Origin of the sequence: Microbacterium ginsengisoli, from assembly GCF_000956535.1 — a bacterium.
GTDB classification, from domain to species: Bacteria; Actinomycetota; Actinomycetes; order Actinomycetales; family Microbacteriaceae; genus Microbacterium; species Microbacterium ginsengisoli.
This window is the reverse complement of the sequence record NZ_JYIY01000079.1, coordinates 55048-110160: the sequence shown is the minus strand read 5'-3', so window position 1 is coordinate 110160 and position 55113 is coordinate 55048. Positions and strand designations below refer to the sequence as shown.

Below are 55113 nucleotides of genomic sequence, written 5' to 3'. Positions count from 1 at the left end.
ACCTGGTAGCCGTCGACGCCGTGCCCGGCGAGTGCGGCGATGAGGAGGCGTTCGATGCGGCGCACGTGGGCGACGACGTCGACGGGCTCGCCCAGGCGCACGATCGGGTAGCCGACGAGCTGGCCGGGTCCGTGCCAGGTGATCTTGCCGCCGCGGTCGACGTCGATGACGGGCGTGCCGTCCTGCGGGCGCTCCTGCGGCTCGGTGCGCTTGCCGGCCGTGTAGACGGCCTCGTGCTCGAGCAGCAGCAGGGTGTCGTTCCGGGTACCGGCGACGACGTCGGCGTGGATGCGGCGCTGCAGTGCCCAGCCGTCGAGGTAGGGCACGTAATCGGGCGCGAGGCCCACGGTCTGGATGTCGAGCACGATGCTCCGATCATTGATTGCTGGACTGCGTCCAACAATACGCCCGCGTCGGGCGAGAGGGACCGTACGCTGAGGGCATGGCATCCGGACGACCGCGCGCGACCTCGCGCGAGACGATCTCGGATGCCGCGTGCGAGCTGTTCCTCGAACAGGGGTACGACGCGACCTCGGTCGCCGACATCACCGTGCGGGCCGGCGTCAGCCGCTCGAGCTTCTTCAACTACTTCGACTCGAAGGCGGAGGTGCTCTGGAGCGGCCTCGACGAGCGGCTGACGACGGCGGCGCAGCGCCTCGACGCGGGCGAGGGCGACGGGGATGCCGCGGTTCGGGCCGCGCTCGTCGCGATCGCCGACGGGTTCGCTCCCGACGCGCTCGCGCTCGCGCTCGTGCACGCCGAGGCGATGGGGGTCGCCGGCGAGCTCGACCGCGATGCCGCCACGCGTCAGGCCCGCCTCGGTCGGGCGATCGCGCGACGACTCGCCGCCGGCGGCCAGTCGCGGCTCGTCGCCGAGGTGCGCGCCGCGGCCTACGCCGGCGCCCTGTTCGCGGCCCTCCGGGCGTGGGCGCACGCCGGGCCCGGGACATCCGCCCTGTCTGCGCCGCTCGCCGCCGCTCTCGCCGCCGTCGACGGCACCCCGCTCGCGTAAACTTGGCGCATCATGGCGACTTTCGGCACACTCTCCGACCGGCTGACCGAGACCTTCCGGGGTCTTCGCACCAAGGGCAAGCTGACCCCGGCCGACGTCGACGGCACCGTCCGCGAGATCCGTCGGGCGCTCCTCGAGGCCGACGTGGCGTTGGTGGTGGTGAAGGAGTTCACCGCGAAGGTGCGCGAGCGGGCCCTCGGCGACGAGGTCAATCGGGCGCTCAACCCGGCGCAGCAGGTCGTGCAGATCGTCAACGAGGAGCTGGTCGCGATCCTCGGCGGCGAGCAGCGCCGACTGCAGTTCGCGAAGAACCCTCCCACCGTCATCATGCTCGCCGGACTCCAGGGCTCCGGAAAGACGACCTTCGCCGGCAAGCTCGCGAAGCTCCTCGAGAAGGAGGGCCACACCCCCCTGCTCGTGGCCGCCGACCTGCAGCGCCCCAACGCCGTCACCCAGCTCACCGTCGTCGCCGAGCGCGCCGGTGCCACGATCTTCGCCCCGGAGCCCGGCAACGGCGTCGGCGACCCCATCACGGTGGCGCGCGACGGCGTCGAGTTCGCGACGCGCCATCAGCACGACGTCGTGATCGTCGACACCGCCGGCCGCCTCGGTGTCGATGCGGAGCTCATGACGCAGGCCGCCGACATCCGCGCCGCCATCAGCCCCGACGAGGTGCTGTTCGTGATCGACGCGATGATCGGTCAGGATGCCGTCACCACCGCCCGCGCCTTCCAGGAGGGCGTGGACTTCACCGGTGTCGTGCTCTCGAAGCTCGACGGCGACGCCCGCGGCGGCGCGGCGCTGTCGGTCGCGTCGATCACCGGCCGACCGATCATCTACGCGTCCAACGGCGAGGGACTCGAGGACCTCGAGGTCTTCCACCCCGACCGTATGGCGAGCCGCATCCTCGACCTCGGTGACATCCTCACCCTCATCGAGCAGGCGCAGCAGGCCTTCGACGAGGCCGAGGCGCTGAAGGTCGCCGAGAAGCTCGCGAAGGAGCAGTTCACCCTCGAGGACTTCCTCGAGCAGATGCAGCAGCTCAAGAAGATGGGCTCGATGAAGAAGATGCTCGGGATGCTCCCGGGCATGGGCCAGATGAAGCAGCAGCTCGAGAACTTCGACGAGCGCGAGATCGACCGCACCGAGGCGATCATCCGCTCGATGACGCCGGGCGAGCGCCGCAACCCGAAGCTCCTCAACGGCTCGCGTCGGCTGCGTATCGCGCGCGGATCGGGCATGACCGTCACCGACGTCAACCAGCTCGTCAACCGTTTCGAGCAGGCGGCGAAGATGATGAAGACCGTGGCGCGCGGCGGCGTGCCCGCCATCCCGGGCATGGGTCCGGTTCCGGGTGCCCACGGCGGCGGCAAGCGGGGCAAGCAGCAGAAGGCGCGCGGATCCCGGTCGGGCAACCCGGCCAAGCGCGCGGCCGAGAACGCCGGCATCGCCACGGAGCCGGTGGTGCCCACGGGCAGCGGTTTCGGATTGGGCGGCGGCAACGCCGCGCCGAGTGAGGCCGACCTCGCCGATCTGCAGAAGCTTCTCCGGCGCTCCTGACCGCCGGCGCCTCAGGCGCGGGCGGTCGGCCAGGGGCGAGCGGGTGCTCCCGCGTGGAACTCGGCGATGAGATGGCGCACCACCGCGCGCAGGTCTCCGTCGGCGGCATCCGCGACGGCGAGCTGCCGTGACGCACTCGACCCGCGGGTGAGGATGTCGTCCACACCCCGCAGCTCGTCGGCGGCGCCCAGGTCGGCGGCGATGGGTGCCAGACGCTCGAGGGTCTCGAGGAGGTCGTCGCGCACCGGAACCTGACGGCCCTCGGTGTCGGCGATCACCCGCGCACCGAGTCCGTAGCGGGCGGCGCGCCACTTGTTCTCGCGCGTGAACCACGGCTGAAGCCGGGGGAGCGTCTCACCGGCGTCGAGGCGGCGGGAGAAGTCCTCAACCAACGCCTGCGTGAGGGCGGCGACGGCGGAGAGCTCGGCGACGGTCGACATCCCGTCGCACGCGCGCACCTCGATGGTTCCCCATCGCGGCGCCGGGCGGATGTCCCATCTCACCTCGGTGGCGTCGGCCATCACGCCGGTGCGGGTCATGTCGTCGAGGTAGGCCTCGAAGTCGCCCCAGTCGTCGATGGCCCACGGCACCCCGGCGGTCGGCAGCTGCTGGAAGACGAGAGAGCGGTTCGAGGCGTAGCCCGTGCGCTCCCCGGCCCAGAACGGGCTCGACGACGACAGCGCGAGCAGGTGCGGGAGGTAGGTGGACAGGGCGCCGACGATCGGCATGACCTTGCTGACGTCGTCGACGCCCACGTGCACGTGCACTCCCCAGATCATCATGTTGCGACCCCACCACTGCGTGCGCTCGACGAGCGAGTGGTAGCGCGTCTTGTCGGTCACCGACTGCTCGTACCACTGCGCGAAGGGGTGGCTTCCGGCCGAGAGCAGCTCGATGCCGGCCCGGTCGGTCTCGGAGCGCACCGCGCTGATGGCGTCCGTGACATCGCCGACCGCCTCGGCGACCGTGTGACCGATGCCGCTCGTCACTTCGACGGTGTTGGTGAGCAGCTCGCCGGTCACGGTGAATCGCTCCGAGGCCGTCGCGTCGGCCAACGCCTCGACGATCTCGGGGCCTGCGCCTACGAGGTCACCGGAGTCCGCGTCGGCGAGCATCAGCTCCCATTCCAGACCCACGGTGGAACGCGCTGACTCGGCGAAGGGCTGCGGCACGCGCACAGTCTGGCAGAGCGAGTCATGGCGGTTCGCGGCATCCGTCATCTTCTGGCAAAATAGACCGCTGGACCATCGCCCGACCCTCTATCCGGCGACATCCACCCCTTCGAGCTTCCGCCGGGTGTGCACCCCACGCTCCAGGCGACGTTCATTCACGTACACACCATTCAGGAGAATCGTGGCTGTCAAGATCCGTCTCAAGCGCCTGGGCAAGATCCGTGCGCCCTACTACCGCATCGTCGTCGCCGACTCGCGCACCAAGCGCGACGGTCGCGTCATCGAGGAGATCGGCAAGTACCACCCGACCGAGGAGCCCTCGCTCATCCAGGTCGACTCGGAGCGTGCGCAGTACTGGCTCAGCGTCGGCGCCCAGCCGACCGAGCAGGTGCTCGTGCTCCTCAAGCTCACCGGCGACTGGGGCCAGTTCAAGGGTGACAAGAACGCCGTCTCGACCGTGAAGGTCGCCGAGGGCAAGGCCGAGTTCGTGGCCGACACCGCCAAGAAGTCGGTCGTCAAGCCCAAGGTCGAGAAGAAGGCCGAGGAGCCCGTCGCGGAGACCGCCGACGAGGCCCCCGCCGCGGACGAGGCCGAGGCCGACGCCTCGACCACCGAGGACTGAGCCCGTGCTGGCTGCCGCGCTCGAGCACGTCGTGAAGGCGATCGTCGATCGTCCCGATGACGTACGCATCGAGGCCACCTCATCGCCGCGGGGGGATGTGCTAGATGTGCACGTCCACCCCGACGACCGTGGTCGCGTGATCGGGCGCGGCGGCCGCACAGCCAAGTCCCTGCGAACGGTCGTGGCCGCCCTGGCCGCCGGCCGGCGGGTGCGCGTCGACATCTCCGACGACTGATGTCCGCGACCCCCAGCCCCGACGCGCGGGCGCGCTCCGGCGTGCGCGCACCCCGACCCGGCAAGACCCAGCTCCGTGTCGGCCGGCTCGTGAAGGCCCATGGCCTGAAGGGCGCCCTCAAACTCGAGCTCTACACCGACGACCCCGACGGTCGCTTCGTCCCCGGTGCCGCGTTCATCCTGCAGGTGCCGGACTCCTCGGAGTGGTTCGGCAAGACCGTCACCGTGCGTGAGTTCCGGTGGATGAACTCCCACCCGGTCGTGTTCTTCGACGGCGTGGAGGACCGCACCGGCGCGGACTCCCTCGTGCGCGCCATCCTCTGGATCGACCAGGATGACGCCGCCCCCGCCGAGGACGATGCCTGGTTCGACCATCAGCTCGTCGGACTCGACGTCGTACGAGAGGGACAGAGCGTGGGGCGCGTCGTCCGCGTCGACCACCTTCCCGCGCAGGATCTCCTCATCGTCAAGGCGGGGGAGCGCGAGGTGCTCGTGCCGTTCGTGTCGGCCATCGTCCCGGAGGTCGACGTGCACGGCGGTCGTGTGGTCGTGACGCCGCCGAACGGTCTGTTCGAGGATCTCGTCGACGACGATCCCGAGCCGGCTCCGACCGCTCCCGGAACCGAGGACGACGAGACCGACGACGAGACCGACGAGCGCTGACATGCGCATCGACGTCGTCTCGATCTTCCCCTCGTTCTTCGACGTCCTCGAGGTCTCCCTTCTCGGGAAGGCGCGGGGGCGCGGCATCCTCGACGTGCGCGTGCACGATCTGCGCGATCACACCCACGATCGTCATCGCACCGTCGATGACAGTCCGTACGGGGGCGGTGCCGGGATGGTCATGAAGCCCGAACCCTGGGGCGAGGCCCTCGATGCGATCGTGGCGGATGCCGCGGCATCCCCGACTCTCATCTTCCCGTCGCCCGCGGGGGAGCGGTTCACCCAGTCGCTCGCGCGGGAGCTGTCCACCCGTGAGCACCTCGTGTTCGGATGCGGACGCTACGAGGGCATCGACGAGCGCGTCTTCGAGGAGGCGGCGCGGCTCGGCGAGGTTCGGCTCGTGAGTCTCGGCGACTATGTGCTCAACGGCGGCGAGGTCGCTGCGATGGCCATGATCGAGGCGATCGGACGACTCATTCCCGGGGTGGTCGGAAATCCCGAGAGCCTCGTCGAGGAATCGCACGAGGACGGGCTCCTCGAGTACCCGTCGTACACGAAGCCGTCGAGCTGGCGCGGCAGAGACGTGCCGCCCGTCCTCCTCAGCGGCGACCACGGGCGCATCGCCGCGTGGCGGCACGACCAGCAGGTCGAGCGCACGCGGGCGCGCCGCCCCGACTTGCTGCCGGCGGAGTCAGTCGACGCCGAGGAATGACCGGTCGGTCAGCACGATGGGGCCGTCGGAGGTGACGGCGATCGTGTGCTCGGAGTGCGCTCCCCGGGAACCGTCGGCGCTGCGCAGGGTCCAGCCGTCGGGGTCGGTGACCAGTTCGTCGGTCGTCGCGAGGAACCACGGCTCGATCGCGATCACGAGACCGTCGCGCAGCGGGTAGCCGCGGTTCGCCTTCCCGTCGTTCGGGATGTGCGGGTCGCCGTGCATGATGTGTCCGACGCCGTGTCCGCCGAAATCGGTGTTGATGCTGTAGCCCTCGCCGCGCGCCACCGCGGCGATCGCGTGGGAGATGTCGCCGACTTTGTGGCCGACGGTCGCTGCGGCGATCGCCGCGTCGAGTGCGCGCTCCGTGGTCTCGATCAGACGCAGGTCTTCGTCGCGGGCGGTGCCGACGACGAAGGAGACCGCCGAGTCCGCCACCCAGCCGTCGATGGAGACCGCGAAGTCGAGAGTCACGAGGTCGCCGTCGCGCAGGGCGTAGTCGTGGGGGAGTCCGTGCAGCACGGCATCGTTGACGGACGTGCAGATCACCTTGCCGAACGGGCTCGCCCCGAACGAGGGGTGGTAGTCGATGTAGCAGGACTCCGCCCTCGCGCGGCGGATGAGGTCGTGAGCGCGGCGGTCGATCGCGAGCAGGTTCGTGCCCACCGATGTCTCGTCGCGCAGCGTCGCGAGCGTCTCGGCGACGAACCGGCCGACGGGTCGCATCTGCTCGATCTCGGTCGGTGTGCGCAGCTCGATCATGGGTGGTGCCTCCTGTATCTGATCCATTCTCTCGGATCCCGGCTGTCGCCGCTGAGAGGAGGCTCCGCATCGCCGAAGGTGCAGCCGAGCGCGGCGTCATCGGGCGTAGCATCGGGGTCATGTGGCTCAGGCGCGCGTTCTTCCGATGGCTCATCCCGGCCGCCTTCGTGCTGCCGGCGTGGCTGTTCGTCGGGTGGGGCGTGTTCAACGCCGGGGCCTGGGCGTTCCTCTGGGTGCTGTTCATCGCGATCCCCTCGGTGCTCGTCGGCCAGCTGCTGCTCGCCCTTCTGGTCCGCGCGCGCCCGACCGTGCGGGAGAGCCGCGCCGTGTCATGGCTGGATGTCGCGGGCTTCGCCGTCTGGCACCTCCTCACGATCTCGCTCGGCTTCTTCCGCGAGTCTTGGTGGGCACCGGTCATGGTGCTCACCATCTTCGTCGGGGTCGCGCTGCTGTGGCTGACGCTGTGGCAGCTGTGGCGGGAAGCCAAGCCCGGCCGCGCGATCTTCCGTGCCGCCGACGGCACGGGCTACATCCCGCCGATGCGCCCGCGCCCGGCGGCCCCGCAGGGCGAGCACGAGGTCATCGTCATCACCGAGACGAGTCGCGGGGCACAGTGACGCGAGGACGGATGCCGCGGCATCCGCTCTCTCGGTTTTGAGACGTTCGTCATCCGTGGCACAATGGCTGTTTGTGCTCTGATGGGCTCTGCCTCAGGGGAGCGTGCCGGAGATTCTTCCGGCGGACGAGCACATTCCCCGTACATCTAACGATGCAGCCGACCTGTGGCGGTTGCAGGAAGCAGAGATCATGCAGATCCTCGACGAGCTCGACGCCGCGTCGCTCCGTTCCGACATCCCCGCCTTCGCCCCCGGTGACACCGTCAAGGTCCACGTGAACATCGTCGAAGGCAGCCGCTCGCGCGTGCAGGTCTTCCAGGGTGTCGTCATCGGCCGCTCCGGCGACGGCGTCCGTGAGACGTTCACGGTGCGCAAGATCAGCTTCCAGGTCGGCGTCGAGCGCACCTTCCCGGTGCACTCGCCGGTTCTCGACAAGATCGAGATCGTCACCCGTGGTGACGTGCGCCGCGCGAAGCTCTACTACCTGCGCAACCTCCGTGGCAAGAAGGCCAAGATCAAGGAGAAGCGCGACCGCTGAGGTCCCCTTCCGAACGCCCCGCTCATCGAGCGGGGCGTTCGTCGTCTCCGGCCACGACTCTCCGTCGCGTCGGGTGTGTCGCGGTGCGCTGTGTGAGACGCTGATGGCCGGCTTTCGTTACGCCGCGTGAGGACCTGCATGACCACCGAAGAACACCCCCTCCCCGACGAGACGCCGTCGGCGCCGATCCGTACCCGTCGCCGCGGGGGACCCTGGCGATTCGCCCGGGACGTCGTGGTCGTGGTCGTCATCGCAGTGCTCGTGTCGTTCCTCGTGAAGACGTTCGTCGTGCGCTCGTTCTACATCCCTTCGGCGTCGATGGAGACGACCTTGATGGAGCAGGACCGCATCCTCGTCGACGAGATCACGCCGAATTTCGGCGGTTACCAGCGCGGCGACATCGTGGTCTTCAAGGACCCGGGCGGCTGGCTGGATCCGAGCACGACGGCCTCCGCGCCCCAGAATCCGATCTTCGCCGGAATCGACTGGGTGCTCTCCCTCGTCGGGCTCTCCACGAGCGACAGCGACGACCATCTGATCAAGCGCATCATCGGCCTGCCGGGAGACCACGTCGTCTGCTGCAACGCCGCCGGGCAGATCACCGTGAACGGGCAGCCGATCGACGAGCAGTCGTACATCACCGTGCCGTCACCCGGTGCCGCCGCGTCGGGCATCGCCTTCGACGTCACTGTGCCGCAGGGTTCGCTCTGGGTGCTCGGCGACAACCGGTACCGCTCGAAGGACTCGCGATACAACCAGGATCAGCCGGGGAAGGGGTTCGTGCCCGTCTCGGATGTCGTGGGTCGCGCGTTCCTCATCACCTGGCCGTTCTCGCGCTTCGGCGCGCTCGATTTCCACCACGACGTCTTCGCCGGCGTCCCGGGGCCCTCCGGCTCTCCCGTCCCCTCGCCGACCCCGACGACCACGGGCGCGCCGTGACGGTCATCGAGCCCACTCTCGTGTTCGAACGCGAACTGCTGGCGCGGCATCCGCTCGTCATCGCGTGCGACGAGGTCGGGCGCGGCGCTCTCGCGGGGCCGGTGGCGATCGGCGCGGCGGTACTCGGCGAAGTCGAGATCGAGGCGGGTGTTCCGAACGGGTTGCGCGATTCGAAGCTCGTCGCCGAGCGACGGCGGGCCGACGTGCGCGATCGTGCTCGGGGATGGGTGTCCGCGTCCGCGATCGGCTGGTCGAGCGCTGCCGAGATCGACGAGATCGGCATCATGCGCGCCATGGGCAACGCGGCGCTGCGTGCTCTCGCCGACCTCCGCGGCCAGGGTGTCGAGGTGGACGACGCGATCGTGCTGCTCGACGGCAACCATGACTACATCACTCCGACTGCCGACCCCGGGGCGCCCGTGATCGTGCGGGTCAAGGCGGACCGCGACTGCGCGAGCGCGTCGGCGGCGTCGATCATCGCGAAGGTCGCGCGCGACGAGGTGATGACCGAGCTGCATCCGACTCATCCGGCGTACGAGTGGCATCGCAACAAGGGCTACGCCAGCGAGGTCCACCGCGCGGCGATCCGCGCGCACGGGCTGAGCGCCCACCACCGCGCGAGCTGGGCGATCGCTGACGCGCCCACCCTGTGGTGAGCGTCGTGTGCGGACGGTCGGGAGCGGCATCCGTCGCTCTAGGATGGAGACACCATGGATGACGATGTCTTCGAGGATTACGACCGCGAACTCGAGCTGGCTCTGTACCGGGAGTACCGCGATGTCGTCCTGCAGTTCCAGTACGTGATCGAGACCGAGCGACGGTTCTACCTCGCCAACGACGTGAATGTCGTGCGCCGCGACACCGAGCACGACTTCTACTTCGAGATCACGATGACCGATGTGTGGGTCTGGGACATCTACCGGGCCGACCGGTTCGTGAAGTCGGTGCGGGTCCTGACGTTCAAGGACGTGAACGTCGAGGAGCTGTCGCGTCGCGACTTCCAGCTGCCCGAAGAACTCTCGCTCGACAGCTGAGCTCCTCCACAGGCGGTCGCGCCGCGCCGTGAGGCGCACGCTCTCCCCGGATCGGCCGGGCGGAGCGGATGACACGCGATGCCCGGCGACGCTGGGGTCATGGCAGCGAAGGACGTCCTCGGGCGGGCCGGCGAAGACCGAGCCGCCGCTCATCTGATCGCGGTGGGATTCACCGTGCTCGACCGCAATTGGCGCGCGCCCGGCGGGGAGATCGACATCGTGGCCCGCGAGGGCGACGAGGTCGTCGTGGTCGAGGTGAAGACGCGCACGAGCGTGGCCTACGGGCATCCGCTCGAGGCGGTGTCGGCGGTCAAGCTCGCACGGTTGTGGCGGCTTGCCTACGCGTGGCGTCGGGCGCATGCCGGTGAACTGCGAGGCGCTGCGTTGCGCGTCGATGCGATCGCGGTGATCGGAGCCGACCCCGCCACCGGCGCGATCGAGCACCTGCGAGATCTCCGATGACCGTCGCCCGTACCGCGGCCATCGCCCTTGTCGGCCTCGACGGCACGGTCGTCGACGTCGAGGCCGACCTCACTGACCAGCAGCCCGATCTGCGCATCATCGGACTCGGTGACAGGGCGCTCTCCGAGGCGGCGCAGCGCGTGACGAACGCGTGCATGAACAGCGGACTCCCGCTGCCCCGCCGACGCATCACCGTCAACCTCATCCCCGCGGATTTCCCGAAGCATGGCGCGGCGTTCGACCTCGCCATCGCCGTCGCAGCGCTCGCGAGCGCGGGCGTCCTGGATGCGGCATCCGTCGCGCGCAGCGTCCACATCGGCGAGCTCGGCCTCGACGGGCGAGTCCGAGCGGTGCCGGGAGTGCTTCCGGCCGTGATGGCGGCCGCGCGCCGCGGCTGTGGCCGCGTCGTCGTGCCCCGCGCGAACCTCACCGAGGCGCAACTCGTGCCCGGTATCGATGTCGTCGGTGTCGCCGATCTGAGGGCGACGGCCGTGTTGCACGGCGCCGAGCTCGAGGCGGATGACCCGGGGGACACGGTACCCACCGCGGTTTCGGACGCAGCCGACGACGACCCACCGGTCGCCGACTCGGCCGAGCTCGCCGATGTCGTCGGGCAGGATGCCGCTGTCGAGGCGCTGGTCGTCGCGGCCGCCGGTGCACACCACGTGCTCATGAGCGGGCCACCCGGTGCGGGCAAGACCATGCTCGCCCGACGTCTCCCCGCCCTTCTCCCCGCCCTCGACGACGACGCGGCGCTGACCGCGGCCGCCGTGGCATCCCTGTCGGGACGGCGGGTGTCTCGGCTTCAGCGCACACCCCCGCTGGAGGCGCCCCACCATTCCGCGAGCGTGGCGGCGCTCGTCGGAGGGGGTTCCCGCACGGTGCGACCCGGGGCGATCTCACGGGCGAGCGGCGGCGTGCTCTTCCTCGACGAGGCGGGCGAGTTCCCGTCGTCGGTGCTGGACGCTCTCCGTCAGCCGCTCGAGCGCGGTGCCATCGAGATCCATCGCATGGGGGTCGTCGCCGCGTTCCCGGCGAGATTCCAGCTCGTTCTCGCGACCAACCCTTGCCCGTGCGGGAACCACGGCGTGCGAGGTGCGCTCTGCGAATGCCCGCCGTCGGCGATCCGCCGCTACCGCGCGCGGCTGTCGGGTCCGCTGCTCGATCGGATCGACATCGAGATGAGGATGACCCGGGTCACCCGTGTGCCGCACAGTCGCGGCCGCATGTCCAGCGCTGATGCGCGGGAGCGGGTGAGGGGTGCGCGCGAGCGCGCCGCCCGGCGTCTGCGCGAGACCCCGTGGACCGTGAACGCGGAGATCGACGGGGCGTGGTTGCGGCAAGGTCCCCACGCGCCCACGTCGGACGTGCGGGCTCCGCTGGATGCGGCACTCGAACGCGGTCTGCTGACCCTGCGCGCCTATGACCGCGTGCTGCGTGTCGCCTGGAGCGTCGCCGACCTCGCCGGGCACGATCGCCTCACCGGTGACGACATCGGCCGCGCGCTGTACCTCAAGCGGGGGATGGCGGCGTGAACGGCACCTCGACAGATGCGCGTGCGGTGCGCGCGCGTGCCGATGCGCTCGGCCTTCCTGACGATGAGTTCCGCGACGACCGCGATGCGGCGATCGTGTGGAGCACTCTCGTCGAACCGGGTGACCGCGTGGCGGGCGCGGCGATCGCGCAGTGGGGCGCACGGGGAGCCCTCGACCGCGCACGGCGGGGTGATGCCGAGGGCGGACGTCTGGTCGGCGATGCTGTGTGGTCGGCCGCGCTGCGGCGGTGGGGTCCACGCTGGGATGCCGCGACCCTCCGCGACATCGTCGAGCTCGCCGCCCGCGCCGGAGCCGGGCTGCTGACCCCGAGCGATGCCGGCTGGCCGCGCTCGCTCGGCGATCTCGGCGCGCACGCGCCGGTCGCCCTCTGGGTGCGAGGTGACGCGTCTGCGCTCGCGGCGGAGCCGTCGGATTGGCATGTCGCGGAGTTGAACCTCGCGCTTTAGCCTCGATGCACCGATGCGGCGGTCGTCTGAGCATGCGTCGTGACGCAGAAATGCCCCTCTGATCGGGAAGAATAGAGCTTGCTAAAGGTTCTCGTTTGGCAAGCCTGGGTGTCTCGCACTGAGGTAGAAAAAGAACAAGCTCGCGTCTCATCTAGAGAAGCGAGCCTGCCGTGTTACTTCAACAATACGTGGTGCATCCGGCAACATCAAGTAACGGAAACTACGCGGCAGCGGTGGGTTTTGGCCAGGCCGCAACGCCGCTGCAGCTGGTCAGCCGACATCGACGATGGCCATCATGCCAGCATCTTCATGATCAAGGATGTGGCAGTGGTATACGGTGCGCCCCGGGTGACGAACGAAGTCGATGAGCACCCGCACTCGACCTTGGGCAGGAACATTGACGACGTCACGCCAAACCTGTTCGCTGACCGGTTGCCCGTCCGTCTCGATCACCTGCATCGGCCATACGTGTAAATGGAAGGGGTGATCCATGGGTGTGGGGTTCGTGATGAGCCACTCTTCCACGGCTCCCGCAGCAACGCGTTGGTCAACTCGGTCGATGTCGAAAGTACGACCGTCGAATCCGAGATCCATCATGCTCCCGCCACCGCGCATCATCGACCCCATTCCCATGGTGAAGGCAATCTCCCGCCGCCGCGCAACAGGCTGCTCGCGTAGATCCCGAAGAACCGGCGAGCGAACTGGCACCGTATCTGGCGTAGAAGTCTCTTGCCCGGAGACAGTGAGCGTGGCAATGGCCTCAGCTCCGGAGAGGTTTCGACCTCCCATCATTCCCATCCTCATTCCACCACGGTCGTAGCCCAGTGTCTGAAACTCACCACTACCGGCGCTCATGCTCACGAGAAGGTCGGCGCGATTACCGGGAGCCAGGAGCACGTCCCGCACTTCCCGGGGAGCCTGTTCGTGACCCCCGTCGATCCCCAGCAACTCCAGGCGCTGCCCGGGCAAGGCCAAACGTAGGTAACGGGAAGTGCACGCATTGATCACTCGCCAGCGTTCCCGCTCCCCAGGTCGTGCCGACATGTGTGGGCGGTGCTGGCCGTTGACCAATAGGAGATCACCTTCACGGCCCATCATCACGTCCATCCCCGAGGCGGTCGCGATCTGTCCTCCAGCGGTGAGTGAAATGTCGGAGACGACGAGCACCCGCTCTCGACTGACCGGCATTTTTTCATCCTCGACGATAAGTGCACCGTACAAGCCGCCGAATAGCTGGTCAGCGACTGAGCCATGCCGATGAGGGTGATACCAGCACACACCAGACGGGTGATCCTCTGGCAAGGTAAACCGGTAACCAAAACTCTGCCCAGGGTCTATAGAGAGGAAGGGGTTGTCACTATTCCCCGAGGGAGAAACCTGTAGCCCGTGGGTATGCAGGTTGGTTGGGGTGTCCAGTTCGTTACGCAACTGCACCTCGATGGTGTCCCCCGGTCGCACCCACCAGGTTCTCCCCGGCAATGTGCCCCCGTAGGTCAAGGCTTGTACCTGTCGCCCGGCGATGGTCACCTCGCGACGAGCGGCGACAAGATCCACCTGCAGCAAACCACCGCTGCTGCGTAACACCTCTGGCTCAACCAGCAGATCACCATCAGCCACGCGCCCACCCCAGGGAAGACCTGTCTGAGAGAGACCGATCCCTCCAATAACGACACCGAGCCCTCCCACAGCCCCGAGCTGGAGCGCCTGTCGACGGGTGATCGGTTTCATGCGTCAGGTGCTCCGTCGAGTCGTTGACGTCGCTCGTCGTACTCACTGGTGTCAATTTCTCCACGGGCATAGCGCTCATCCAGCAACTCACGAGCCCCACTGGTCCCGATGCGATGAGGTGTCTGTCGAGGCCCACGTGCGGCGAAGACTCGAACAAGAACCACGATCAGTGTGACAATTCCCACCACGAGCAGGACGAGGAAGACCCAACTCCAGCCCATACCCCACCAGCCCATGTGGCCCCCATTCGACCCCATTTCCCATCACCTCCGAGGTGCTGTATCCAAAGACGGCGCGGCAACTGTTGAGATGATCTCGGCGAAACAGTAATTGTTCCAACAGTCATCGAGTCATTGGACTCAATTCTAGTCGAGACCCGATTCACCGACCGTGTGTAACTGCTGCGGGTGAATCAAGTGCCACGAAACTGACCATGCGTCACGGCACGCCCGACGGCAAGGACGGCTTCTCGATGTGGGAGCTCGGCAGCGGCCAGGCCCTACGCGCGCTCCCTCACGAAGACCTCGAGTCGCTAGTCAAGACATTCTCGGCGTCGTGAGGCAACTAGACATCCTTGCGTGTGACTGTCACAGGCCTCGAAGCGGGTCGATGGTGCGGTCGACAACGCCGTGGGAGGGGCAGAGCCAGACCAACTGCAGCGAGTCGTCGATGTGACCAGGCTCGAGCGGCTCACCGCAAGCCGGGCAGTTCCGGCCGGGTGGCAAGCCGTCGATGTCGACGGGGTCGATCGGAATCATAGGGACGCCGGCGGATTCGCGGACAGAGAGTCGGGTTCATTGATGAACGCGAGGAATCGTCGCCCCTTCTCGGACGTGCGCGGTGCGAACACGCCCTGCGGGGTCATCATCGTGGTCAGCGGAATCGAGGCAAGCCCTGTCCGGTCTAGGTCCGAGGCGGCCTGACCGACGGGTCCGCGCCAGACATTCTGCGGGACGCCGAGAGCGGTGCCCAGCGGCCCGTCGATGCCGCCCATCATGAGGTTCGCGTGCTGGGCGTAGAGGTCTCGGGACTGCAGCCAGCCGGTGGGGTCGGCGAAGTAGTGCAGCAGCCAGACGTGCAGCTCGTCGAACTCGTCGACCAGCCGGGTGAACTGCTCACGCTCACTGGCCGAGAACGGCGCCCAGGACCCGCCGTTGGCGACCGCGGCGGCCAGACGCTGTCGCTTGTGGTGGCTGGCGGTCTCGGCCGCGGCGCGTTGCGCCCGGGTGACCGCGGCGATGAACTCGTCCGACCCGACGATGTCCTCGATCGTCGCAGCCTCATCCAGCCGCGAGATCGCGTCGGTGAGTGCCTGCGCGATCGCGACGTTGAACTCGTGCTGTCGCTCGGCCTGCCTCGTCTCCAGCGCGTGCGCGAGCGTCTCGGCGGCGAGGGGGCCGACGACGGGAACCAGCGAGAGCGCGGCCTTGCCGGCGAAGGCGAGCGTGTCCTCGGCGGGTTCGTGGGGCGGGACGAGCGCGTCCAGATCGGTCATGTCATCCATGATGGATCAGCCAGCCGACATCTCGGAGGGGTTCGTCCGCTGCTGTGCGTGCGCGGTGCAGAGGGTCCAGACCCACCCGCGGCTCGTGACCTACTGGGCGGGCTGGCCGCAGTCCTCGCAGACGGTCGCGCTTTCGTCCTCGGCATCCCGGATGATGTCCGAGAACCGGGCCGCGTCGATGTGGTCGGCGTCTTCGGGGCGCGCGTAGTAGCGGAGGGTGCCGAACTTCGTCTTGCATTGCTCGATGACGTAGCCGGGCGAGATCTCGGCGAGCTGTTGGTCCAGCCGGGCCGAGAAGGTCGAACCATCCCGGGCCGATGTCGATGGTGTCCGCCCAGCCGTCCGCGATGCGGTCGGCGATCGTCCGGATCTGCGGGGGAAGCTCATCGTTCATGCTGTCGAGTCTGCCGTGGCCGCCGATCAGCGTGTGAGCGCGCTGTAGCGGGCGTTGCTGGCTACGACGGCTTCGGCCCAGCGGGTGGCCGCGGTCACGTGAAGGCCGGTCAGTCGTGCGATCACCGGGGCGGGCAGCTCCTGGGCGAGGGAGGCCAGCGCGCCGGCGCGGGCATGGCGGGCACGGATGCCGAACCTGGCCAGCCGGTCGGTGAGCGCGTCGCGGGAGAGCGGAGCGCCGTGATGCTGGCCCGGGAACAGCCAATCGGATTCTCCGGCGTCGGTGAGCAGGCGTGGCGCGTCGCGGTGCTCACGGGCGGTGATCGCGAGCTGCCCGATCGCGTCGGGGAGCTCCAGCGGGTCCGCGCCGAGACGGATCGTGACCGTGTCGGTGGAGGTGATGTCGGTCACGCGCAGCAGATGCAGCCGGGCCACCGGGATCCCGAACAGCAGCAGCAGTGCGCCCGCGAGTCGGGTGCGAGGGTCGTCGTCGTGCGCGCTGAGCACCCTGCCCAGCAGTTCCCAGCGTTCGTCGACGCTGGCGCCGGTCGGCGTGTTGGGGGTGCTGGTCAGGGAAGGGACGCGCAGGCGGGGGCAGGTGCCGTCGCGGGCGGCCCACTCCAGGAACGCCGCGACGCGTCGGCGAAGCCTTGGGCCCTCGAGCAGCCAGAGATCCAGCCGCGCCTGGTCGAGCATCGTCAGCGATTCCGAGCGTGCGGTGAGCCAGCCCAGCAGGCCGAGGACCTGGGTCAGTTCCTGCCGTCGCCCGTCTGATTGCCGCCGCCCGGTCTGGCGGTCCTGCTCGCGCAGCTGCCGAAGATGACGCCAGCGGACGAATCGGTCGAACAGGCGGCGATGGTCCGGGTCGAGGATCTGCGCCGACCGGTCCTGGCACCAGGTCTCGAACCGGACCAACTGCTCGTCCCGCGCAGGGAGCAAGCCATACTCGGCCAGCAGCGCCCGGACGGGGGCAGTCGACCCAGGCGTGCCCAGCCGGTCCAGCAGCGCGTGGCTCAGCGGCTCCGTGCCGGAGACGGCCTCCCGCAGGATCGCGACCGTCGTGTTGCGGCGGAAGGCGTCCAGGGTGCGTCGCTCGTCCGCGGCCAGGAACCGCTCGCGCAGTGTCGCGAGCATCGGAATGGCTGCCACGACATCGTCCGGGAGCAGTTCGCGGATCTTGTCGTCGGCGTAGCAGCGATCACACCAGCGGCGGTGGTGCAGCCGTCCGTGAGTCCCGCAGCGACGGCAATCGCGGAACATCAGCGGGCTGGTCCGGGCGCAACGCTGGCAGAGCGGCCCCTGGTCAGTGCGTGCGCTGACCCGCGCTTCGCGGCCGCAGCCGATGCATGCCTCCACGATGTGCGGGGCGCAGTTCCAGCAGAGCGGCTCCCCGTCCGGGGTGTGCCGGATCGGGAGCACCACCCGGGCGCAGACCGAGCACGGTTTGCGGGGGAGCGCGCAAGGCGTGCAGATCGCCTTGGGTGTGCCCGCGAACCGGCATTCCCGCTCTCGCCCGCAGCGGTGACAGATGTCCACCCGGGCGGCGGCGTAGCAGGTCAGGCAGATCGCCTTCTCGGTGCCGGGGAACCGACACGGACCCGAGGTGCCGCACACCGTGCAGACATCGGTGCCGGGCGCGGTCCGGCAGCCGGAACACATCGGCCCGTCCGAAGTGCGCACCGCGATCAGCCGGTGGTTCCCGCAGCCGATGCACTCCGCGGAGGATTCGGGCAGCTGGTTCGTGCAGGCCTGGCAGAGCCTGTCACCGTTGGGGCGGCGTAGCTCCAAATGGGCCGTGTTGCCGCATCCGTCGCAGACCGCCCGGTGCGCGGCTTTGTAGCAGGCGCCGCAGCAGATCCGCCCCTCGAGTCGGTCCGGGAGCTTCCGGACCCGGCCGCAGTGCCCGCAGGTCAGGGCTGGCAGCTGGGCGCCGAGCTCACGCAGCCGCTCGTAGAACGTGGCAAACAGGACCGACGATGCCGGCGGGTCGGCGATCCAGTCGGCGCCGAACAGCTCGCATTCCAGCGCGAGTCGCAACGTGCGATCCGCCTTCAGTCCCTCGGTCGCGGTCAGCATCATGTAGAGAGTCCCGCCGGGAATCCGCTCGGCGACGAACCTGTCCAGGCGCTCGTCGGCGACGTCCTGCAGCGCCCGCCAGCAGGAGCGGCAGTAGGCCCGGTCGCCCACTTGCGCGTGCCGCAGCTGCCCGCTCCGCTCGCATTCGACGCAGTCGATCAGCACGTCCAGGCGCGCCCGCCCGCAGGCCGCGCAGATCCGATCCTCACCGTCCCGGCAGACCAGCAACTCCACCCGGCCGCAGCGTGCGCAGCCCGGCGGGCGAACCGTGCTGCCGCCGGCGTCGGCGAGATCGAGCAGGATGCGATCCAGCAATCGCGGGATCCGCGTCGACCCCGACACCAGCATCCCCGGATCCTTGGTCAGCTGTGCGAGCAGACGCCGCCCTGCGGGTTCCCGGACGATCGTGCGGTTCACGATCTGACGGATGACATCTCGCGTGACGGTCGTCTCGACCTCGGCGATGACCGCGACCAGGACGTCGCGGACCTCGTCACCCATCCGTCGGGATCACGCGCGCCCGCGGCGGACGCAGGCCCTTCTCCCGCAACGTCGCCGCGCCGCCCGCGGACCGGTCCTCGCCGTCGGTGCCGGTCGCCGCCGCCGAGGCGCCCAGGTCGACCTTGCGGACCAGGTCGTCCGCGCTGCACTCGAAGATGTCCATCAGCGCGACCAGCACGTGCATGTTCAGCCGTTCCGGCTTCTCCGTCGCTAACCGGTAGATCTGGCTCGCCGACAACTCGATCCCGCGCTCACGCAACAACGGCACCAGCTTCGACGTCGCGAAGATCCCCGACGCCGCCATCACCTCCCGCAACCGCCACTCGTACCCGATCACCTTCATCGGCCCGCTCCTTCCTCCTGCGGCCGCAGCCGCTCCAACGCATCCCGCATCATCTTGTTCGCGAAGTCGCCGCTGACCCCGGTGTAGATCGACGTCGTGGACTGGTGCTGATGCCCGACCTGCCGCTGCACGAACACCGGATCCACGCCCTCCTCGATCAGATGCGTCACGTAGCTGTGCCGCAGCGCGTGCGGAGACAGCACCCGGTCGAACCCGAGGTCGTCCCGGTAGGCGGCGAACCGGTCCGACAGCTCCCTCGTCCGCAGCCGGGTGCCGCGCTCCGAGAACCACAGCGCCCGCTCACCGTCCGGCCGCATCAGCGGCCAGACGTTCTCCAGATAGTCCTGCACCGCCTCCACCGCCCAGTCCCGCAGCGTCACCACTGATCGCCGCTTGGGTGGGCCGCCCCGCGACGACTTTCCGTGGCGGACGTGAAGCATCCCGAACTCGCCGAACTCCGGGGCGTGCGCGTTGCGGTAGAAGTCGGTCACATCCAGATGAACCGCCTCGTTCGCCCGCAACCCCCACGCATACGCCACTCGCAGCAGCACCGCGTCCCGATACGCTGGCAACGCGCCCTTGCGGCCACTCTCCAGGCACCGCTCGACCTCCGCGTCGGCGCGGTCGAACAGCGCCTGCAACTCGTATCGCGTCAACGGTCGCCGCCCCGGCCGGCCCTCGTAGTCCTGCAGATGCCGGGTCGTGTTCCAGTCGTGGCAGACCTGCACCGGGTGCGTTCCGAACCGCAGCTCGCACTCTGCCACCCACCCGTAGTGCTCCGAGGTGAGGTAGTCGCAGAACTGCCGCACCGCCAACTGATAGCCGCGGATCGTCGACGGCGCCAACTGCCGCACCGACACCAGATCCATCATCCAATCATCGAACAGGCCCGCCGACCACAACCACGGCCACGTGCCCGCGTGCGTATGGAACTGCCGGACCGCGCGCACCGTCCCGGTCACGTAGTCCTCGCGCAGACCGCGCCCGCCCATCTGCTGTGCCCGCCAACCCGTCACCATCGCCTCGAACACGGACTCCTCGGCACGCAACAACGACACGCCCGAGGCCAGATACAGCCCCGCAACACCATGCGCCGTCATCCCTGAAACCACCCGTTTACTCCCATCAAACGCAGACAATACGCATCTAACGCGAAACAACGGACCGAGCGCAAGTCGTCGCCAGTCAGGAGATGGCACCAACGAGGCTCCCTGTACGATCAACGACACCTGGAACCCCGAAGGAACCTGCATCAGACGCAAAAGGGCGCGCTTATCGCAATCGTCGGCGCACGGGCGGCGACCGCGTACGGCGAAGCGGCGGCCGCTGAGGTGGCGGGCGACCTCGCCGCACGAGGCGTGATCATCGTCTCCGGCGCGGCCTGGGGGATCGATGGCGTCGCCCACCGGGCTGCGTTCGGCGTCGGTGGCCGCACCGTCGCCGTGCTGGCGGGCGGTGTCGACAAGGTGTATCCGTCGGGGCATACCGAGCTGATCGAGGCGGCGATGGCCGCGGGAGGCGCCGTGGCCGCGGAGGTGCCGTGCGGCGCCGCGCCCACCAAATGGAGATTTCTCCAGCGCAACAGGCTGATCGCGGCGCTCGGAGCCGCCACTGTCGTCGTCGAAGCGGGCTGGCGCAGCGGATCCCTGAACACCGCAGGCCACGCGTCGGCCCTCGGGCGGCCGCTCGGCGCGGTTCCCGGTCCGATCACCTCCCCGGCCTCAGCGGGATGTCATCGGCTGTTGCGCGACTACGACGCCGTGTGCATCACGTGCGCCGATGACGCCCTCGCGCTCGTCGGCATCGACGCCGGGCTCGCATCCGGCGCGGGCGTCGACGCCGCGCGCACCGACGACGCGACGCGGGTGCGCGACGCCCTCTCGACGAGGGCGCCGCGCACGGTGGGCGACATCGCGCGCCGGGCAGGCATGGACCCGTCCGACGTTGCGGTCATCCTCGGATACGCCCTGCTTGCCGGTGACGCGGTCGACCGAGGTGAGGGGTGGCTTCGGGTGACCTGATGCGTCATCGTCGCCGCGTCGTGCCCAGCGTCGGAGCATCGCACCGCACACTGGAACCATGACGTCCGAGGCATCCGTCGTGCCGTCGTCCCCGCGCCCGCCCGCCGCGCTGGACGAGGTCGCCCGCGAATGGCTCGTCCACCTTCGCGACGTTCGGCGCCTGTCTCCTGCCACGGTGCGGGCGTACACACAGGACATGGTCGATCTCTCGCACCATCTCGGCGAGCACCGTTCGATCGACGACATCGACACGGATGATCTGCGGGAGTGGATGTGGGCTGCCGTGCAGCGGGGGGACGCGCCCGCGACGCTCGCCCGCCGCCGTGCCACCGTGCGCGGACTGTTCTCGTGGGCATTCGAGCGGGGACTGGTGGCGCGCGACCCTGCGGCCCGCCTCGCCGCACCAGCCCGCGGGCGCACCCTGCCGCGGGTGGCCACCACGACCGCGGTCGACCAGGTGCTGGCCGCGGCCGCAGCCCGGGCCGCCGAACGGGACCCCGTCGCCGTGCGCGACCACGCGCTCCTCGAGATGCTCTACGCGACCGGAGTACGGGTCTCGGAGCTCTGCGCTCTGCGCGTGACCGACATCGACCGCGCGCGCCGCACCGCGCGAGTGCGCGGCAAGGGCGACAAAGAGCGGGTCGTCCCCTTCGGTGCGCCCGCCGACCGTGCCCTCGGCGAGTACCTCGACAGTGCACGACCGGTGCTTCGGGCTCGGAGTGCGGACCCGGGCGACCGCGTCTTTCTCGGTGCGCGCGGGGGCGCGCTCACCCCCCGAGGGGTCTACCGGGTCGTCAGCAGTGCACTCGCGCCAGCCCTCGGTGTCGAGCACGTCGGTCCGCATACTCTCCGTCACACGGCCGCCACGCATCTGCTCGACGGCGGGGCGGACCTGCGGGCGGTGCAGGAGCTGCTCGGCCACGCGAGCCTGGGTACCACCCAGATCTACACCCACGTGTCGACGGAGCGGCTGACCGCTGCCTACCGTCAGGCGCATCCGCGCGCCTGACGGGTGCGGCCGTTGGCGTCCTCATCGAGACGCCGGCTCTGGTCGTGCTCAGCCGCAGCACGGCAGCAGCACTGCCCGCTCGACTCTTCCGAGGAGCAGCAACGGATTGACGTACGCTCCGTGCAGACGTGCGCCGAGATGGACGCCCCCGGGCGCGACGTGGCCCCCGGTCGTCACCGTTCCCACCTGATCGCCTGCCGCGATGCGGGCGCCCACGGGAAGGCCGGAAGTCACTGGCTCGAGAGTGCTGACCACACCGTCGTCATGTCGGATCGTGATCACTGCTCGATCCACCACGGTGCCCACGAACGCGATCACTCCGTCATCGACGGCGAGAACGGGTGCGCCCTCATTCGCAGCCAGGTCGATTCCGCGATGACCCGCGCCGTAGGCGCTGGCGGGTGCCGCGTATCCGGCGATGACGCGCGGCGGCGCGACCGGCCACGACCAGGTGGGCTGCGCGACCCCACGGGCACCGCCCGGCGCAGCGGTCGGTGTCGCGTCCGCCGGTGCGCCCGCCGCGAGGGCCAGTGCGGCGGTGAGGAGGGCGGCGGTGAGGGGGCGGCGCATGGGTCGATGCTGGCCTTCGCGGCGTACGCGGGAGCGAACGATGCAACTCGCGGGGGAGGCCGCATCCGCTCGGCCGCCGGGGGAGGAGACGGCGTCCTGTATGCTGAACGAGCACCTCGCTTGTCGGGGTGACTACGCGTGCCCAGAGCCCGGCGGTCTCCGCCGGGTGGCATCCACTCCGACGGTCCCGTCTCGACGGGCGGAGTGGCGCCGGGCACCAGGCTCCGCGCCGCATCCGCGCGCAGAGGACAACCGCAAGAGGCGCCCCGCGCCAGACAGGAGAACGGCCATGGCCGTCGTCACCATCCGCCAGCTGCTCGACAGCGGCGTGCACTTCGGACACCAGACCCGCCGGTGGAACCCGAAGGTGAAGCGCTTCATCCTCACCGAGCGCTCCGGCATCCACATCATCGACCTGCAGCAGTCGCTGTCGTACATCGACAAGGCGTACGAGTTCGTCAAGGAGACGGTCGCCCACGGCGGCACCGTGCTCTTCGTCGGCACGAAGAAGCAGGCCCAGGAGGTCATCGCCGAGCAGGCGACCCGCGTCGGCCAGCCCTTCGTCAACCAGCGCTGGCTGGGCGGTCTGCTCACGAACTTCTCCACCGTGTCGAAGCGCCTCGCGCGCATGAAGGAGCTCGAGGAGCTCGACTTCAACGACCCGGCCGGCACCGGCTTCACCAAGAAGGAGCTGCTGCTCAAGCAGCGCGAGCTCGACAAGCTGCACAAGTCGCTCGGCGGTATCCGCAACCTCACCAAGACGCCGTCGGCGATCTGGGTGGTCGACGCCAAGCGCGAGCACCTCGCGATCGACGAGGCCAAGAAGCTCGGTATCCCCGTGATCGGCATCCTCGACACGAACGCCGACCCCGACGAGTTCCAGTTCCCGATCCCGGGCAACGACGACGCGATCCGCTCGGTCTCGCTGCTCACCCGCATCATTGCGGACGCGGCAGCCGAGGGGCTCATCCAGCGCCACCAGCCTGCCGGCGACGCCGAAGAGGCCGAGCCTCTGGCCGAGTGGGAGCGCGAGCTGCTCGAGCAGCCGCAGGCCGAGGTCGTCGAGACCGAGGTCGTCGAGGTCGAGGCTGCCGCCGAGGCCGCTGTCGCGCCCGAGGCCGACGCCCAGTAAACCTCCGCGTCGTCCAGACGCACTACGATCGGCGCGGCGTGCGCATCGCGCCGCGCCGATCGCCCACGCGAACGCATAGACAGAAGGAGCCGCCACCCATGGCCAACTTCACCATCGCTGACATCAAGGCGCTGCGCGAGCAGCTCGGCACCGGCATGGTCGACACCAAGAAGGCACTCGAGGAGGCCGACGGCGACGTCGAGAAGGCCGTCGAGATCCTGCGCCTCAAGGGCGCGAAGGGCAACGCCAAGCGCGCTGACCGTTCGACGAGCGAGGGCCTCGTGACCGCTCGCGAGCTCGGCGGCAAGGTGACGCTCGTCGAGCTCGCCTGCGAGACCGACTTCGTCGCGAAGAACGAGCGTTTCATCGCCCTCGCCGACAAGGTCGCGGATGCCGCGGCCGCCGCCGGTGCGGACTCCGCCGAGGCCGCTCTGGCCGCCGACGCGAACGGCCAGACCGTCGAGCAGCTCATCTCGGACGAGGCCGCGATCATCGGTGAGAAGGTCGAGCTGCGCCGCGTGCGCACGCTCGCCGGTGACCACATCGAGGTGTACCTGCACAAGACCAGCAAGGACCTGCCCCCGCAGGTCGGTGTGGTGCTCGCCTACTCGGGCGACGACGCCGAGACCGCTCGCTCGCTCGCGCAGCACATCTCGTTCGCCAACCCGAGCTACCTCACCCGCGACGAGGTCCCCGAGGCCGATGTCGAGAAGGAGCGCGAGATCGTCACCGAGATCTCCCGCAACGAGGGCAAGCCGGAGGCCGCGCTGCCGAAGATCGTCGAGGGCCGCGTGAACGCGTTCTTCAAGCAGGTCGCGCTGCTCGACCAGGACTACGCCAAGGACAACAAGCTCTCCGTCGCGCAGGTCGCGAAGGACGCAGGTCTGACGCTCACGGGCTTCGCCCGCTTCAAGGTCGGCGCCTGATCGCCGCGAAGGGCCCGCATCGCTCGATGCGGGCCCTTCGTCGTGCGTGCCCGAAGTCTGGCGTGCGCACTCGCTAAGTTGGACACGACGAGAGGACCTCGCATGGATGAATCGACCGGACGCCGTCGCGTCCTCCTCAAGCTCTCCGGTGAAGCGTTCGGGGGTGGATCCCTCGGGGTCAATCCGGATGTCGTCAGCCGCATCGCGCGCGACATCGCCGCCGCCGTCGATACGGTGGAAGTGGCCGTGGTCGTGGGCGGCGGCAACTTCTTCCGCGGCGCCGAGCTGAGTCAGCGCGGGATGGACCGCGGTCGCGCCGATTACATGGGCATGCTGGGCACGGTGATGAACGCCCTCGCCCTGCAGGACTTCCTCGAACAGGCCGGAGCGGCGACACGCGTCCAGTCCGCCATTTCGATGACGCAGGTCGCGGAGCCGTACATTCCGCGGCGCGCGGAGCGCCACATGGAGAAGGGCCGCGTCGTGATCTTCGGCGCCGGTGCGGGTCTTCCCTACTTCTCGACGGACACCGTCGCCGCGCAGCGCGCGCTCGAGATCGGTGCTGATGAGGTGCTCGTCGCGAAGAACGGTGTGGACGGCGTGTACACGGCCGATCCTCGCAAGGACCCCGCGGCGACGCGGATCGACACCATCACCTACGGCGACGCGCTCGTGCGGGGACTGAAGGTCGTCGACTCCACCGCGTTCAGCCTGTGCATGGACAACCGCATCGACATGCGCGTGTTCGGCATGGAGCCCGACGGCAACATCACCAAGGCGCTTCTGGGCGAGAAGATCGGCACGCTCGTCACCTCGTGACCCTCGTTCCCGCCCAGGTCGGGCGGAGACCCTGCCACTAGACTCTGAGACTGCACCACCGAGGGGAGACACCCATGATCGCCGACGTTCTGGCCGATGCCGGAGAGCGTATGGACCGCGCTGTCGAGTCCGCGAAGGAGGACTTCGCGACCGTCCGCAGCGGGCGCGCGAACCCGCAGCTGTTCCAGAAGGTGCTCGTCGAGTACTACGGGACTCCCACCCCGCTCGCGCAACTGGCCTCTCTCGCGAACCCCGAGGCCCGCACCCTCATCGTGACCCCGTACGACAAGACCGCTCTCAAGGCGATCGAGCAGGCGATCCGCGACATGCCGAACCTCGGCGCGAATCCCACCAATGACGGGAACATCGTGCGCGTGAGCCTTCCTGAGCTGACTCAGGAGCGTCGCAAGGAGTTCGTGAAGATCGTCCGCGGCAAGGGGGAGGACGCGAAGGTGCACCTTCGTGGCATCCGCCGCAAGGCCAAGGACGATCTGGACGCGCTGAAGTCCGAGGTCGGTGAAGACGACCTCGTGCGTGCGGAGAAGGAGCTCGACGCGCTCACCCGCGGCCACGTCGACTCGATCGACGTCGCGCTCAAGCGCAAAGAGGCCGAGCTCCTCGAGGTCTGACCGCGATCATGAGTGACTCGTCGCGCGACGCCGACCCGTCGCCGGACACCGTGCCGGGCGGCCACGGGTCGATGCGGCGTTCCGCGCGAGCGCCGCGCAACGAGTTCGAACTGCAGATGGCGCACGCACGCGCCGAGTTCGAAGAGGCGAATGAGCGCATCAAGCAGCGCACGGGGCGAGACCTGATCCTCGCGATCGTGATCGGCCTCGCGATCGGTCTGGTCGTGTTCGTCTCGCTCGTCTTCGCGAACTGGCCGTTCGCGCTGTTCGCCCTCGCGGTCGCCGTCCTCGGGGTCTTCGAGTTCTCGCGAGCGCTGCAAGGTGCCGGCCGGAAGGTCGACCTCATCCCGCAGGTCGCGATCGCCGTGATCGTGCCGGCGACGGCATACCTGCTCGGGCCGTGGCAGATGTGGGTCGCGCTCTTCTGCGGCGTGGTGGTCGCGATCGTCTGGCGCCTGGTGGGGCAGATGATCGAGCGGGACGGCCGCACCTACGGCAACGTCGTCGACGACGTGCTGCTGGCCACCTTCGTCCCTCTTTACGTGCCGTTCCTGGCGAGCCTCGCCATTCTGCTGCTGCGGCAACCGCATGGCGAGTGGTGGGTGATGGCGTTCCTCATCATCACGATCGTCGCGGACACCGGCGCCTACGTCTCGGGTCTGACCTTGGGACGTCATCCGATGGCGCCGAAGATCAGTCCCAAGAAGACCTGGGAGGGCTTCGCGGGAGCTGCGGTGCTCTCCGTGGTCGGCGCGATTCTGCTGGCGTGGCTGATGCTCGGTCTCCCGTGGTGGACCGGCATCATCATCGGTCTTGTCATCCTCGGCACCGCGACCGCCGGTGACCTCGGCGAATCCATGATCAAGCGGGACCTGGGCATCAAGGACATGAGTTCGTGGCTCCCCGGTCACGGCGGCGTCCTCGACCGGTTGGATTCGATCCTTCCGTCGGCCGGAGCGGCTCTGGCCCTGTACTACGTGTTCTTCCCGATGGGAGTGGTGTCATGACCGTTCACGACGAACCGTCGAGTGCGATCGATCAGATCGAGGCGGACGCCTACAGCGAGCCGTTGTTCCCGGTCGAGCGCGGGCGTGCTCGCGGATACGAGCCGCGAGCGGTGGAGGCATTCCTGGCGCAGGCACGGGACGCGTTCGAGACGGATGCTGCGGGCTCACCCTTCAGTGCGGAGAGCGTGCGCTCGGCGTCGTTCCCGGTCGTGCGGCGCGGCTACCAGGTCGCAGCGGTCGACGCCGCCCTGTCGCGGGTGGAAGACGCCTTCGCTGCGCGGGAGCGCGCAGACGCGATTGACGCCCTCGGACCGGCCCGGTGGATCGACGTGCACCGCGGCCTGGCGCAGGAGATCCTCGATCGGCTCACGCGTCCCCGGCGCGAGCGGTTCGCGCGAGTTCCCTGGATCCGCTACGGCTATCGGCTCGATGAGGTCGACATCGTCGCCGACCGCATCGCCGGATACCTGGCGGCGGGGGAGCCGGTCACCGTGGAGCAGGTGCGTGCCGTTGCGTTCCGCATGCAGCGCGGCGGCTACGACGAGCTGCAGGTCGACGCGGTGCTCGATGCCGTCGTCACCGTGCAGTTGGCTGTGGACTGATCGGATTGTGGACTGATCGGATGCAGCGCCACGCGTCGGCATCGATGGCGCACCCAGGCTGTGCGGGTTAGACTCGCGACACTGTGACTTCTGGCTACCACGTGACGACTGTGCGCACCGCTCCCGCCACCCGACGGGAAGCGCGCCTGGCGGCGGCGCAGATGCCGCGGTCCGCGGTGGTCGCCCGTCGTCCTCGGTGGTCTCGTCGGCGGGCGGTTGCGAGCGTGTTCGCCGTGGTCGCCGCCGTGGGCTTCCTGGGCGCGTCTCTGGCCCCTGCGGGCATGGCGGTGGCATCAGCGGGCACCGATCCGAGTGCGGCATCCGCGCCCTCGTCGATCTACTCGATCACCGTCGCGGCGGCGCAGTCGCTGTCGGTGTCGGGTGACGCGACGGTCGAGCTCGACCGCGGGGGCTATTCGGCCGCGGCCAAGCCGAAGGTCGTCGCGACGGCCACCTCGAGTGTGAAGTCGTTCGTTCCGCCGTTCGTGACCCCGGACCCCGGCACCGCGCAGGCGATCGCACTGCAGATGCTGGAGGCGCGCGGCATGGGGCAGGACCAGTTCTCGTGCCTGGTCGCCCTGTGGAATCGCGAGTCGGGCTGGAACGTCGCCTCCTACAACAAGGGGAGCGGCGCCTATGGCATCCCGCAGGCCCTTCCCGGCAGCAAGATGGCCAGCGCCGGCGCCGACTGGCAGACCAACCCGGCCACGCAGATCACCTGGGGCCTGGGGTACATCACGGGCCGCTACGGCACCCCGTGCGGTGCCTGGGCTCACTCGAACGCGACCGGCTGGTATTGAGCCGTGCCGCGGTCGCATCGCCGTCGGCGAGACGACAGCGCGGCCGATGATTCGTTCGACCGGCTGCTGCAAGGGTTTCGGCGAATCGAGACTCGCCGCGGTGTCGAGTGGAACGTGCAGCCGGTCGGTCCGGCGAATGCCGTCAAGGAGTACATCTGCCCGGGGTGCGGGCGCGTGATCATTCCGGGTACAGCCCACCTGGTCGCTTGGCGGGCTGACGGGGTCCTCGGTGATGCGGCTGACCTCGCCGCTCGTCGTCACTGGCACGAGAGCTGCTGGCGGATCGGATGAGCGCGGAGATCCGAGGCGCGGTGCAGCTGCCGGCGCGTCGTGAAGAGGTGTCGCTGCGCACGTCCGACGGGCTCACGCTCGCCGGGGAGCTGGCGGAGCCGCTCGAGCACGGTCCGGTCGCGACCCTGGTGACGCTGCATCCTCTGCCCACGCAGGGCGGGTTCATGGACTCCCACATCCTTCGGAAGGCGGCCGCGCGGCTTCCGGCGTTGGCGGACATCGCCGTGCTGAGGTTCAACACCCGTGGCACCGTCTCGCCACGGGGAAGGAGCGAGGGAACCTTCGGCGATGGTGAGGCCGAGGCGGCCGATCTGGCCGCCGCGGTCTCGTTCGTCGCCGAGCGGGGACTGCCGGTGCCCTGGCTCGTCGGCTGGTCGTTCGGCACGGAGGTCGCGCTCAAACACGGGCGTGGGCATGACATCGCCGGGCTCATCCTCCTGTCTCCGCCCTTGCGACGCACGACCGAGCGCGAGCTCGCCGCATGGGCCGGTGACGAGAGGCCGATGGTGGCGGTCGTTCCGGAGTGGGATGACTTCCTCCCCCCGGTGCAGGCGCGCGAACGCTTCGCCGCCGTTCCGCACGCACGTATCGTGGATGTCCCCGAGGGCAAGCACCTCTGGGTGGGTGAGACGCAGACGCGGCGCGTGCTCGATGAGATCGTGTCGATCGTTCGTCCGGGGGCGGACCCCCTCCCGACCGAATGGAGCGGGGAGCTGGGCTGACGCGAAGCGCTCAGAGCTCGTTCTGTCGAGGAATGAGCACCTGGCGGAAGAGGATCAGGATGCTCGCGGCGATCGGAATCGCGACGAGCGCACCGAGCAGGCCCAGAAGGGAACCGCCGGCGAGGGCGGCGATCACGACGACCGCGCCGGGCACGGAGACCGCGCGGTTCATGATGCGCGGGGACAGCACGTAGGCCTCGAGCTGCATGTAGAGAAGGTAGTAGATGCCTGCGGCGAGGGCGGTTGCGGGCGATCCCAGTCCGGGGATGAGGCAGGTCAGGACGATGATCGCGGAGCCGGTGAGCGTTCCGACGAGGGGGATCAGGGAGAAGAAGAAGGCCACGACAGCGAGCACGGCGGGGAAGGGCGCCTGGATGATCGACAGGTAGATCGCGCTCAGCACGCCGTTGACCACGCCGAGAGCGACCTGTCCCATGACGTAGTAGCCGACCGAATCCGTGATCTGCTCGGACAGATCCACGAAGCGTGACCGCTTCGATGACGGGACCATGCTGTACACTGCGGCCTTCAGCGACGGGGTCGACGCGGTGAAGTAGATGGTGAGCACCAGGACGATGACAGCGCCCGTCAGTCCGCTGAAGAATGCGAGACCCGCGTTGATGAGGCCTCCGGTGATGGATCCCCAGTTGGCGAGAAGCCAGTTCTGCACATTCGTGAGAGCGTCGTTCATGGACGAGTCGCTGAGGCCGGGGAACACGGTGTGCACCCAGTTCTTCACGTCGTCGATGAAGGTGCCCGCCTGGAAGTAGCGGGTGATCTCCTGCACGAGGTCGCTGACCTGCCCGATGAGGATCGGCAGCACCATGAGCACGATGCCGGCGAACAGGGCGAGCACGGCGAGGATCGTCAGCAGCACCGCGGCCCATCGCGGCAGTCGCCGACGCTCGAGGAACGAGACGACGGGCTCGAGTCCGAGCGAGAGGAACAGCGCGGTACCGATGTAGAGGAGGATCGTCGAGAGGGTCTGCACGCTGGAGATCAGGAGGATCCCGAGTCCCACACCGAGCGTCGCGAGGAAGGCGGTGCGGAAGGGCTGATACAGCTTCACGGCGGCTCCTGGGGGCGGTGTCGGTCTGGCTCGAGACTACGGCGTTCCGTCGAGATGCCCTTGTCGTACACGCTCGCGGGACGTCCCCAGGTCGTCTGGGCTAACCTGGAGAGTCGGCCGTGTCGGCGTGTCTCATACCCGGGGACAGGGAAGGACTCATTTCGTGCGTTTTGTGTGGGCCGTGGCGGCATTCGTGCTCGCCGCCATCCTGATCGGCGCCGGGATCTCCCAGCGGACCATCTTCCAAGGTCCCCCTGAGCGCACCACGCAGATTCAGACGAGCGGATCGGCCCCGTACACGCTGATCGACGGTGCTGTGCTCACTCGCGAGCCGGGCGTCCAGCGGGTCGCGCTGCGCGGGGCATCCGCTCTGTTCGTGTCGTATGGCCGTACCGCCGACGTGAAGGCGTGGCTGTCGAACGTGTCGTACAACGACGTCACGCTCGACGCGTCGGGCAACACCCAGACGACGGTCGTGGCGGCTGCGGCGAACGCAGCGCAGACCGTCGATCCGACGGACGCCACCAACGAGCAGGTCGCGACGGACGCCGCGACTCCCGTTCCCCCGACCGGCTCGGATCTGTGGCTCGAGGAGTTCTCCGGAAGCGGTGCCCTCTCCAGCTCGCTGCAGGTGCCGCAGGGAATGAGCGTGCTGGTCGCGTCTGACGGCAAGGCCGCCGCACCGTCGACGGTGACGATCAGTTGGCCGCTGCGCGCATCGACCCCCTGGGCCGGGCCCCTCATCGTGCTCGGAGGAGTGTTCCTTCTCGTCGGCATCGTGCTGTACATCCTCGCGATCCGGCATTCGCGACGGTCCCGCGGCCCGCGTCGCAAGGCTCCGCCGCCTCTTCCGGTGACCGAGCCGATCGATCTCGCGATCGAGTCGCCCGACCGCGGCGTCATCTCTTCGAGCCCGCCCTCGACACGCCGGTCTCGGGGCACCCGACGGCTGCTCGCGCTTCCGATCGCCCTCGCGGGCGTGCTCGCGTTCGCGGGATGCTCGGCCGATTCCTGGCCGGTGCCCGATCCTTCGTCCAGTCCATCCGATTCGGCAGCGCCGACGGTACCGGCGGGGCAGCCCGCCCCGGTGGTGAGTTCCGCGCAGGCGCAGAACATCATCGCTCGCGTGCGTGACACCGTCGGTACCGCAGACGCGTCTCTCGATGCGAATCTCGCCGCCACGCGTCTCGCAGGCGCCGCACTGGCGGAGCGTCAGACGAATTACACCCTGCGCGGCAAGGTGTCCGACATGACGGCGCTGCCGGCGATCCCGTCCGGTCAGGTCTATCCGATCCTGCCGCAGGCATATGACGCCTGGCCGCGCATGGTCATGGCGGTTGTGAGCGACGAGACCGACGGCAAGAAGACCGCGACCATCATGATGCTCCAGCAGCAGGATCCGTGGTCGAACTACAAGCTGCAGTACCTCGGCAGTCTCGCGGGATCGACAGTGCTTCCCGATCTCGCCCCGGACTTCGTGGGCGCGACTCAGATCCCGCCGGATTTCGGACTCCTGTCCATCGCTCCCGACCAGCTTGCGGCCGCGTATGCCGACCTGCTGACGAACGGGGAGAACAGCACATCGGCGAACCTCTTCGATGAGCAGTCGGACGCCTTCTACGCGAGTGTGCAGGCCGACCGGCAGAAGCGCCTGCAGGAGTTCAACACGACCGCGTCGACCACCGGCAGCTTCACGTTCTCGGCCGAGGCGGGCAGCACGACCCCGCTGGCACTGGCGACGCTCGAGAGCGGCGCGATCGTCGCGGTGAGTGTCAACGAGGTCGACACGGTGAAGCCGACGGGAGGCGACATCACCATCAAGTTCGGCGACAACAAGGTGGTGGCGGCGCTCACCGGCGCGACCGAGTCGCCCACCGGCGTGACGAGCCGGTACGCCGACCAGCTGTTCTTCTACGTCCCCGCGCAGGGGTCGACCGACCGCATCCGTCTGCTCGGCTACAGTTCGAACGTGCTCGACGCGAAGGTGATCCAGTGAGCTCTCCCACCCCCGGTTCCGTCCTCCGCGGCGCTGTCGACCTATCGTCGTTGCGCAACCGCCCGGCAGCGCCGGCGCCGGGTGCTGCACCCGCGGCCGGGGCTGCGGGGGCTCCCTCGCTCGTGATCGATGTCACCGACCAGAGCTTCCCGCAGGTGCTCGAGATCTCCCGCAGCGTGCCGGTGGTCGTGGACCTCTGGGCGGAATGGTGCGGGCCGTGCCTGCAACTGAGCCCGATCCTCGAGAAGGTCGTGCTCGAGCTCGACGGCAAGCTGCTGCTCGCCAAGGTCGACGTCGACGCGAACCCCCAGCTTGCGCAGGCTTTCCGCGCCCAGTCGATCCCGCTCGTCGTGGCACTCGTGGGCGGCCAGCCCGTGCCGCTGTTCACCGGCGCCGTCCCCGAGGAGCAGGTGCGTGAGGTCTTCGCGCAGCTCCTACAGGTCGCGGCGCAGAACGGCGTGACCGGCACAGTGCCCCGTGGCGAGCAGGATGCCGCGACGGAACCCGTCGAGCCGGAGCTTCCGCCGCTGCACCAGGAGGCCTTCGCTGCGATCGAAGCCGGCGACTATCCGCGTGCCGAGGCGGCGTACGAGCAGGCGCTCGTCGAGAACCCGCGGGACGAGGACGCCCGTGCGGGTCTCGGTCAGGTGCGATTGCTCGCACGCGTCGCGGGACTCGACCTGCAGACGGCGCGGGCGGCCGCGGCCGCGGCACCGCTCGATGCCGACGCTCAGTTCGCCGTGGCCGATCTCGACCTGGCCGGAGGGCACGTCGATGACGCGTTCGGACGCCTCCTCGACCTGTTCGGGGCGCTCCCGGCCGACGAGCGCACGCCGGTGCGCGAGCGCCTGCTCGAACTGTTCGGTGTGATCGGGGACAGCGACCCGCGCGTCGTCCGTGCGCGTGGTCGTCTCACGTCGCTGCTGTTCTGAGTCCGCGGCGCCGACGCGGCTCGTCAGCGCTCGATCATTCGCCGTCCGCGTGCGCGAGCCACAGCACGCCGAGCGGCGGCAGTACGAGCGTCGCACGGGCCGCGGCATCCGTCTCGACGACGCCGTAGTTGCCGACCCCTGACCCGCCGTACTCGGTCGCGTCGGAGTTCAGCACCTCGCGCCAGCGACCGCGTTCCGGCAGGTCGATGACGTAGTCGTAGACCGGCGCGCCCGCGAAGTTGCAGAGCGCCACCACCACGTTGCCGTGATGGTCGCGCCGGGAGAAGGCCTGAACGGTGGGGTTCCACGTGGGGCCCCCCAGGCGCGCGAACGCGGCGCCGTCGGCGTCCCGTGACCACAGGGGTGCGTAGGCCTTGTAGGTCGCGTTGAGCACCGCGACGAAATCCGCGAGCTGACGGTGCGTGGGCTGCTCGAGAAGCAACCAGTCGAGACTGCGGCTCTCGGACCACTCGGCGAACTGGCCGAACTCCTGCCCCATGAACAGCAACTGCTTGCCCGGGTGGGCCCACATGTAGGCGAGGTAAGCGCGCACGTTCGCGAGCTTCTGCCAGTGATCGCCCGGCATGCGCCCGATGAGGCTGCCCTTGCCGTGCACGACCTCGTCGTGTGAGATCGGCAGCACGTAGTTCTCGCTGAACGCGTAGACGAACGAGAACGACAGCTCTCCCTCGTGGTGCGAACGGTAGAGCGGGTCTCGGGAGATGTAGACCAGCGAGTCGTTCATCCAGCCCATGTTCCACTTGAAGCCGAAGCCCAGCCCGCCGGCGTCGGTGGGCGCCGTGACACCCGGGAAGCTCGTCGACTCCTCCGCCGTCAGCGAGATGCCGGGGAACAGCTTGTAGGACGTCGCGGTGACCTCCTGGAGGAACGAGATGGCCTCGAGGTTCTCGCGGCCGCCGTGCACGTTCGGCTCCCACTCTCCCGGCTCGCGGGAGTAGTCGAGATAGAGCATCGAGGCCACGGCATCGACACGCAGGCCGTCGACGTGGAACTCGTCGAACCAGTACAGGGCGTTCGCCACGAGGAAGTTGCGCACCTCCGCGCGACCGTAGTCGAAGATGAGCGTGCCCCAGTCCTTGTGCTCGCCGCGCCGAGGGTCGGGGTGCTCATAGAGGGCATCGCCGTCGAAACGGGCGAGGGCGAAGGCGTCCTTCGGGAAGTGACCGGGTACCCAGTCCATAATCACGCCGATGCCGGCGCGATGGAGTCGGTCGATCAGATAGCGAAGATCGTCGGGGGAGCCGAAGCGACTGGTCGGGGCGTAGTAGCCCGACACCTGATACCCCCACGAACCGCCGAAGGGGTGCTCGGCGAGCGGCAGGAACTCGATATGCGTGAAGCCGTGAGCGGTGACGTAGTCGATGAGCGGATCAGCGGCGTCGCGGTAGGAGAGCCCCTGTCGCCACGACCCCAGGTGCACCTCGTAGATCGACATGGGCTGATCGAGGGGCTGATGCGTGGAGCGGTGGTGCAGCCAGTCGCCGTCGCCCCAGCCGTAGCGCGACCTGGTCACGATCGACGCTGTCGCCGGCGGAACCTCGGCCTGCCGCGCGAGCGGGTCCGCCTTGAGGATCCACTCGCCGTGCGCGGTGAGTATCTCGTACTTGTAGACGGCGCCCTCGTCGAGGTGCGGGACGAACAGCTCCCATACGCCGCTCGCTCCCATCGAGCGCAGCGCGTGGCCGGCCCCGTCCCAGCCGTTGAACGCCCCGACGACACGCACGGCGCGTGCGTGCGGAGCCCAGACGGCGAAGGATGCCCCGGCGGTGCCGTCGCTCTCGCGCAGGTGGGCGCCGAGCACCCGCCACAGCTGCTCGTGGCGCCCCTCGGCGATCAAGTGCAGGTCGAGCTCGCCGATGGTCGGTGCGTGGCGATAGGGGTCGTCCGCGGTGAAGGACGGACCGTTCGCGTAGGCGGTCTCGAGCTCGTAGGCGAGAGCCGGACCGACCCGCTCGCCCTCCCAGATCCCGGACCGCACGTGCACGAGCGGCACGCGGTCGCCATCGACGAACACCGCCGTGACGCTGTCGGCGAGGGGACGTCGGGCGCGCACCGTCGCGCGGGCGGAGCCGGCGGCATCCCGATACGGATGGATGCCGAGGATCGCGTGGGGTTCGTGATGGGCGCCGTGCGCCACGGCGTCGAGTGCGGCGTCGTCGATGATGCTCATCGGCTGCTCCTCACGTGCAGGATGTGGGAGGGCTGGGTGAACGCGTCGAGGCGCACGTAGTTGTGCTCGCCCCAGGTCCAGACGGCGCCCGTGACGAGATCCTCGACCTCGAACGGAGTGCCGGCGGGGACGCCGAACGTGCGGGAGTCGAGGTGCACCGTCGTCTCCCGCACCGAGTGGGGATCCACGTTCACGACGACGATGACGGTGTCGTCGACGCCGGCCGGGTTGAGGGCCGCGGGCAGGTGCTTCACATAGACGAGCACGGCGTCGTCGTCGCTCCACTGCACCTGCAGGTTGCGCAGCTGCCGCAGGGCGGGATGAGCGCGACGGATCTCGTTCAGGCGCCGCAGGAACGGTGCGAGCGAGTCTCCGCGGGCCTCTGCGGCATCCCAGTCGCGGAACTTGTACTCGTACTTCTCGTTGTCGATGTTCTCCTCGGCGCCCGGACGGGCGACGTTCTCGAACAGCTCGAAGCCGGCGTACACGCCGTAGCTGGGGGCCGCGGTGGCGGCGATCACGGCGCGTACGGCATACGCGGCCCGTCCGCCGAACTGCAGGTACTCGGTGAGGATGTCGGGCGTGTTGACGAACAGGTTGGGGCGCAGAAAGTCGGATGTCTCGTCCGCCGCGGTCTGCAGGAACTCCTCCAGCTCGGCCTTGGTGTTGCGCCAGGTGAAGTAGCTGTAGCTCTGCTGGAACCCGCCCATCGCGAGGGCGCGCATCGGGGCGGGCCGGGTGAACGCCTCTGCGAGGAAGACGACGTCGGGGTCGGTGCGCGTGACCTCGGCGATGAGCCACTCCCAGAACTGCAGGGGCTTGGTGTGGGGGTTGTCGACCCGGAAGATGCGCACGCCCTGGGCGATCCAGTGCCGCACGATACGCAGCACTTCGGTGCGGATGCCCTCGGGGTCGTTGTCGAAGTTCAGGGGGTAGATGTCCTGGTACTTCTTCGGCGGGTTCTCGGCGTACGCGATCGAGCCGTCGGGGAGGGTCGTGAACCACTCCGGATGCGCCGTGACCCAGGGGTGGTCGGGGGAGGCCTGCAGGGCGAGGTCGAGCGCGATCTCGAGGCCCTCTGCGCGGGCTGCGCGCACGAACGCACGGAAATCCGCGAGCGTCCCGAGGTCGGGATGCACGGCGTCGTGTCCGCCCTCGGTGCCGCCGACGGCCCAGGGCGATCCGGGATCACCGGGGCCGGCGGTGAGGGTGTTGTTCGGGCCCTTGCGGTTGCGGACGCCGATCGGATGGATCGGCGGCAGGTACAGCACGTCGAAGCCCATCCCGGCGACTCCAGGCAGGCGCTTGGTCGCGGTGCGGAAGGTGCCGCTCTTCACGACGCCGTTGCGCTGGCGGCGCGCGCCCTCGGACCGCGGGAAGAACTCGTACCAGGCACCGACACCGGCGCGCTCGCGCTCGACGAGGAGGGCGAGGTCATCGCCGAGGGTGACGAGCGAGGTCAGCGGACGGCGTGAGAAGGCGGCGGCGAGGGCCGGGTCGTCGACGATCGCGAGCGCGGCGACGGTGTCGACGGTGCTGTCACGCAGTCGTTCCGCCTGGGCGCGCAGCTGCGCGCGCTCGGCGGTCGGCCGGTCCTTCTCCGCGGCGCCGCGCAGGAGCAGGAGCGCTCCCGACTCGCGCATGAGCTCGATGTCGACGCCGGCGGCGATCTTGACGGATGCCGCATGGTGCCAGGTCGCGATGTCGTCGCCGAACGCCTCGAACCGGAACCGCCAGGTGCCCTCTTCACGCAGGGCGACGAGTGCGCTCCACCGGTCGGGAACGCCGTCGACGGGCGCGAGGGCGTGCAGCGATTCGTCGCCGCTCGGGCTGAGTAGGCGCACGTGCACGCCGATGAGGTCGTGGCCCTCGCGGAACGCGGTCACGCTGAACGGCACCGCCTCGCCCGCGAACGCGGTGGGGGTGTAGCGCACGTCGGGTGCGACGGGACGCGGGCTTGCGAGGGGGATGCGACCGCTCACCGTTCCGTCCGGGGCCGCCCACGCGGAGGCGGGCCGGAGAGGAAGCGCGGAGGCGCTCAGCCAGGCGGAGGACGTCGGAGCCGGTGTCTTCTGTGCCACGGCTCGAACCTACCCCGCCGCGCTCATCGGCGCCGGGTCATTCGGCACGGAAGAGGTACATCGAGGTGGGGGAGACCTCGACGGCGTCGCCGGGGGCGTGCACCTGTTCGAGCAGCTGCGGAACGTCCTCGTCGCTGCGCCACAGCGAGACATAGCGGGTGGCCCCGTCCACCTCGGGCAGAGTGACCTCGACCGGACGCTCGGTGCCGTGCACGATCAGCAGAATGCGGTTGAACGCCTCGAACTCGGGGGTGGATGCCGCCACGTACTGCAGGGTGCGGTGGGCGGGGTTCGTCCACCGCTCCTCCGACATCGTCTCGCCGTGCTCGTCGTACCACTCCATGACCGACGCCGACGGCGTGTGCTCCCCGAGCCGTGCGAATCGGATGGGGCGCAGTGCCGGGTTCTCGCGGCGCAGGCGGATGAGGCGCTGTACGTGGGCGAACAGCTGCTTCTGCCAGGACGCCGGCTCCCAGTCGAGCCAGGTGAGCTCGGAGTCGTGGCAGTAGGCGTTGTTGTTGCCCCGCTGGGTGCGGGCGTACTCGTCGCCCGCGGTGAGCATCGGGATGCCGGCCGACAACAGCAGTGTGCCGAGCAGGTTGCGCATCGCTTTGCGCCGGGTGGCGAGGATGCGCTCGTCGTCGGTCGGACCTTCGGCGCCGTGGTTGAACGACCGGTTCGTGTCGGCACCGTCTCGGTTCTGCTCGCCGTTGCCGAGGTTGTGCTTCACGTCGTACGAGACGAGATCGCGAAGGGTGAACCCGTCGTGCGCGGTGACGAAGTTGATGGATGCCAGCGGGCCGCGGTCCTCAGAGAAGGTGTTGGACGATCCGGCCAGGCGCGTCGCGAACCCGCCGATGCCGACCGGAGCGGTCGAGGCGCGCCGGGCGTAGTCGACGTCGCTCAGCCAGAAGTTGCGCACGCGGTCGCGGTAGCGGTCGTTCCACTCGTGCCAACCGGCGCCGAAGTTGCCGGTCTGCCAGCCGCCGAGGCCGACGTCCCAGGGCTCGGCGATGAGCTTGGCATCCTGCAGCAGCGGGTCGTCGGCGATCGCGCGCAGCAGCGGGTGCTCGGGGGTGTACGTGTGGGCTGCGTCACGTCCGAGGGTCGTCGCGAGGTCGAAGCGGAAGCCGTCGATCTGCACCTCGTCGGCCCAGTACCGGAGGGAGTCGAGCACCAGGCGGGCCGCGGCATCCGTCGACGTGTTCAACGAGTTGCCGCACCCGGTGACGTCGACGTACACGCCGTCGTCGGTCTGGCGGTAATAGTTGCGGTTGTCGAGGCCGCGCAGGCTCGAGCGGGGACCGCCGATGCCCTCTTCCGCGGTGTGGTTGTAGACCACGTCGAGCACGACCTCGAGGCCGGCCTCGTGGAGCAGCTTCACCATGCCCTTGACCTCGGCGAGCACCGCGGTGGAGCCGGCGCGGCGCGCGGCGTCGGTCGCGTACCGCGGGTGCGGGGTGAAGAAGTTGACGGTGTTGTAGCCCCAGTAGTTGGCGAGCCCCAGCTGCAGAAGTCGCGGCTCTGATTGGAACGCGTGGATGGGCAGCAGCTCGATCGTGGTGATCCCGAGCGCGTGGAAATGCTCGATCATCGCCGGGTGGGCGAGTCCCGCGTAGGTGCCGTGAAGGGCGGGAGGGACATCCGGATGCCGCTTCGTGAGGCCTTTCACGTGACCCTCGTAGAGCACCGTCCGATCGAGCGGCACCCGCGGCTTCGCCGCACCGCCCCAGTCGAACGTGCCATCCACCACGACCGAGCGCCAGTCGTTGAAGCCGCCCGCGGTGATGCCCTTCGCGTAGGGGTCGAGCAGCAGTGTGCGCGAGTTGAACATGCTGCCGTTCTGCTGCGGGCCGACGGCGCGCACGGCGTAGCGCGCGCCGGGGTGCAGCAGCTCGGAGGTCACCTCCCAGACGCCGTGGCCTGAGGGGCTCATCGGAAGCTCGGCGGTGATCCAGTCGAGATCGGTGTCGTCGAAGACGACCAGCTCGAGTCCGATCGCGTTGCCCGACCACACGCGGAGTGTGCCGCCGCCGGCGTGGAGGGTGACGCCGAGGTCGTCGAACGCGGTCGAATGCAGGAGCGACGTCTCGGACGTCGGGGTCGTGCCGGGCATGGTCTCGAGGGTAACGAGTATGTGAGTCGACGGCGTTACGCGCGAGCGTGGCCGCAGTCGCCGCGCATCGCGCGGGGCATGGGACAGTGGACAGGTGAGTGTCTACCTCGACCACGCGGCATCCAGCCCCTTGCGCCCGGAGGCGCGCGCGGCGTGGCTCTACGCGCAGGAGAGGGTGGGGAACGCGTCGTCGATCCACGGTGACGGTCAGGCCGCCCGCCGGCTGCTCGAGGAGTCGCGCGAGCGGGTCGCGGCCGCGCTCGACGCGGAGCCCGTCGAGGTGGTGTTCACCTCCGGCGGCACCGAGGCCGTGAATCTCGCGGTGGCAGGCCTGTGGCAGGCACGGGCCGTCGCTCGCGGGGTCGTCGTTCTGCCCGATGGCGAGCACCACGCGACGATCGACGCCGTGCGGGCGCTGCCCGGCGCCGTGGAGCGTCCCGTGGCGATCGATGCGGTGGGGCGCATCGATCCGGATGCGTTCGGCGCGGCGCTCGGTGACGACGTCGCCGTGGCGACGGCGCTCGTCGCCAACAACGAGATCGGCACGGTCAACGATGCGTCCCGACTCGCCGCAGTCGCCGGAGCTGCCGGGGTGCCGCTGCATCTCGACGCCGTCGCCGCTTTCGGGCACGTTCCGGTTGCGTACCGGGCCTGGCGGTCCGATGCCACGCCCGGAACGGGGCTCGTCGCCCTCAGCGTGTCGGCGCACAAGGTCGGCGGACCCGTCGGCGTCGGCGCACTCGTCGTCGCACGCAGCGCGCGTCTCGAGGCGCAACTGCACGGTGGCGGGCAGCAGCGCGGGCTTCGTGCCGGAACGCAGGATGTCGCGGGTGCCGCGGCGTTCGCTGTGGCGGCCGAGCTCGCCGTCGCCGAGCTCCACGCCGAGGCGGCGCGCCTGCGGACACTGGCCTGCGAGCTGCGGGCCGCGGTCGCCGCGATCGCCCCCGACGCGGTGCTGCTCGGTGACCCCGACGACCGGGTGCCCGGCAACGTGCATCTGCTGTTCCCGGGCGTGCGCGGGGAGACGCTCCTGTTCCTGCTGGATGTCGCGGGGGTCTCGGTGTCGACCGGCTCGGCCTGCCAGGCCGGGGTGGCCGAACCGTCGCACGTGGTCCTCGCGCTCGGCCGCTCGGACGACGACGCCCGCGCCGTACTGCGCGTCACCCTCGGTCGCACCTCGAGCGCGGCCGATGTCGCCGCCTTCGCCGCGGCGCTCCCCGACGCCCTCGTGCGGGCCCGGGCCGCGGCATCCATCGCCTGAGGCGCCCGCCCCGACGCCAGAGCCCGCTCGTAGACTGGGGGCATGCGGGTGTTGGCGGCGATGAGCGGGGGCGTGGACTCCGCGGTGGCGGCGGCGCGTGCCGTCGACGCCGGACACGACGTCGTCGGCGTGCATCTCGCGCTCTCACGCGCCGGCGGCACGCTGCGCGCCGGCAGCCGGGGCTGCTGCACGATCGAGGATGCGATGGACGCCCGCCGCGTCGCCGATCGCCTCGGCATCCCGTTCTACGTGTGGGACTTCTCCGAGCGCTTCCGCGACGACGTGATCGAGGATTTCGTCGCCGAGTACCGCGCGGGCCGCACCCCCAACCCCTGCATGCGCTGCAACGAGAAGATCAAGTTCGCCGCCCTGCTCGAACGCGGCATCGAGCTCGGCTTCGACGCGGTGTGCACGGGCCACTACGCCACGCTTCTCGACACTCCGTCCGGTCGTGAGCTGCACCGGGCATCGGATGCCGCGAAGGACCAGTCGTACGTGCTGGGAGTGCTCACCGCCGAGCAGCTCGCCCACTGCCTGTTCCCGCTGGGCGCGACCCCCTCGAAGGCCGTCGTGCGCGCGGAGGCCGAGCAGCGCGGGTTCACGGTGGCCGCGAAGCCCGACAGTCACGACATCTGCTTCATCCCCGACGGCGACACGCGCGGCTGGCTGGCCGACCGGGTGGGCGCCGAGGACGGCGACGTGATCGACCGCACCGGTGCCGTCGTGGGCCGGCACGAGGGCGCGCATGCGTTCACGGTCGGGCAGCGCCGAGGTCTCAAGCTCGGCGTGCCCGCTGACGACGGGAAGCCGCGGTTCGTCCTCGAGGTGCGTCCGGTCTCGAACACCGTCGTCGTGGGCCCGAAGGAGGCCCTCGCGACGGCCGAGATCGCCGGCGCCCGGCGCTCGTGGGCGGGCACGGCGCCTGCGACAGGCGACCTGCGGGTCGAGGTGCAGATCCGTGCGCACGCAGACCCGGTGCCCGCCGACGCGACGATCACGGAGGACGCGGTGACGGTGCGTCCCGACACCCCGTTCGACGGCGTCGCACCCGGGCAGACCGCCGTGCTCTACATCGGCACGCGCGTGCTCGGGCAGTTCACGATCGACCGCACCGTGTCGGCGGTGCCGGTCGACGCGTGAGGGTTCCGTCCACCGGGTGATCCGCTCGCCGTGGGGGTGGCCCTCCCTAGACTTGGCGCGTGGCTGACGACGAACTCCCGCGGGTGACCCTCGACGAGGCGCGGGCCGAGGCATCCGATCTCACGACCCGCATCCTCGGGGCGCGTGACGCGTACTACGGCGACGACGCCGAGCTGGTCGACGACGCCACGTACGACGGGTGGATGCGGCGGCTCGAGGCGATCGAGCGGGCCTACCCCGAGCTGCAGAGCCAGGACTCGCCCACGCTGTCGGTCGGCGCCGCGCAGAGCTCGATGTTCGCTCCAGTGACGCACGCCGAACGCATGCTGAGCCTCGACAATGTCTTCAGCCCCGAGGAGCTCACCGAGTGGTGCGCGAAGACCGAGGCGGCCGCGGGCCGACCCGTGCGGTGGCTGTGCGAGCTGAAGATCGACGGGCTCGCCATCAACCTGCGTTACGAACGGGGCGTGCTGACCTCCGCGGCGACCCGCGGTGACGGTCGCGTCGGCGAGGACGTCACCGTCAACGCCGTGCGCGTCGCGGGCATCCCGCAGCGCCTCGCCGGAACGGGGCATCCCGACATCGTCGAAGTGCGCGGCGAGGTGTACATCCCGGTCGCGGCATTCGACCGGCTGAACGAACTTCAGTCGCGCATGCGAGAGCGCGTGACCGCCGATGCCCGCGCGCGGGGCGTCGACGAGACGCGCGCGCAGGCCAGCGCCGACCGCCGGTTCCCGTCGTTCGCGAATCCGCGCAACGCGGCGAGCGGAGGGCTCCGTCAGCAGCTCGACAAGAAGGACGGCCTCGAGCTCGAAGCCGGGCAGGCGCGTCTCGACTCGCTGCGGCTGCTCGTGCACGGCATCGGCGCGTGGCCCGACCCGCCGGTCGCGTCGCAGAGCGAGGTCTACGGACTGCTCGCGCAGTGGGGCCTGCCGACCAGCACGTCCTTCCGCACCGCGACGGATGCCGCGGGCGTGCGCGAGTTCGTCTCCTACTACGGTGAGCACCGCCACGACGTCGAGCATGAGATCGACGGGGTCGTGGTCAAGGTCGACGAGCTGGCGCTGCACGACGAGCTGGGCGCGACAAGTCGGGCGCCGCGATGGGCGATCGCCTACAAGTACCCGCCGGAGCAGGTGAACACGAAGCTGCTCGACATCGTCGTGTCGGTGGGTCGCACCGGCCGCGCGACCCCGTTCGCCGTCATGGCGCCCGCGCGGGTCTCCGGGTCGGTGGTGCGCCAGGCGACGCTGCACAACCAGGACGTCGTGAAGGCCAAGGGCGTGCTGATCGGCGACACGGTCGTGCTGCGGAAGGCGGGTGACGTCATCCCCGAGGTGCTCGGGCCCGTGGTGGAGCTGCGTGACGGCACCGAGCGCGCGTTCGTGATGCCGACGCTGTGCCCCGCCTGCGGCACGCCGCTCGCCCCCGCGAAAGAGGGCGACATCGACCTGCGGTGCCCGAACACACGCTCCTGCCCGGCGCAGGTGCGCGGCCGCGTCGAGCACATCGGCTCGCGCGGCGCGCTCGACATCGAGGCGCTGGGCGAGGTGACGGCAGCCGCCCTCACGCAGGCCGACGGCACCGCCTCACCGCCGCTCGTCACCGAGGCCGGCCTGTTCGATCTCACCCTCGAACAGCTCATCCCCATCGAGGTGGTGGTGCGCGATGCCGAGACGGGCGAGGAGAAGGTCGACGAGTCGACCGGCGACCTTGTGCGCCGCGCTCCCTTCCAGCGAATCGAGCGCACCTACCCGCCCGGGTGGGAGAACGCAACGCCCGCCGAGCGCCGTGCCGCGGGCGTGCGCAAGGACCACGTGGTGCTGCATCCTTCCGCTCAGGCTGTCACGCTGCTCGACGAGCTCGAGAAGGCGAAGACGAAAGAGCTGTGGCGGTTCCTCGTCGCACTGAACATCCGGCACGTGGGCCCGGTCGCCGCCCGGGCTCTCGCCCAGTGGTTCGGCTCCGTGGATGCGATCCGCGCAGCGACCCAGGAGCAGCTGGCGGCGGTAGACGGCGTGGGCGGCATCATCGCCGAGGCCGTGATCGATTGGTTCGCCGTCGACTGGCACGCCGACATCGTGCACCGGTGGGCGGCGGCCGGCGCGCAGTTCGCGACGCCGGGGCATCCGGGCCCGGGGGCCGCGGTCGTCAACGGCGGCGTGCTCGACGGACTCACCGTCGTCGCGACCGGCACGCTCGAGGGCTACACCCGTGAAGGTGCGCAGGAGGCCATCCTCCGGGCCGGCGGGAAGGCGGCGTCGAGCGTCTCGAAGAAGACCGACTTCGTCGCCGCCGGGCCGGGCGCGGGATCGAAGCTCGCGAAGGCCGAGGAGCTCGGCGTGCGCATCATCGACGCGGCTCAGTTCCATCTGCTCGTCACCGAAGGACCGGGTGCGCTCGGCGACGACGCGTCCTGACCGTCGCCGCGACCTGGGTCAGTGCGCGTCGTCGGCGAGCAGCTTCTCCTTGACCTGGCGTCGCAGCACCTTGCCGATGAGCGATGTCGGCAAGCCGTCGACGACCACGACGCGCTTGGGCACCTTGTAGGGCGTGAGCACGCCGCGCGCGAACGCCCGGATCTCCTCGACGTCGACGTCCGCACCGTCGCGCGGCACGATCGCCGCCACGACCGCCTCGCCGGAGTGGCCGTCGGGGAGGCCGACGACCGCGGCATCGAGCACATCAGGATGTTGGCGCAGCGCGTTCTCGACCTCGGTCGGTGCGACGTTGAACCCGCCCGTGATGATGAGCTCCTTGATGCGATCGACGATCCGCACGAATCCGGCGTCGTCGATCGTGACGATGTCGCCCGTGCGGAACCAGCCGTCGACGAACACTTCGGCGCTGGCCTCGGGCTTGCCGTAGTAGCCCGAGAAGACCTGCGGCCCGCGCACGACGAGCTCACCGGGGCTGCCCGCGGGCACGTCGCGCGTCGGCTCGTCGGGATCGACCACGCGGCACTCGGTGCCGGGGAGCGGGAGACCCACGGTGCCCGGTCGGCGGTTCTCGGCGACCGGGTTGGCCATGAGCACGGGGGAGCACTCGCTCAGTCCGTACCCTTCCACGAGGTAGCCCCCGGACGCCGCCTCGAACGGCACGACGAGCTCGTGCGGCAGCGCCATGGCACCTGAGATCGCGATCTTCGTGCCGGCGATCGAGATGCCGGTCTCGCGCGACCGCGCGAGCAGTCGCTCGGCGATGGGCGGCACGAGCGGGAGGAACGTGGCCGGATGCCGGGTGGTCGCCGCGAGCACCATGTCCGGGTCGAAGCGCGGGAACAGCACGAGCCGCGCCCCCATCGACATCGCGAACGTGAGGCAGAGCGTCAGCCCGTAGGCGTGGAACATCGGCAGCACGGCGTAGACGACGCATCCGTCTCCGCGCACGATCGAGGGCACCCAGGCGCGTGCCTGCGCGGCGTTCGCGAGCAGGTTGCGGTGGGTGAGCACCGCACCCTTCGGGGTTCCGGTGGTGCCGCTCGTGTACTGCAGGATCGCGACGTCGTCGGTCGCCGGGCGCGGGTGCGAGTCGGGCAGCGGCGCGGCGGCGACGACGGTCTCCCACGGCGTGGTGCCGCGCACGGGTGCGAACAGCGCCGCCCGCGACTCCCGCGCCTTCGCGATCGGTAGGCGCAGGGCGAGGCGGGTGTGCCACGGCATCGCCTGCACGACGTCGACGGACACGATCGCCGGCACCCGAAGGTCGGCGGGGAACGCCTGCACGTCGGCGACGATCTTGTTCCAGACGATCGCGATGCGGGCGCCGTGGTCCTCGAACTGCTTGCGCAGCTCGCGCGGTGTGTAGAGCGGGTTGTGCTCGACGGCGATCGCGCCCAGGCGCAGGATCGCGTAGAACGCGACGATGTGCTGCGGGCAGTTGGGCAGCACGATCGCGACCCGGTCGCCGGCACGCACACCGAGCGCCGCGAGTCCTGCGGCAGCGCGGGAGATCTGCTCGTGGAGCGCCCGATAGGTCGTCTCGCGGCGGAAGAACTCGAGGGCGACAGCATCGGGGTAGTCCCGGGCGGATGCCTCGACGATGTCGGTCAGGCAGCCGGTGACCGTCGCGAGGTCTTCCGGCACGCCGTCGGCGTAGCTGGCGGTCCAGGGGCGGGGCGGCTCGAAGGTCGTCACGCGGTCAGCCTACGCGCGAGACGGCCCGGAACGCGGGCCGGTCCAGCCGCCCAACTAGACTCGTCGGGTGTCTGAAATCACTCCCGAACTCGTGCGCCATCTCGGCGAACTGGCCCGGATCCGGCTCGACGACGACGAGGTGACCCGGCTCACCGGTCAGCTCGACGCGATCGTCGACAACATCGCGAAGGTGTCGCAGGTGGCGACGCCCGATGTGGTGGCGACGAGCCACCCGATCCCGCTGGAGAACGTCTTCCGCCCCGACACGGTCGGCGAGGTGCTGACCACCGCGCAGGCGCTGCAGAACGCGCCGGATGCCGCGGGCGACCGTTTCCGCGTGACGGCGATCCTGGGGGAGGAGCAGTGAGCGACGACATCCTTCGTCTGTCCGCCGCCGCGCTGGCCGATCGGCTGGCTGCGGGAGAGGTCTCGAGTGTGGAGGCGATGCAGGCTCACCTCGACCGCATCGCCGCGGTCGACGGTGACGTGCACGCGTTCCTGCACGTGAGCGACACCGCACTCGACGCGGCCGCCGACATCGACCGTCGTCGCGCCGCCGGCGAGGAGCTGCACGCGCTCGCGGGCGTTCCGCTCGCGGTGAAGGACGTGCTGGTCACGACCGACATGCCCTCGACGAGCGGCTCCAAGATCCTCGAAGGCTACCTGTCGCCGTACGACGCCACCGTCGTCGCGCGTGCCCGGGCAGCGGGGTTGATCCCGCTCGGCAAGACCAACATGGACGAGTTTGCGATGGGCTCGTCGACCGAGCACTCGGCCTACGGTCCCACGCACAACCCGTGGGACCTCGACCGGATCCCGGGCGGGTCCGGCGGCGGATCGGCGGCCGCGGTCGCGGCCTTCGAGGCGCCGCTTGCCCTCGGCTCCGACACGGGCGGTTCCATCCGCCAGCCCGCGCACGTGACCGGCACCGTCGGCGTGAAGCCGACGTACGGCGCAGTGAGTCGGTACGGGGCGATCGCGCTCGCGTCGAGCCTCGACCAGATCGGCCCCGTCACCCGCACCGTGCTCGACGCGGGTCTCCTGCACGACGTGATCGGCGGGCACGACGCGAACGACTCGACGTCGCTCACCGACGCCTGGCCCTCTTTCGCCGCCGCGGCGCGCGAGGGTGCCCGCGGCGACGTGCTGAAGGGCCTGAAAGTCGGCGTGATCCGCGAGCTGCCCGACTCCGGCTTCCAGCCGGGTGTCGCCCGCTCGTTCCACGGCGCGCTCGCGAAGCTCGAGTCCCAGGGGGCCGAGATCGTCGAGATCAGCGCGCCGCACTTCGAGTACGGTGTCGCCGCCTATTACCTGATCCTCCCCGCGGAGGCCTCCAGCAACCTCGCCAAGTTCGACTCCGTGCGCTTCGGCCTGCGGGTCCCGGTGGCCGGCGGCACCGTCGAGGACGTCATGGCGGCCACCCGCGAGGCGGGCTTCGGGGACGAGGTCAAGCGCCGCATCATCCTGGGCACCTACGCCCTGTCGGCGGGCTATTACGACGCCTATTACGGGTCGGCTCAGAAGGTGCGCACGCTCATCCAGCAGGATTTCGCCGCGGCCTTCGCGAACGTCGACGTGATCGCCACGCCGACGGCGCCGACGACGGCGTTCCGGCTCGGCGAGCGCATCGACGACCCGCTGCAGATGTACCTGAACGATGTGACGACCATCCCCGCGAACCTCGCGGGCGTGCCTGGCATCTCGATCCCCTCCGGTCTCGCCGACGACGACGGGCTCCCGGTCGGCATCCAGTTCCTCGCCCCGGCCCGTGAGGACGCTCGTCTGTACCGCGTCGGTGCCGCCCTCGAGGCTCTGCTCGAGGCGGAGTGGGGCGGACCGCTCCTCGACCGCGCCCCGATCCTGGGAGGTGTGCGCTGATGGCCAAGGACGCGCTCATGGACTTCGACAAGGCACTCGAGCTGTTCGAGCCGGTGCTCGGCTTCGAGGTGCACGTCGAGCTGAACACGGCGACGAAGATGTTCTCGGCGGCGCCCAACCCGGCGCACCCCGACAACCACGACGCGGCGCCGAACACGCTCATCGCCCCGGTCGACCTCGGGCTCCCCGGCTCGCTGCCGGTCGTGAACGCGCAGGCCGTGAGGTCGTCGATCCGCCTGGGCCTCGCGCTCGGCTGTTCGATCGCGCCGTCGAGCCGATTCGCGCGGAAGAACTACTTCTACCCCGACCTCGGCAAGAACTATCAGATCTCGCAGTACGACGAGCCGATCGCGTTCGAGGGCTCGGTCGAGGTGGAGCTCGCCGACGGCACCCTCGTGACCGTTCCCATCGAGCGGGCCCACATGGAGGAGGATGCCGGCAAGCTCACGCACGTGGGCGGGGCGACCGGTCGCATCCAGGGGGCGGACTACTCGCTGGTCGACTACAACCGTGCCGGCGTGCCGCTGGTCGAGATCGTCACGAAGCCCATCTTCGGCGCCGAGCATCGTGCGCCCGAGATCGCGAAGGCGTACGTGCAGGCGATCCGCGACATCGTCGTGGCGCTCGGCGTCTCGGAAGGGCGGATGGAGCGTGGCAACCTGCGGTGCGACGCGAACGTGTCGCTGCGCCCGCGCGGCCAGGAGAAGCTCGGCACCCGCACCGAGACGAAGAACGTGAACTCGACGCGTTCCGTCGAACGTGCTGTGCGCTACGAGATCCAGCGCCAAGCGGCCATCCTCGCCGGGGGCGGCACGATCGTGCAGGAGACGCGCCATTGGCACGAGGACACCGGCACGACGTCGGCGGGTCGACCGAAGTCGGATGCCGACGACTACCGCTACTTCCCCGAGCCCGACCTGCTGCCTGTCGCCCCGCCGATCGAGCTGATCGACGAGCTGCGCGCCGACCTGCCCGAGCCCCCGATCGCGCGGCGCCGCCGGCTGCGCTCCGACTGGGGCTTCACCGAGCTGGAGTTCCAGGATGTCCGCAACAGCGGCCTGCTCGAGCAGGTCGAGCTGACAGTCGCGGCCGGGACGACCCCCGCGGCGGCCAAGAAGTGGTGGACGGGAGAGATCGCCCGCATCGCGAACGCCGGTGAGCGCGAGGCATCCGAGCTGGTCACCCCGGCCGATGTCGCCGCGCTGCAGGCGCTCGTCGACGCCGGCACGCTCACCGACAAGCTCGCGCGTCAGGTGCTCGAGGGAGTCATCGCCGGCGAGGGGACGCCGCAGCAGGTCGTCGATGCGCGCGGGCTCGCCGTCGTGAGCGACGACGGTGCCCTCATCGCGGCGATCGACGAGGCGCTCGTCGCCCAACCCGACGTGCTGGAGAAGATCCGCGACGGCAAGGTGCAGGCCGCGGGTGCCGTCATCGGCGCCGTGATGAAGGCCATGAAGGGCCAGGCCGATGCGGCTCGCGTGCGCGAACTCATCCTGGAGCGCGCCGGCGCGCTCTGATCATCTCGTCGGTGCCGTCGGATGTCGGCGGCACCGACGAGAATCGGGGCATGGGTCGAGGTGACGGGTCGGGGCGAATCGTGTCGCCGCCCGATGCCGACGACACCGGTGCGGGCATCCTGCACGTCGACATGGATGCGTTCTACGCGTCGGTCGCGGTGCTCGATGATCCGACCCTCGCCGGCAAGCCGATCATCATCGGTGCACCGGAGGGGCGCGGAGTCGTCTCGAGCGCGTCCTATGAGGCGCGGCGGTTCGGGGTGCGGTCGGCGATGCCGGTCGGTCAGGCGCTGCGCCTGTGCCCGGCGGCGCTGGTCGTCGCGCCCGACTTCCCGCGCTATCTCGAGCTGTCAGCGAGGGTGATGGAGGTGTTCCGCTCGGTGACCCCTCTCGTCGAGCCGCTGTCGATCGACGAGGCCTTCCTCGACGTCCGCGGCGCGCAGCGACTGCTCGGTTCGCCCGGAACGATCGCGCGCCTGGTGCGACGGCGGGTGAAGGATGAGACCGGGCTCACCTGCAGTGTCGGCGCCGCCGCCACCAAGCACGTCGCGAAGATGGCGTCGACGCTCAGCAAGCCCGACGGGCTGCTGATCGTCGCGGAGGCCGATACCGCGCGGTTCCTCGCGCCACGGCCGGTGCGCGCCCTGTGGGGCGTCGGGCCCAAGGCCGCGGAGGCGCTGGAGCAGCGCGGACTCCGCACCGTCGCCGACGTGCTCGAGGCGCCCGCCGACACCCTGACGCGCGCGCTGGGTGCGGCGATGGGGGAGAGGGTGTGGCAGCTCGTGCGAGGGATCGATGCTCGCGAGGTGCAGACGACGCGCACCGAGAAGAGCATCGGGCACGAGGAGACGTTCGACACCGACATCGACGACGATGCCGTGCTCCGCGCCGAGTTCCGTCGGCTCGCCGACAGGGTGGGTGCGAGGCTGCGTGCGCACGGTGTCGAGGCGGCGACGGTGGCGATCAAGGTGCGGTTCGCCGACTTCCGCACGCTGTCACGCAGCCAGACCCTCGCGGACCCTACGGCCGTGGGTCAGCGCATCGGAGCGGCCGCGCTCGACATGTTCGGTGCGCTGGAGCGCCCGCTGCCGGTGCGGCTGGTCGGCGTGCGCGGGGAACGGCTGCGCCCGGCCGCAGACGCCGGACTGCTGTGGGACGACGATGAGGAGTGGCGCAACGTCGAGCGCGCGCTCGACGGCCTCGCCGGCAAGTTCGGGCGGGGCGCGGTGACGCGCGCCGCGCTGCTGGGCGACGTGCGAGGCGGACGCTCGTTGCCGTCGAAGCCGCGTGCCTCCGAATGACGGTGGGGTGTCGCGGCCCCGCCTGGGCGGGTAGCGTGGGCATATGCCCAACTTCGTGCTCGATCTCGGCAAGCAGGTCGCCAACTTCGGCGTGAAGGCCTCCTATGGAGAGCCTCACGACCTCGATGGCGTCACCGTCATCCCGGTCGCGATCGCCTGGGCCGGGTTCGGCGGTGGCTCCGACACCGAGGGGAACGGCGGCGGCGGTGGCGGCGGATACAGCGTGCCCGTCGGCGCGTACGTCCGTCGTGGCGATGATCTGCGCTTCGAGCCGAACCTGGTGTCGCTGCTCGCGGTCGCGATCCCGCTCGTGTTCGTGTCCGGGCGCGCGCTGAGCCGTGTCATCCGCGCCCTCAAGAAGTAGCGTCGCAGCGCTCACGCTCGCGGAGATCGCCGAGGTGCTCGGGGCGGCGATCGCCGACGCCGGCCTGCCTCTGACGGTGTTGATCGACGGCCGCAGCGGCGCCGGGAAGTCGACTCTCGCGCGTCTGCTGGCCGCGGCGTGGCCGCATGCCGGTGGTGCCGCCGTGGTCGCGCTCGACGACATCTACCCGGGCTGGGAGGGGCTGCGCGCCGGTGCGGAGGCCGTGGCATCCCAACTTCTCGAGCCTCGCGCGACCGGAGCGATCGGCCGCTGGCAGCGGTGGGACTGGCCGACGGCGCGGGCTGCCGAGTGGCATGAGGTGGCGTCGGACGCCTCGGTGATCGTCGAAGGATGCGGCGTGCTCACCCCTCGCTCCGCGCCAACGGCCGCGGTGCGGGTGTGGCTCGACGCGCCCCTTGAGGTTCGCCGCGAACGCGCCCTCGCTCGTGACGGCGAGGCGTACGCACCGCACTGGGACACCTGGGCGGCTCAGGATGAGGATCACGTGCGACGTGACGACCCGAGCCGGTGGGCGACCCACCGGTTCACTGTCGTCTAGGGACGTGGGTCAGATCTCGTCGAGAGCCTTCACGAGTCCGTCGAGTCGGAATCCGACCCAGTCGTAGATGCCGAATCGAGGATCCCGGTCGTCGTGTGAGTCCTCGTCCGTGACCCCGAGCCGTGTCGCCAGCACGAGGCGGATCGCCGCCAGGGTGCGCAGCCACGCCGCGGCCTGATCGGGATCGAGGGTGATCAGCTCCTCCTCGATCTGACGCTCGACCGGCTCATCCATCGCCTCCTCGAGGCCGAGCTCGTCGAGCGCTTCGGAGACGACGGCCGCGTCGGTGGAGCGACGACGCAGCAACTCGTCCTGCGTCGCGTCGCGGAAGTCGCTCGCCGCGCGGGCGTCGTCGGGATAGGCGTCCGGGGTGAGCCGGGCCACAGCGGGGTCATCGTCATCGCGCACCTCGACCAGCTCGGCGAACTGCGTCACCAGCGTCTGCAGGTGGGCTGCTTCGATGCGGGTCAGCTGAAGCACGATCAGGCGAGGAGTCGTCATTCGGGGCTCTTCCGGATCGTGGCCCACAGGCCGTAGTCATGCATGGCTTGCGCGTGCAGTTCCATCAGTTCTCGTGGCCCTTCAGACACGATCGCCTGACCCTCGTGGTGCACGGCGAGCATGAGCCGTTCGGCGACCGGCGGGGGATAGCCGAAGTAGGTGCGGAAGACGTGCACGACATAGCTCATCAGGTTGACGGGGTCGTTCCATACAACCGTCTGCCAGGGGCGTTCGCTACGGGTCGCGCCGGCGATGTCAAGGTCGCGGTCGAGTTCGGTCGCCGTGCCCGTCATGCCCACCCCAGCTCGTGCAGGCGCTCGTCGTCGATGCCGTAGAAATGGGCGATCTCGTGCACGAGGGTCGTGTGCACCTCATCGCGGAGCTCGTCGACGGAGTCGCAGACGGCGAGATGTGCTTCGCGGTAGACGATGATGCGGTCGGGAAGCTCACCCATGCCGTAGCGGTCGCGTTCGGTCAGCGCCCACCCGTCATAAAGGCCGAGCAGGTCGAGCGAGCCGTCGGCGGCGCGGTCCTCCACGACGAACACCACGTTGTCGAGACCGTCGATCATCTCGTCGGGAAGTCGGTCGAGCTCATCGGTCACGAGCGCCTCGAACGCGTCGACATCGAGGTCGATCATCGATCAGCTCCCGTCGCGGGAGAACGTGGGGTGGCTAACGGGACTTGAACCCGCGACCCCCTGGACCACAACCAGGTGCTCTACCGACTGAGCTATAGCCACCATGGCCCCGAGAGCTCGGGACAACCTCAAGATTCTCTCACACCCCGGGCGCGAACGACGACACCGCCGCCTGCGCGGCAGCGCGCGCATCGTCGGACGAGGGGCCGGGCGCCGGCACGAACACCGCCGAGCGGTAGTACGCCAGTTCGCGGATCGACTCGCGGATGTCGGCGAGAGCGCGGTGGCCGCCGTCCTTCGACGGAGCGTTGAAGTAGGCGCGGGGATACCAGCGGCGGGAGAGTTCCTTGATGCTCGACACGTCGACATTGCGGTAGTGCAGCCATCGGTCGAGGCGAGGCATGTAGCGAGCCAGGAACATGCGATCGGTGCCGATCGTGTTGCCGGCGAGCGGGGCCTTCCCCTCCAGCGGCACGAAGCGCTGGATGTACTCGAGTGCCTGGAACTCGGCCTCGGCGACGGTGATCCCCTCGGGGATCTCGTCGAGCAGACCCGAGGTGCGGTGCATCCCGGTGACGAAATCGTTCATGTGCGCCAGAGCGGATGCATCGGGCTTGATCACGACCTGGAAGCCCTCGTCGAGCGGGGTGAGCTCGAAGTCGGTAACGATCACAGCGATCTCGACGAGCTGATCGACCTCCGGATCGAGCCCCGTCATCTCGCAATCGATCCAGACGAGCCGGTCGCCTTCCGTTCCTGCCATGGCACCGATCCTAGTGCGGGGTGGCGACGCTCGCCCCGGCGACAGGGTGGCGGGGCGAGTGCTCCCGTAGTCTTGATCTGCCCCCGTAGCTCAATGGATAGAGCATCGGCCTTCTAATCCGACGGTTGCAGGTTCGAGTCCTGTCGGGGGCACGTCTGCGCTGTCGAGTCCCCCTCGATGGGTGACTGCGCAATGGATGCCTCGGCACTGCCGTCGTGCCGCACTCGCGCGAAGCGCGCCATGCTCAGGTGCACGAGCGGCCCGATCGCGAGGGCGAAGATGACGGTGCCGATGCCGACCGTGCCGCCGAGCAGCCAGCCGATTGCGAGCACGGTGAGCTCGACGATCGCGCGGCACACCCAGATCGGCCACCCGAGCCGCGTGTTCATTCCTGTCATCAGGCCGTCTCGCGGCCCGGGCCCGAATCCCGCGCCGATGTAGATGCCCGTCGCGAGTGCGACCAGCAGCGTCCCACCGATGAGCAGCGCGAATTGCACCACGATGCCCTCGACCGGAGGCACGATCGCGAGCGTGGCCTGCATGACGGTGCCGAGCAGGAGGATGTTCGCGACCGTGCCCATGCCGGGCCGCTGCCGCAGCGGGATCCAGAGCAGCAGCACGAGCAGACCCACGAAGTTCGTGATCCAGCCGACACCGATGCCCGTGTGCAGGGAGAGGCCCTGCGCGAAGGCTGTCCACGGATCGACTCCCAGACCGGCGCGGATCGCGAGAGCATCTCCCGCACCGTAGAGGGCCAATCCGACGATGAGGGCGAGGATGCGGCGGGTCATTCCTCCATCTCAGCGCACAGGTGGACTTTGTACACCAGTCCAATATGGGTAGCGTGGCCGCATGGACTCGCGAATTTCGGCTCGTGGCCTCGTCGCCGCTCTCGGTGTCTGGCGCACCAGCGAACCCGCGTACGAGGCTCTCGCCGATGCCGTCCGGCTGCTCTGCCTCGACGGTCGTCTCGCCGCTCGCACCCAGTTGCCCGCAGAGCGCGAACTCGCAGCGGCGCTCGCCCTGAGTCGCACCACGGTCGCGGCGGCCTACCGGAGTCTGCGCGACTCGGGCCACATCCGCAGCCAACGGGGATCGGGCAGCGTGACGGAGCCGCTCGGCGGCGGCGAGGGAATGCGTCGCACCATCGCGCCGGACGATTTCGCCCTCGATCTGCAGCAGGCGAGTCCGCCGGCGTGGCCGGGACTGCCCGGGGTGATCGCAGAAGCCGCGACCGACGCCGCATCACTGGTGGCGCGGCCCGGC

At 69.6% G+C, this 55113-nt stretch carries 59 protein-coding genes and 2 tRNA genes (2 of these 61 cut by a window edge); 39 read left to right on the top strand and 22 right to left on the bottom strand.

What is annotated here, in order from left to right; all coding sequences use genetic code 11:
• On the bottom strand, positions 1–365 hold the 5' portion of the coding sequence (gene lipB / locus RR49_RS12635; protein WP_045248442.1) for a lipoyl(octanoyl) transferase LipB. The gene continues 274 nt to the left of window position 1, outside the view; only the first 365 of its 639 coding nucleotides appear in the window; it begins with the start codon at positions 363–365; the stop codon falls past the left edge of the window.
• A 77-nt stretch (positions 366–442) separates the two neighbouring features.
• Here lipB and RR49_RS12630 point away from each other — a divergent pair, with 77 nt between their 5' ends.
• Both RR49_RS12630 and ffh read left to right on the top strand, forming a co-directional pair.
• Positions 443–1012 (top strand): TetR/AcrR family transcriptional regulator, encoded by a 570-nt coding sequence (locus RR49_RS12630; RefSeq protein WP_045248441.1) that lies wholly within the window; start codon positions 443–445, stop codon positions 1010–1012.
• A gap of 12 nt (positions 1013–1024) precedes the next feature.
• Positions 1025–2572 (top strand): signal recognition particle protein, encoded by a 1548-nt coding sequence (gene ffh, locus RR49_RS12625; protein ID WP_045248440.1) that lies wholly within the window; start codon positions 1025–1027, stop codon positions 2570–2572.
• Positions 2573–2583: 11 nt separating this feature from the next.
• Here ffh and RR49_RS12620 read toward each other — a convergent pair whose 3' ends face one another.
• Entirely contained in the window at positions 2584–3744 is a 1161-nt protein-coding gene (locus RR49_RS12620) for a glutamate--cysteine ligase (protein ID WP_157013197.1), read from the bottom strand.
• A 181-nt stretch (positions 3745–3925) separates the two neighbouring features.
• Here RR49_RS12620 and rpsP point away from each other — a divergent pair, with 181 nt between their 5' ends.
• From rpsP to trmD, 4 genes are read left to right on the top strand one after another with little or no spacing between them, the layout of a single operon-like run.
• On the top strand, positions 3926–4366 hold the full coding sequence (gene rpsP, locus RR49_RS12615) for a 30S ribosomal protein S16 (protein ID WP_045248439.1): 441 nt from the start codon (positions 3926–3928) through the stop codon (positions 4364–4366).
• Between the two features lie 4 nt (positions 4367–4370).
• On the top strand, positions 4371–4601 hold the full coding sequence (locus RR49_RS12610) for an RNA-binding protein (RefSeq protein WP_045248438.1): 231 nt from the start codon (positions 4371–4373) through the stop codon (positions 4599–4601).
• On the top strand, positions 4601–5263 hold the full coding sequence (rimM, locus tag RR49_RS12605) for a ribosome maturation factor RimM (protein WP_045248437.1): 663 nt from the start codon (positions 4601–4603) through the stop codon (positions 5261–5263). Before RR49_RS12610 ends, rimM begins: the two co-directional genes overlap by 1 nt.
• 1 nt (position 5264) lies before the next feature.
• Positions 5265–5975, top strand: a complete 711-nt coding sequence (gene trmD, locus RR49_RS12600; RefSeq protein ID WP_045248436.1) for a tRNA (guanosine(37)-N1)-methyltransferase TrmD — start codon at positions 5265–5267, stop codon at positions 5973–5975.
• On the opposite strand, the gene map is transcribed toward trmD, so the two are convergent.
• Positions 5955–6737 carry a type I methionyl aminopeptidase gene (map, locus tag RR49_RS12595; RefSeq protein WP_045248435.1) on the bottom strand — a complete coding sequence of 261 codons (783 nt, stop codon included), beginning with the start codon at positions 6735–6737 and terminating at the stop codon, positions 5955–5957. The genes trmD and map overlap by 21 nt on opposite strands.
• Before the next feature lie 119 nt (positions 6738–6856).
• On the opposite strand from map, the gene RR49_RS12590 reads away from it, so the two are divergent.
• From RR49_RS12590 to RR49_RS12555, 8 genes are all read left to right on the top strand, one after another.
• Positions 6857–7354, top strand: coding sequence for a hypothetical protein (locus tag RR49_RS12590; RefSeq protein ID WP_045248434.1), 498 nt, complete (start codon positions 6857–6859; stop codon positions 7352–7354).
• A 190-nt stretch (positions 7355–7544) separates the two neighbouring features.
• Positions 7545–7892: a 50S ribosomal protein L19 gene (gene rplS, locus RR49_RS12585; protein ID WP_045248433.1), complete on the top strand. Its 348-nt coding sequence runs from the start codon at positions 7545–7547 to the stop codon at positions 7890–7892.
• Positions 7893–8030: 138 nt separating this feature from the next.
• The gene (gene lepB, locus RR49_RS12580; RefSeq protein WP_045248432.1) at positions 8031–8831 is read left to right on the top strand and encodes a signal peptidase I; all 801 of its coding nucleotides are present in this window, start codon (positions 8031–8033) and stop codon (positions 8829–8831) included.
• Positions 8828–9487: a ribonuclease HII gene (locus RR49_RS12575; protein ID WP_045248431.1), complete on the top strand. Its 660-nt coding sequence runs from the start codon at positions 8828–8830 to the stop codon at positions 9485–9487. The genes lepB and RR49_RS12575 overlap by 4 nt, the downstream gene beginning before the upstream one ends.
• Positions 9488–9541: 54 nt before the next feature.
• On the top strand, positions 9542–9865 hold the full coding sequence (locus tag RR49_RS12570; RefSeq protein ID WP_045248430.1) for a DUF2469 family protein: 324 nt from the start codon (positions 9542–9544) through the stop codon (positions 9863–9865).
• Between the two features lie 99 nt (positions 9866–9964).
• Positions 9965–10327, top strand: a complete 363-nt coding sequence (locus tag RR49_RS12565; RefSeq protein ID WP_045248429.1) for a YraN family protein — start codon at positions 9965–9967, stop codon at positions 10325–10327.
• Positions 10324–11862, top strand: a complete 1539-nt coding sequence (locus RR49_RS12560) for a YifB family Mg chelatase-like AAA ATPase (RefSeq protein ID WP_045248428.1) — start codon at positions 10324–10326, stop codon at positions 11860–11862. Before RR49_RS12565 ends, RR49_RS12560 begins: the two co-directional genes overlap by 4 nt.
• A complete protein-coding gene (locus tag RR49_RS12555) occupies positions 11859–12329 on the top strand; it encodes an LOG family protein (protein WP_048808865.1) in 471 nt (156 codons plus the stop codon). The genes RR49_RS12560 and RR49_RS12555 overlap by 4 nt, the downstream gene beginning before the upstream one ends.
• A gap of 270 nt (positions 12330–12599) precedes the next feature.
• Here RR49_RS12555 and RR49_RS12550 read toward each other — a convergent pair whose 3' ends face one another.
• A complete protein-coding gene (locus RR49_RS12550; protein ID WP_045248427.1) occupies positions 12600–14057 on the bottom strand; it encodes a multicopper oxidase family protein in 1458 nt (485 codons plus the stop codon).
• Positions 14054–14278: an SHOCT domain-containing protein gene (locus RR49_RS15505; protein ID WP_342666962.1), complete on the bottom strand. Its 225-nt coding sequence runs from the start codon at positions 14276–14278 to the stop codon at positions 14054–14056. Before RR49_RS15505 ends, RR49_RS12550 begins: the two co-directional genes overlap by 4 nt.
• A 212-nt stretch (positions 14279–14490) precedes the next feature.
• Here RR49_RS15505 and RR49_RS16185 point away from each other — a divergent pair, with 212 nt between their 5' ends.
• Entirely contained in the window at positions 14491–14616 is a 126-nt protein-coding gene (locus tag RR49_RS16185) for a hypothetical protein (RefSeq protein ID WP_281174781.1), read from the top strand.
• A gap of 195 nt (positions 14617–14811) precedes the next feature.
• Here RR49_RS16185 and RR49_RS12545 read toward each other — a convergent pair whose 3' ends face one another.
• From RR49_RS12545 to RR49_RS12525, 5 genes are all read right to left on the bottom strand, one after another.
• Complete coding sequence (locus tag RR49_RS12545; protein ID WP_045248426.1) at positions 14812–15552, bottom strand: hypothetical protein; 741 nt, start codon at positions 15550–15552, stop codon at positions 14812–14814.
• Positions 15553–15651: 99 nt separating this feature from the next.
• Positions 15652–15948 (bottom strand): hypothetical protein, encoded by a 297-nt coding sequence (locus RR49_RS12540; protein WP_048808862.1) that lies wholly within the window; start codon positions 15946–15948, stop codon positions 15652–15654.
• A gap of 33 nt (positions 15949–15981) precedes the next feature.
• Positions 15982–18531: a hypothetical protein gene (locus RR49_RS12535; protein WP_045248425.1), complete on the bottom strand. Its 2550-nt coding sequence runs from the start codon at positions 18529–18531 to the stop codon at positions 15982–15984.
• Positions 18524–18874 carry a helix-turn-helix domain-containing protein gene (locus tag RR49_RS12530; protein WP_045248424.1) on the bottom strand — a complete coding sequence of 117 codons (351 nt, stop codon included), beginning with the start codon at positions 18872–18874 and terminating at the stop codon, positions 18524–18526. The genes RR49_RS12535 and RR49_RS12530 overlap by 8 nt, the downstream gene beginning before the upstream one ends.
• Complete coding sequence (locus RR49_RS12525; protein WP_045248423.1) at positions 18871–19974, bottom strand: tyrosine-type recombinase/integrase; 1104 nt, start codon at positions 19972–19974, stop codon at positions 18871–18873. The genes RR49_RS12530 and RR49_RS12525 overlap by 4 nt, the downstream gene beginning before the upstream one ends.
• A 24-nt stretch (positions 19975–19998) precedes the next feature.
• Here RR49_RS12525 and RR49_RS12520 point away from each other — a divergent pair, with 24 nt between their 5' ends.
• Together RR49_RS12520 and RR49_RS12515 are read left to right on the top strand one after the other, a co-directional pair.
• Positions 19999–20895, top strand: coding sequence for a DNA-processing protein DprA (locus RR49_RS12520; protein ID WP_084603922.1), 897 nt, complete (start codon positions 19999–20001; stop codon positions 20893–20895).
• Between the two features lie 58 nt (positions 20896–20953).
• A complete protein-coding gene (locus RR49_RS12515; RefSeq protein ID WP_048808860.1) occupies positions 20954–21904 on the top strand; it encodes a tyrosine recombinase XerC in 951 nt (316 codons plus the stop codon).
• A 48-nt stretch (positions 21905–21952) separates the two neighbouring features.
• On the opposite strand, the gene RR49_RS12510 is transcribed toward RR49_RS12515, so the two are convergent.
• On the bottom strand, positions 21953–22474 hold the full coding sequence (locus tag RR49_RS12510) for a murein hydrolase activator EnvC family protein (protein ID WP_045248422.1): 522 nt from the start codon (positions 22472–22474) through the stop codon (positions 21953–21955).
• A 289-nt stretch (positions 22475–22763) separates the two neighbouring features.
• On the opposite strand from RR49_RS12510, the gene rpsB reads away from it, so the two are divergent.
• From rpsB to RR49_RS12470, 9 genes are all read left to right on the top strand, one after another.
• Positions 22764–23606, top strand: coding sequence for a 30S ribosomal protein S2 (gene rpsB, locus RR49_RS12505; RefSeq protein WP_045248421.1), 843 nt, complete (start codon positions 22764–22766; stop codon positions 23604–23606).
• A 98-nt stretch (positions 23607–23704) separates the two neighbouring features.
• The gene (gene tsf / locus RR49_RS12500; protein ID WP_045248420.1) at positions 23705–24532 is read left to right on the top strand and encodes a translation elongation factor Ts; all 828 of its coding nucleotides are present in this window, start codon (positions 23705–23707) and stop codon (positions 24530–24532) included.
• Between the two features lie 102 nt (positions 24533–24634).
• Positions 24635–25351 (top strand): UMP kinase, encoded by a 717-nt coding sequence (pyrH, locus tag RR49_RS12495; RefSeq protein WP_045248419.1) that lies wholly within the window; start codon positions 24635–24637, stop codon positions 25349–25351.
• Between the two features lie 74 nt (positions 25352–25425).
• A complete protein-coding gene (gene frr, locus RR49_RS12490; RefSeq protein ID WP_045248418.1) occupies positions 25426–25980 on the top strand; it encodes a ribosome recycling factor in 555 nt (184 codons plus the stop codon).
• Positions 25981–25988: 8 nt separating this feature from the next.
• Positions 25989–26987, top strand: coding sequence for a phosphatidate cytidylyltransferase (locus RR49_RS12485; RefSeq protein WP_045248417.1), 999 nt, complete (start codon positions 25989–25991; stop codon positions 26985–26987).
• A complete protein-coding gene (locus RR49_RS12480; RefSeq protein WP_048808859.1) occupies positions 26984–27589 on the top strand; it encodes a DivIVA domain-containing protein in 606 nt (201 codons plus the stop codon). Before RR49_RS12485 ends, RR49_RS12480 begins: the two co-directional genes overlap by 4 nt.
• Positions 27590–27813: 224 nt before the next feature.
• Positions 27814–28389 (top strand): aggregation-promoting factor C-terminal-like domain-containing protein, encoded by a 576-nt coding sequence (locus RR49_RS12475; RefSeq protein WP_235559454.1) that lies wholly within the window; start codon positions 27814–27816, stop codon positions 28387–28389.
• Positions 28390–28392: 3 nt separating this feature from the next.
• On the top strand, positions 28393–28680 hold the full coding sequence (locus RR49_RS16140; RefSeq protein ID WP_084603920.1) for an Rv1322 family protein: 288 nt from the start codon (positions 28393–28395) through the stop codon (positions 28678–28680).
• The gene (locus RR49_RS12470) at positions 28677–29402 is read left to right on the top strand and encodes an alpha/beta hydrolase (protein WP_045248416.1); all 726 of its coding nucleotides are present in this window, start codon (positions 28677–28679) and stop codon (positions 29400–29402) included. Before RR49_RS16140 ends, RR49_RS12470 begins: the two co-directional genes overlap by 4 nt.
• Positions 29403–29412: 10 nt before the next feature.
• Here RR49_RS12470 and RR49_RS12465 read toward each other — a convergent pair whose 3' ends face one another.
• Positions 29413–30471 (bottom strand): AI-2E family transporter, encoded by a 1059-nt coding sequence (locus RR49_RS12465; protein ID WP_045248415.1) that lies wholly within the window; start codon positions 30469–30471, stop codon positions 29413–29415.
• A 163-nt stretch (positions 30472–30634) separates the two neighbouring features.
• Here RR49_RS12465 and RR49_RS12460 point away from each other — a divergent pair, with 163 nt between their 5' ends.
• Both RR49_RS12460 and RR49_RS12455 read left to right on the top strand, forming a co-directional pair.
• On the top strand, positions 30635–32467 hold the full coding sequence (locus RR49_RS12460) for a DUF8094 domain-containing protein (protein ID WP_048808857.1): 1833 nt from the start codon (positions 30635–30637) through the stop codon (positions 32465–32467).
• Entirely contained in the window at positions 32464–33399 is a 936-nt protein-coding gene (locus RR49_RS12455; RefSeq protein ID WP_045248413.1) for a tetratricopeptide repeat protein, read from the top strand. The genes RR49_RS12460 and RR49_RS12455 overlap by 4 nt, the downstream gene beginning before the upstream one ends.
• A gap of 34 nt (positions 33400–33433) precedes the next feature.
• On the opposite strand, the gene glgB is transcribed toward RR49_RS12455, so the two are convergent.
• Genes glgB through glgX form a run of 3 tightly spaced genes read right to left on the bottom strand, consistent with a single transcriptional unit; the run spans position 33434 to position 39787 of the window.
• A complete protein-coding gene (gene glgB, locus RR49_RS12450) occupies positions 33434–35590 on the bottom strand; it encodes a 1,4-alpha-glucan branching protein GlgB (protein WP_045248412.1) in 2157 nt (718 codons plus the stop codon).
• The gene (locus RR49_RS12445) at positions 35587–37671 is read right to left on the bottom strand and encodes an alpha-1,4-glucan--maltose-1-phosphate maltosyltransferase (RefSeq protein ID WP_048808855.1); all 2085 of its coding nucleotides are present in this window, start codon (positions 37669–37671) and stop codon (positions 35587–35589) included. Before RR49_RS12445 ends, glgB begins: the two co-directional genes overlap by 4 nt.
• A gap of 37 nt (positions 37672–37708) precedes the next feature.
• Positions 37709–39787, bottom strand: a complete 2079-nt coding sequence (gene glgX, locus RR49_RS12440) for a glycogen debranching protein GlgX (protein ID WP_045248411.1) — start codon at positions 39785–39787, stop codon at positions 37709–37711.
• A gap of 94 nt (positions 39788–39881) precedes the next feature.
• Between glgX and RR49_RS12435 the strand changes: the two genes are divergently transcribed.
• From RR49_RS12435 to ligA, 3 genes are read left to right on the top strand one after another with little or no spacing between them, the layout of a single operon-like run.
• On the top strand, positions 39882–41048 hold the full coding sequence (locus RR49_RS12435; RefSeq protein ID WP_045248410.1) for a cysteine desulfurase family protein: 1167 nt from the start codon (positions 39882–39884) through the stop codon (positions 41046–41048).
• A gap of 42 nt (positions 41049–41090) precedes the next feature.
• Positions 41091–42188 (top strand): tRNA 2-thiouridine(34) synthase MnmA, encoded by a 1098-nt coding sequence (mnmA, locus tag RR49_RS12430; protein WP_048808854.1) that lies wholly within the window; start codon positions 41091–41093, stop codon positions 42186–42188.
• A gap of 59 nt (positions 42189–42247) precedes the next feature.
• A complete protein-coding gene (gene ligA / locus RR49_RS12425; protein WP_045248409.1) occupies positions 42248–44608 on the top strand; it encodes an NAD-dependent DNA ligase LigA in 2361 nt (786 codons plus the stop codon).
• Positions 44609–44626: 18 nt separating this feature from the next.
• Here the strand turns inward: ligA and RR49_RS12420 are convergent, their stop codons facing one another.
• Positions 44627–46324 carry a long-chain-fatty-acid--CoA ligase gene (locus RR49_RS12420; protein ID WP_045248408.1) on the bottom strand — a complete coding sequence of 566 codons (1698 nt, stop codon included), beginning with the start codon at positions 46322–46324 and terminating at the stop codon, positions 44627–44629.
• A gap of 67 nt (positions 46325–46391) precedes the next feature.
• Here RR49_RS12420 and gatC point away from each other — a divergent pair, with 67 nt between their 5' ends.
• From gatC to RR49_RS12390, 6 genes are read left to right on the top strand one after another with little or no spacing between them, the layout of a single operon-like run.
• Positions 46392–46691, top strand: coding sequence for an Asp-tRNA(Asn)/Glu-tRNA(Gln) amidotransferase subunit GatC (gene gatC, locus RR49_RS12415; RefSeq protein ID WP_045248407.1), 300 nt, complete (start codon positions 46392–46394; stop codon positions 46689–46691).
• Positions 46688–48202, top strand: coding sequence for an Asp-tRNA(Asn)/Glu-tRNA(Gln) amidotransferase subunit GatA (gene gatA / locus RR49_RS12410; protein ID WP_045248406.1), 1515 nt, complete (start codon positions 46688–46690; stop codon positions 48200–48202). Before gatC ends, gatA begins: the two co-directional genes overlap by 4 nt.
• On the top strand, positions 48202–49719 hold the full coding sequence (gene gatB, locus RR49_RS12405) for an Asp-tRNA(Asn)/Glu-tRNA(Gln) amidotransferase subunit GatB (protein WP_045248405.1): 1518 nt from the start codon (positions 48202–48204) through the stop codon (positions 49717–49719). The genes gatA and gatB overlap by 1 nt, the downstream gene beginning before the upstream one ends.
• A gap of 50 nt (positions 49720–49769) precedes the next feature.
• A complete protein-coding gene (locus RR49_RS12400; RefSeq protein ID WP_045248404.1) occupies positions 49770–51020 on the top strand; it encodes a DNA polymerase IV in 1251 nt (416 codons plus the stop codon).
• 43 nt (positions 51021–51063) lie between these two features.
• Positions 51064–51384, top strand: a complete 321-nt coding sequence (locus tag RR49_RS12395; RefSeq protein ID WP_045248403.1) for a hypothetical protein — start codon at positions 51064–51066, stop codon at positions 51382–51384.
• Positions 51359–51943, top strand: coding sequence for a zeta toxin family protein (locus RR49_RS12390; protein ID WP_245610988.1), 585 nt, complete (start codon positions 51359–51361; stop codon positions 51941–51943). The genes RR49_RS12395 and RR49_RS12390 overlap by 26 nt, the downstream gene beginning before the upstream one ends.
• 9 nt (positions 51944–51952) lie before the next feature.
• On the opposite strand, the gene RR49_RS12385 is transcribed toward RR49_RS12390, so the two are convergent.
• The 5 genes from RR49_RS12385 to orn all read right to left on the bottom strand — a co-directional run bounded on the left by RR49_RS12385 (position 51953) and on the right by orn (position 53847).
• The gene (locus RR49_RS12385) at positions 51953–52444 is read right to left on the bottom strand and encodes a DUF2017 family protein (protein ID WP_045248402.1); all 492 of its coding nucleotides are present in this window, start codon (positions 52442–52444) and stop codon (positions 51953–51955) included.
• On the bottom strand, positions 52441–52737 hold the full coding sequence (gene clpS / locus RR49_RS12380; RefSeq protein ID WP_045248552.1) for an ATP-dependent Clp protease adapter ClpS: 297 nt from the start codon (positions 52735–52737) through the stop codon (positions 52441–52443). The genes RR49_RS12385 and clpS overlap by 4 nt, the downstream gene beginning before the upstream one ends.
• A complete protein-coding gene (locus RR49_RS12375) occupies positions 52734–53084 on the bottom strand; it encodes a metallopeptidase family protein (protein ID WP_045248401.1) in 351 nt (116 codons plus the stop codon). Before RR49_RS12375 ends, clpS begins: the two co-directional genes overlap by 4 nt.
• A gap of 26 nt (positions 53085–53110) precedes the next feature.
• Positions 53111–53186 (bottom strand) — tRNA-His (locus tag RR49_RS12370).
• A gap of 37 nt (positions 53187–53223) precedes the next feature.
• Positions 53224–53847, bottom strand: coding sequence for an oligoribonuclease (orn, locus tag RR49_RS12365; RefSeq protein WP_045248400.1), 624 nt, complete (start codon positions 53845–53847; stop codon positions 53224–53226).
• Between the two features lie 79 nt (positions 53848–53926).
• On the opposite strand from orn, the gene RR49_RS12360 reads away from it, so the two are divergent.
• Positions 53927–53999 (top strand) — tRNA-Arg (locus RR49_RS12360).
• Here the strand turns inward: RR49_RS12360 and yczE are convergent.
• Positions 53961–54638, bottom strand: coding sequence for a membrane protein YczE (yczE, locus tag RR49_RS16245; RefSeq protein ID WP_048808851.1), 678 nt, complete (start codon positions 54636–54638; stop codon positions 53961–53963). The genes RR49_RS12360 and yczE overlap by 39 nt on opposite strands.
• Positions 54639–54699: 61 nt before the next feature.
• On the opposite strand from yczE, the gene yczR reads away from it, so the two are divergent.
• A protein-coding gene (gene yczR / locus RR49_RS12350; protein WP_045248398.1) for a MocR-like transcription factor YczR crosses the window boundary here: on the top strand, positions 54700–55113 show its beginning. The gene runs 1020 nt beyond the window's last position; the window shows 414 of its 1434 coding nt (coding positions 1–414); it begins with the start codon at positions 54700–54702; its stop codon lies off the right edge, out of view.

What these genes read in the sequence shown, in the direction of transcription:
- RR49_RS12630 (WP_045248441.1), top strand. Translation starts at nt 443, where the DNA reads ATGGCATCCGGACGACCGCGCGCGACCTCGCGCGAGACGATCTCGGAT.
- ffh (WP_045248440.1), top strand. Translation starts at nt 1,025, where the DNA reads ATGGCGACTTTCGGCACACTCTCCGACCGGCTGACCGAGACCTTCCGG.
- rimM (WP_045248437.1), top strand. Translation starts at nt 4,601, where the DNA reads ATGTCCGCGACCCCCAGCCCCGACGCGCGGGCGCGCTCCGGCGTGCGC.
- trmD (WP_045248436.1), top strand. Translation starts at nt 5,265, where the DNA reads ATGCGCATCGACGTCGTCTCGATCTTCCCCTCGTTCTTCGACGTCCTC.
- map (WP_045248435.1), bottom strand. Translation starts at nt 6,737, where the DNA reads ATGATCGAGCTGCGCACACCGACCGAGATCGAGCAGATGCGACCCGTC.
- RR49_RS12590 (WP_045248434.1), top strand. Translation starts at nt 6,857, where the DNA reads ATGTGGCTCAGGCGCGCGTTCTTCCGATGGCTCATCCCGGCCGCCTTC.
- rplS (WP_045248433.1), top strand. Translation starts at nt 7,545, where the DNA reads ATGCAGATCCTCGACGAGCTCGACGCCGCGTCGCTCCGTTCCGACATC.
- lepB (WP_045248432.1), top strand. Translation starts at nt 8,031, where the DNA reads ATGACCACCGAAGAACACCCCCTCCCCGACGAGACGCCGTCGGCGCCG.
- RR49_RS12570 (WP_045248430.1), top strand. Translation starts at nt 9,542, where the DNA reads ATGGATGACGATGTCTTCGAGGATTACGACCGCGAACTCGAGCTGGCT.
- RR49_RS12565 (WP_045248429.1), top strand. Translation starts at nt 9,965, where the DNA reads ATGGCAGCGAAGGACGTCCTCGGGCGGGCCGGCGAAGACCGAGCCGCC.
- RR49_RS12560 (WP_045248428.1), top strand. Translation starts at nt 10,324, where the DNA reads ATGACCGTCGCCCGTACCGCGGCCATCGCCCTTGTCGGCCTCGACGGC.
- RR49_RS12550 (WP_045248427.1), bottom strand. Translation starts at nt 14,057, where the DNA reads ATGAAACCGATCACCCGTCGACAGGCGCTCCAGCTCGGGGCTGTGGGA.
- RR49_RS15505 (WP_342666962.1), bottom strand. Translation starts at nt 14,278, where the DNA reads ATGGGCTGGAGTTGGGTCTTCCTCGTCCTGCTCGTGGTGGGAATTGTC.
- RR49_RS16185 (WP_281174781.1), top strand. Translation starts at nt 14,491, where the DNA reads ATGCGTCACGGCACGCCCGACGGCAAGGACGGCTTCTCGATGTGGGAG.
- RR49_RS12545 (WP_045248426.1), bottom strand. Translation starts at nt 15,552, where the DNA reads ATGACCGATCTGGACGCGCTCGTCCCGCCCCACGAACCCGCCGAGGAC.
- RR49_RS12540 (WP_048808862.1), bottom strand. Translation starts at nt 15,948, where the DNA reads ATGAGCTTCCCCCGCAGATCCGGACGATCGCCGACCGCATCGCGGACG.
- RR49_RS12535 (WP_045248425.1), bottom strand. Translation starts at nt 18,531, where the DNA reads ATGGGTGACGAGGTCCGCGACGTCCTGGTCGCGGTCATCGCCGAGGTC.
- RR49_RS12530 (WP_045248424.1), bottom strand. Translation starts at nt 18,874, where the DNA reads ATGAAGGTGATCGGGTACGAGTGGCGGTTGCGGGAGGTGATGGCGGCG.
- RR49_RS12525 (WP_045248423.1), bottom strand. Translation starts at nt 19,974, where the DNA reads ATGACGGCGCATGGTGTTGCGGGGCTGTATCTGGCCTCGGGCGTGTCG.
- RR49_RS12515 (WP_048808860.1), top strand. Translation starts at nt 20,954, where the DNA reads ATGACGTCCGAGGCATCCGTCGTGCCGTCGTCCCCGCGCCCGCCCGCC.
- RR49_RS12510 (WP_045248422.1), bottom strand. Translation starts at nt 22,474, where the DNA reads ATGCGCCGCCCCCTCACCGCCGCCCTCCTCACCGCCGCACTGGCCCTC.
- rpsB (WP_045248421.1), top strand. Translation starts at nt 22,764, where the DNA reads ATGGCCGTCGTCACCATCCGCCAGCTGCTCGACAGCGGCGTGCACTTC.
- tsf (WP_045248420.1), top strand. Translation starts at nt 23,705, where the DNA reads ATGGCCAACTTCACCATCGCTGACATCAAGGCGCTGCGCGAGCAGCTC.
- pyrH (WP_045248419.1), top strand. Translation starts at nt 24,635, where the DNA reads ATGGATGAATCGACCGGACGCCGTCGCGTCCTCCTCAAGCTCTCCGGT.
- frr (WP_045248418.1), top strand. Translation starts at nt 25,426, where the DNA reads ATGATCGCCGACGTTCTGGCCGATGCCGGAGAGCGTATGGACCGCGCT.
- RR49_RS12485 (WP_045248417.1), top strand. Translation starts at nt 25,989, where the DNA reads ATGAGTGACTCGTCGCGCGACGCCGACCCGTCGCCGGACACCGTGCCG.
- RR49_RS12480 (WP_048808859.1), top strand. Translation starts at nt 26,984, where the DNA reads ATGACCGTTCACGACGAACCGTCGAGTGCGATCGATCAGATCGAGGCG.
- RR49_RS12470 (WP_045248416.1), top strand. Translation starts at nt 28,677, where the DNA reads ATGAGCGCGGAGATCCGAGGCGCGGTGCAGCTGCCGGCGCGTCGTGAA.
- glgB (WP_045248412.1), bottom strand. Translation starts at nt 35,590, where the DNA reads ATGAGCATCATCGACGACGCCGCACTCGACGCCGTGGCGCACGGCGCC.
- glgX (WP_045248411.1), bottom strand. Translation starts at nt 39,787, where the DNA reads ATGCCCGGCACGACCCCGACGTCCGAGACGTCGCTCCTGCATTCGACC.
- mnmA (WP_048808854.1), top strand. Translation starts at nt 41,091, where the DNA reads ATGCGGGTGTTGGCGGCGATGAGCGGGGGCGTGGACTCCGCGGTGGCG.
- gatB (WP_045248405.1), top strand. Translation starts at nt 48,202, where the DNA reads ATGGCCAAGGACGCGCTCATGGACTTCGACAAGGCACTCGAGCTGTTC.
- RR49_RS12400 (WP_045248404.1), top strand. Translation starts at nt 49,770, where the DNA reads ATGGGTCGAGGTGACGGGTCGGGGCGAATCGTGTCGCCGCCCGATGCC.
- RR49_RS12395 (WP_045248403.1), top strand. Translation starts at nt 51,064, where the DNA reads ATGCCCAACTTCGTGCTCGATCTCGGCAAGCAGGTCGCCAACTTCGGC.
- RR49_RS12385 (WP_045248402.1), bottom strand. Translation starts at nt 52,444, where the DNA reads ATGACGACTCCTCGCCTGATCGTGCTTCAGCTGACCCGCATCGAAGCA.
- clpS (WP_045248552.1), bottom strand. Translation starts at nt 52,737, where the DNA reads ATGACGGGCACGGCGACCGAACTCGACCGCGACCTTGACATCGCCGGC.
- RR49_RS12375 (WP_045248401.1), bottom strand. Translation starts at nt 53,084, where the DNA reads ATGATCGACCTCGATGTCGACGCGTTCGAGGCGCTCGTGACCGATGAG.
- orn (WP_045248400.1), bottom strand. Translation starts at nt 53,847, where the DNA reads ATGGCAGGAACGGAAGGCGACCGGCTCGTCTGGATCGATTGCGAGATG.
- yczE (WP_048808851.1), bottom strand. Translation starts at nt 54,638, where the DNA reads ATGACCCGCCGCATCCTCGCCCTCATCGTCGGATTGGCCCTCTACGGT.